At 49.4% G+C, this 57,671-nt stretch carries 43 protein-coding genes and 4 tRNA genes (2 of these 47 cut by a window edge); 13 read left to right on the forward strand and 34 right to left on the reverse strand.

Annotated elements, in window-relative coordinates:
• Window positions 1-133, forward strand: the 3' portion of a protein-coding gene (locus ACSSVF_RS12995) for a helix-turn-helix domain-containing protein (RefSeq protein WP_492403978.1). Its footprint begins 86 nt before the window's first position; only the last 133 of its 219 coding nucleotides appear in the window; its start codon lies beyond the left edge, outside the window; it ends in the stop codon at window positions 131-133.
• Between the two features lie 91 nt (window positions 134-224).
• Here the strand turns inward: ACSSVF_RS12995 and ACSSVF_RS13000 are convergent, their stop codons facing one another.
• Window positions 225-1,028 carry an SDR family NAD(P)-dependent oxidoreductase gene (locus ACSSVF_RS13000; RefSeq protein ID WP_492403980.1) on the reverse strand — a complete coding sequence of 268 codons (804 nt, stop codon included), beginning with the start codon at window positions 1,026-1,028 and terminating at the stop codon, window positions 225-227.
• A 124-nt stretch (window positions 1,029-1,152) separates the two neighbouring features.
• Here ACSSVF_RS13000 and ACSSVF_RS13005 point away from each other — a divergent pair, with 124 nt between their 5' ends.
• Window positions 1,153-1,722 carry a TetR/AcrR family transcriptional regulator gene (locus ACSSVF_RS13005; protein ID WP_492403982.1) on the forward strand — a complete coding sequence of 190 codons (570 nt, stop codon included), beginning with the start codon at window positions 1,153-1,155 and terminating at the stop codon, window positions 1,720-1,722.
• 33 nt (window positions 1,723-1,755) lie between these two features.
• On the opposite strand, the gene ACSSVF_RS13010 is transcribed toward ACSSVF_RS13005, so the two are convergent.
• Window positions 1,756-2,724 (reverse strand): GlxA family transcriptional regulator, encoded by a 969-nt coding sequence (locus ACSSVF_RS13010; RefSeq protein WP_492403984.1) that lies wholly within the window; start codon window positions 2,722-2,724, stop codon window positions 1,756-1,758.
• A 116-nt stretch (window positions 2,725-2,840) separates the two neighbouring features.
• Between ACSSVF_RS13010 and ACSSVF_RS13015 the strand changes: the two genes are divergently transcribed.
• The gene (locus tag ACSSVF_RS13015) at window positions 2,841-3,482 is read left to right on the forward strand and encodes an HD domain-containing protein (RefSeq protein WP_492403986.1); all 642 of its coding nucleotides are present in this window, start codon (window positions 2,841-2,843) and stop codon (window positions 3,480-3,482) included.
• Between the two features lie 197 nt (window positions 3,483-3,679).
• Here the strand turns inward: ACSSVF_RS13015 and ACSSVF_RS13020 are convergent, their stop codons facing one another.
• The 10 genes from ACSSVF_RS13020 to ACSSVF_RS13065 all read right to left on the reverse strand — a co-directional run bounded on the left by ACSSVF_RS13020 (window position 3,680) and on the right by ACSSVF_RS13065 (window position 9,391).
• Window positions 3,680-4,099: an HlyD family secretion protein gene (locus ACSSVF_RS13020; protein WP_492403988.1), complete on the reverse strand. Its 420-nt coding sequence runs from the start codon at window positions 4,097-4,099 to the stop codon at window positions 3,680-3,682.
• Between the two features lie 279 nt (window positions 4,100-4,378).
• A complete protein-coding gene (locus ACSSVF_RS13025) occupies window positions 4,379-4,705 on the reverse strand; it encodes a hypothetical protein (protein ID WP_492403990.1) in 327 nt (108 codons plus the stop codon).
• 712 nt (window positions 4,706-5,417) lie between these two features.
• Window positions 5,418-5,502, reverse strand: a tRNA-Leu gene (locus ACSSVF_RS13030).
• A gap of 77 nt (window positions 5,503-5,579) precedes the next feature.
• Window positions 5,580-5,655 (reverse strand) — tRNA-Gly (locus ACSSVF_RS13035).
• A 5-nt stretch (window positions 5,656-5,660) separates the two neighbouring features.
• Window positions 5,661-5,734: transfer RNA gene (locus ACSSVF_RS13040), tRNA-Cys, on the reverse strand.
• 61 nt (window positions 5,735-5,795) lie between these two features.
• Window positions 5,796-5,871 (reverse strand) — tRNA-Gly (locus tag ACSSVF_RS13045).
• 107 nt (window positions 5,872-5,978) lie between these two features.
• Window positions 5,979-6,560: a CDP-diacylglycerol--glycerol-3-phosphate 3-phosphatidyltransferase gene (gene pgsA / locus ACSSVF_RS13050; protein WP_442586144.1), complete on the reverse strand. Its 582-nt coding sequence runs from the start codon at window positions 6,558-6,560 to the stop codon at window positions 5,979-5,981.
• A gap of 49 nt (window positions 6,561-6,609) precedes the next feature.
• Window positions 6,610-8,409, reverse strand: coding sequence for an excinuclease ABC subunit UvrC (gene uvrC, locus ACSSVF_RS13055; protein WP_492403992.1), 1,800 nt, complete (start codon window positions 8,407-8,409; stop codon window positions 6,610-6,612).
• A 52-nt stretch (window positions 8,410-8,461) separates the two neighbouring features.
• Window positions 8,462-8,641 carry a tautomerase family protein gene (locus ACSSVF_RS13060; protein ID WP_442586142.1) on the reverse strand — a complete coding sequence of 60 codons (180 nt, stop codon included), beginning with the start codon at window positions 8,639-8,641 and terminating at the stop codon, window positions 8,462-8,464.
• A gap of 33 nt (window positions 8,642-8,674) precedes the next feature.
• On the reverse strand, window positions 8,675-9,391 hold the full coding sequence (locus ACSSVF_RS13065) for a cation diffusion facilitator family transporter (RefSeq protein WP_492403994.1): 717 nt from the start codon (window positions 9,389-9,391) through the stop codon (window positions 8,675-8,677).
• A 109-nt stretch (window positions 9,392-9,500) separates the two neighbouring features.
• On the opposite strand from ACSSVF_RS13065, the gene ACSSVF_RS13070 reads away from it, so the two are divergent.
• Window positions 9,501-10,340, forward strand: coding sequence for a 23S rRNA (adenine(2030)-N(6))-methyltransferase RlmJ (locus ACSSVF_RS13070; RefSeq protein WP_492403996.1), 840 nt, complete (start codon window positions 9,501-9,503; stop codon window positions 10,338-10,340).
• Window positions 10,341-10,343: 3 nt separating this feature from the next.
• On the opposite strand, the gene ACSSVF_RS13075 is transcribed toward ACSSVF_RS13070, so the two are convergent.
• Window positions 10,344-11,474: a DUF2914 domain-containing protein gene (locus ACSSVF_RS13075; RefSeq protein WP_492403998.1), complete on the reverse strand. Its 1,131-nt coding sequence runs from the start codon at window positions 11,472-11,474 to the stop codon at window positions 10,344-10,346.
• Window positions 11,475-11,689: 215 nt separating this feature from the next.
• Here ACSSVF_RS13075 and ACSSVF_RS13080 point away from each other — a divergent pair, with 215 nt between their 5' ends.
• Window positions 11,690-13,894, forward strand: coding sequence for an ATP-binding protein (locus ACSSVF_RS13080; protein ID WP_492404000.1), 2,205 nt, complete (start codon window positions 11,690-11,692; stop codon window positions 13,892-13,894).
• 42 nt (window positions 13,895-13,936) lie between these two features.
• Here the strand turns inward: ACSSVF_RS13080 and ACSSVF_RS13085 are convergent, their stop codons facing one another.
• From ACSSVF_RS13085 to ACSSVF_RS13145, 13 genes are all read right to left on the reverse strand, one after another.
• On the reverse strand, window positions 13,937-14,902 hold the full coding sequence (locus ACSSVF_RS13085) for a crotonase/enoyl-CoA hydratase family protein (RefSeq protein ID WP_492404002.1): 966 nt from the start codon (window positions 14,900-14,902) through the stop codon (window positions 13,937-13,939).
• A 197-nt stretch (window positions 14,903-15,099) separates the two neighbouring features.
• Window positions 15,100-17,679 (reverse strand): bifunctional aconitate hydratase 2/2-methylisocitrate dehydratase, encoded by a 2,580-nt coding sequence (acnB, locus tag ACSSVF_RS13090; protein WP_492404003.1) that lies wholly within the window; start codon window positions 17,677-17,679, stop codon window positions 15,100-15,102.
• A gap of 207 nt (window positions 17,680-17,886) precedes the next feature.
• Window positions 17,887-18,165 (reverse strand): hypothetical protein, encoded by a 279-nt coding sequence (locus ACSSVF_RS13095; protein WP_492404004.1) that lies wholly within the window; start codon window positions 18,163-18,165, stop codon window positions 17,887-17,889.
• Window positions 18,166-18,312: 147 nt separating this feature from the next.
• Window positions 18,313-19,818: a fumarate hydratase gene (locus ACSSVF_RS13100; protein ID WP_492404006.1), complete on the reverse strand. Its 1,506-nt coding sequence runs from the start codon at window positions 19,816-19,818 to the stop codon at window positions 18,313-18,315.
• A gap of 40 nt (window positions 19,819-19,858) precedes the next feature.
• A complete protein-coding gene (locus tag ACSSVF_RS13105; RefSeq protein ID WP_492404007.1) occupies window positions 19,859-21,508 on the reverse strand; it encodes an acetate--CoA ligase in 1,650 nt (549 codons plus the stop codon).
• Window positions 21,509-21,699: 191 nt separating this feature from the next.
• Complete coding sequence (locus ACSSVF_RS13110; RefSeq protein WP_442586132.1) at window positions 21,700-22,830, reverse strand: HpcH/HpaI aldolase/citrate lyase family protein; 1,131 nt, start codon at window positions 22,828-22,830, stop codon at window positions 21,700-21,702.
• Complete coding sequence (locus ACSSVF_RS13115; RefSeq protein WP_492404009.1) at window positions 22,827-23,129, reverse strand: FAD assembly factor SdhE; 303 nt, start codon at window positions 23,127-23,129, stop codon at window positions 22,827-22,829. Before ACSSVF_RS13115 ends, ACSSVF_RS13110 begins: the two co-directional genes overlap by 4 nt.
• A gap of 9 nt (window positions 23,130-23,138) precedes the next feature.
• Window positions 23,139-23,885 carry a succinate dehydrogenase iron-sulfur subunit gene (locus ACSSVF_RS13120; RefSeq protein ID WP_492404011.1) on the reverse strand — a complete coding sequence of 249 codons (747 nt, stop codon included), beginning with the start codon at window positions 23,883-23,885 and terminating at the stop codon, window positions 23,139-23,141.
• Between the two features lies 1 nt (window position 23,886).
• Window positions 23,887-25,677, reverse strand: a complete 1,791-nt coding sequence (gene sdhA / locus ACSSVF_RS13125) for a succinate dehydrogenase flavoprotein subunit (RefSeq protein WP_492404013.1) — start codon at window positions 25,675-25,677, stop codon at window positions 23,887-23,889.
• A gap of 10 nt (window positions 25,678-25,687) precedes the next feature.
• The gene (gene sdhD, locus ACSSVF_RS13130) at window positions 25,688-26,041 is read right to left on the reverse strand and encodes a succinate dehydrogenase, hydrophobic membrane anchor protein (protein WP_492404015.1); all 354 of its coding nucleotides are present in this window, start codon (window positions 26,039-26,041) and stop codon (window positions 25,688-25,690) included.
• 43 nt (window positions 26,042-26,084) lie between these two features.
• Window positions 26,085-26,474 carry a succinate dehydrogenase, cytochrome b556 subunit gene (gene sdhC / locus ACSSVF_RS13135; protein WP_492404017.1) on the reverse strand — a complete coding sequence of 130 codons (390 nt, stop codon included), beginning with the start codon at window positions 26,472-26,474 and terminating at the stop codon, window positions 26,085-26,087.
• Window positions 26,475-26,495: 21 nt separating this feature from the next.
• The gene (locus tag ACSSVF_RS13140; protein WP_492404019.1) at window positions 26,496-27,695 is read right to left on the reverse strand and encodes a malic enzyme-like NAD(P)-binding protein; all 1,200 of its coding nucleotides are present in this window, start codon (window positions 27,693-27,695) and stop codon (window positions 26,496-26,498) included.
• 238 nt (window positions 27,696-27,933) lie between these two features.
• Window positions 27,934-28,668: a GntR family transcriptional regulator gene (locus tag ACSSVF_RS13145; protein WP_055831433.1), complete on the reverse strand. Its 735-nt coding sequence runs from the start codon at window positions 28,666-28,668 to the stop codon at window positions 27,934-27,936.
• Window positions 28,669-28,866: 198 nt separating this feature from the next.
• Here ACSSVF_RS13145 and ACSSVF_RS13150 point away from each other — a divergent pair, with 198 nt between their 5' ends.
• The 6 genes from ACSSVF_RS13150 (at window position 28,867) to ACSSVF_RS13175 (ending at window position 35,544) form a co-directional block, all read left to right on the forward strand.
• Window positions 28,867-29,748 (forward strand): HpcH/HpaI aldolase/citrate lyase family protein, encoded by an 882-nt coding sequence (locus tag ACSSVF_RS13150; protein ID WP_484179219.1) that lies wholly within the window; start codon window positions 28,867-28,869, stop codon window positions 29,746-29,748.
• Window positions 29,749-29,787: 39 nt separating this feature from the next.
• A complete protein-coding gene (locus ACSSVF_RS13155; RefSeq protein ID WP_492404022.1) occupies window positions 29,788-30,846 on the forward strand; it encodes a MaoC family dehydratase in 1,059 nt (352 codons plus the stop codon).
• A 2-nt stretch (window positions 30,847-30,848) separates the two neighbouring features.
• On the forward strand, window positions 30,849-31,847 hold the full coding sequence (locus ACSSVF_RS13160) for an HpcH/HpaI aldolase/citrate lyase family protein (RefSeq protein ID WP_492406356.1): 999 nt from the start codon (window positions 30,849-30,851) through the stop codon (window positions 31,845-31,847).
• 25 nt (window positions 31,848-31,872) lie between these two features.
• Window positions 31,873-32,751 carry a methylisocitrate lyase gene (prpB, locus tag ACSSVF_RS13165; RefSeq protein WP_492404024.1) on the forward strand — a complete coding sequence of 293 codons (879 nt, stop codon included), beginning with the start codon at window positions 31,873-31,875 and terminating at the stop codon, window positions 32,749-32,751.
• A 19-nt stretch (window positions 32,752-32,770) separates the two neighbouring features.
• Window positions 32,771-33,937, forward strand: a complete 1,167-nt coding sequence (gene prpC, locus ACSSVF_RS13170) for a bifunctional 2-methylcitrate synthase/citrate synthase (RefSeq protein WP_492404026.1) — start codon at window positions 32,771-32,773, stop codon at window positions 33,935-33,937.
• Between the two features lie 146 nt (window positions 33,938-34,083).
• A complete protein-coding gene (locus ACSSVF_RS13175; protein ID WP_492404028.1) occupies window positions 34,084-35,544 on the forward strand; it encodes a bifunctional 2-methylcitrate dehydratase/aconitate hydratase in 1,461 nt (486 codons plus the stop codon).
• A gap of 125 nt (window positions 35,545-35,669) precedes the next feature.
• On the opposite strand, the gene ACSSVF_RS13180 is transcribed toward ACSSVF_RS13175, so the two are convergent.
• The 8 genes from ACSSVF_RS13180 to ACSSVF_RS13215 form a co-directional block, all read right to left on the reverse strand.
• On the reverse strand, window positions 35,670-35,918 hold the full coding sequence (locus ACSSVF_RS13180; RefSeq protein WP_492404030.1) for a hypothetical protein: 249 nt from the start codon (window positions 35,916-35,918) through the stop codon (window positions 35,670-35,672).
• A 412-nt stretch (window positions 35,919-36,330) separates the two neighbouring features.
• Entirely contained in the window at window positions 36,331-45,972 is a 9,642-nt protein-coding gene (locus tag ACSSVF_RS13185; RefSeq protein WP_492404033.1) for a retention module-containing protein, read from the reverse strand.
• A gap of 265 nt (window positions 45,973-46,237) precedes the next feature.
• Window positions 46,238-47,959 carry a TolC family outer membrane protein gene (locus ACSSVF_RS13190; RefSeq protein ID WP_492404034.1) on the reverse strand — a complete coding sequence of 574 codons (1,722 nt, stop codon included), beginning with the start codon at window positions 47,957-47,959 and terminating at the stop codon, window positions 46,238-46,240.
• 299 nt (window positions 47,960-48,258) lie between these two features.
• Window positions 48,259-48,939: a LuxR C-terminal-related transcriptional regulator gene (locus ACSSVF_RS13195; protein ID WP_492404035.1), complete on the reverse strand. Its 681-nt coding sequence runs from the start codon at window positions 48,937-48,939 to the stop codon at window positions 48,259-48,261.
• A 5-nt stretch (window positions 48,940-48,944) separates the two neighbouring features.
• The gene (locus ACSSVF_RS13200; RefSeq protein ID WP_442586114.1) at window positions 48,945-50,357 is read right to left on the reverse strand and encodes an HlyD family type I secretion periplasmic adaptor subunit; all 1,413 of its coding nucleotides are present in this window, start codon (window positions 50,355-50,357) and stop codon (window positions 48,945-48,947) included.
• Between the two features lie 5 nt (window positions 50,358-50,362).
• A complete protein-coding gene (locus ACSSVF_RS13205; RefSeq protein WP_492404037.1) occupies window positions 50,363-52,507 on the reverse strand; it encodes a type I secretion system permease/ATPase in 2,145 nt (714 codons plus the stop codon).
• A 152-nt stretch (window positions 52,508-52,659) separates the two neighbouring features.
• Complete coding sequence (locus ACSSVF_RS13210; protein ID WP_442586112.1) at window positions 52,660-54,585, reverse strand: EAL domain-containing protein; 1,926 nt, start codon at window positions 54,583-54,585, stop codon at window positions 52,660-52,662.
• A 156-nt stretch (window positions 54,586-54,741) separates the two neighbouring features.
• Window positions 54,742-55,416, reverse strand: a complete 675-nt coding sequence (locus ACSSVF_RS13215) for a transglutaminase-like cysteine peptidase (protein WP_442586111.1) — start codon at window positions 55,414-55,416, stop codon at window positions 54,742-54,744.
• 215 nt (window positions 55,417-55,631) lie between these two features.
• Here ACSSVF_RS13215 and purB point away from each other — a divergent pair, with 215 nt between their 5' ends.
• Both purB and ACSSVF_RS13225 read left to right on the forward strand, forming a co-directional pair.
• Complete coding sequence (gene purB / locus ACSSVF_RS13220; protein ID WP_492404039.1) at window positions 55,632-57,005, forward strand: adenylosuccinate lyase; 1,374 nt, start codon at window positions 55,632-55,634, stop codon at window positions 57,003-57,005.
• A 241-nt stretch (window positions 57,006-57,246) separates the two neighbouring features.
• Window positions 57,247-57,671, forward strand: partial view of an autotransporter assembly complex protein TamA gene (locus ACSSVF_RS13225; RefSeq protein ID WP_492404040.1) — the start only. The gene runs 1,318 nt beyond the window's last position; only the first 425 of its 1,743 coding nucleotides appear in the window; its start codon is at window positions 57,247-57,249; its stop codon lies beyond the right edge, outside the window.

Raw genomic sequence — 57,671 nt, forward strand, 5'->3', positions numbered from 1 at the left:
AACAGGAATCAGTAGAACGACCTTACACAGAATGATCAAAGACCCGAGCTACAACACCTCTACGGTGCAAATGGGGAAAATATGTGAATTCTTAAATTGTGATATATCTGATCTTTTGACGGTTGTGATTTAACAGGCTTGTATTTAGGTTTGCTATGAACTCAACCGAATGTGTGAAGCAAGTTACCCCTTCAAATATATTTAGCTGAAGGGGTCGTCACTTTTTACACGTTATAGCGAGAGGCGGGCATGCCTATTTGAGTGGCAGCAAATAATCTCTTACGCACTTCGTCATAAGCTTCCCAAAGTCCCTTGTCTTCCACAGAAGGCAATGTCACCAGTTCTCTCATATCTAGCCCAGCTAAAGCTGCATCAACACAATTTTCTGCCGTCATTACTGTATCTTGATTCAATGATTTTAGAGGGATTCCAGCAAGGTCCCATATTTCTGTTGCTGTCGAGGCTGGTAATACTAACTGCACGAATACATTTGTCCCTTCAACCTCGCCTTGAAGTCCCCTAGTAAAATTCATCACATAACCTTTGGTCGCGCTGTAAATAGTGCTGATCGGCAAATTGAAGAAGGACAGGACTGAACCAATATTAATGATGGTTCCGTTGTTTCTTTGTTTGAATCGCTTTAGCGCTGCGTACGATAAATCTACTAATGCAGTGACATTGATTTCATTCATTGCGTCCACATCGTTTTTATCTGCATCAACCAGAGGAGAGAAGCTACCAACGCCAGCATTATTAACCAATAGAGTGATTGATGAATTGGTATCAATCACTTGAGCGACTTTTAAGATATCTTCTTTTTTAGACAGATCTACAACGAACTCCGATGCATTTACACCATATTTCTCTTTCAAAGATTCCGCCAACTCAACTAATCTTTCTTTCCTACGAGCAACCAGAATCAAGTCATAACCACGGTCAGCAAGCCTTTCTGCATACACCTTCCCAAGACCTGCAGAAGCACCTGTAACAACAGCTACACCTAACGAAGCTTTAGATTTTTCACTCATGTCGTTTCCTTAAATTGATTAAAAATACGTATAGTTGAAATCAAACATGATATACATCATGTTTGATTTAATTGAAGCATGATGGATATAATGTTTAATGTCAACAATTAAAATTTAGAGCCTTATGAGATACCCGGCAGAAGAAACAGCTCAGAAACATATCAAGATCCTGGAGGAAGCATCTCGGTTGTTTAGGGAAAAAGGATTCGATGGCGTTAGTGTGAGTGAAATTATGAAAGCGACCGGTTTAACACATGGTCCTTTCTATAATCACTTCAAGTCAAAAGAAGCTTTGATGGCAGAATGTCTCAGCTTTGCTGGAGATAAAGCGATCCAGAGTATTGCCGCAGTTAATAAATCTACTGAAAAGAAAGCGGCATATGTAGAAGACTATCTGAGTCAAAGGCACCGGGATGATTCGGGAACTGGTTGTATAACAGCCGCATTGGGATCTCAAATCAAGAATGAACCAGAGACCAAAGAAGCTTTCACTAAATACATTCAAGGTGCCTTGGATAAACTCACCCAAGAGTTCCCATGGCAGTCGCCTTCAAATGCCAGAGAGGAGTCTATTGCATTGCTTACCTCTATGGTTGGAGCTCTTGTGATTGCCAGGGCCGTGAGTGATGAGGAGTTATCCAAAGACATTCTCGATAGCACCAAGAGATTTTTACTGGATTCTACCCAGAAATAACAAGCTAATTCTTTTTCCGGGGATTCTTGAATACTACGTCAGGTCAGGAATAGGATAGTTTCGCCTGAACTCAGCAGGCGTTAATCCCACATATTTTCTGAATGTTCGTCTAAGGGTATCCGCATTAGCGAAGCCGCATTTGTATGCAACCACCTTGGGCGTATCATGCCCGTTTTGAAGTAGTCGCTTCGCAGACTCTATCCTCGTTGCTTCCACCCATGAGATAGGCGACATACCAACTTCGTCGCGGAAAATTCTGGAAAAATGCCTGGTGCTCATTCCTGCATGCTTAGCAAGATTGCTAATGCTATGATCTAGAGCGGGATTCGCATGAACCCAGCGTTGTACTTCTTGAAGAACCGATCTAACAGCCAGCGATGAGTCTTGGTGGCGACTAAACTGTAATTGACCGCCGGGGCGTTTGAAATACATCACCAGCTGTTCAGAGACTCTTAATGCAATATCTCTGCCAAGATCCTCCTCTACCAATGCTAATGCCATATCCATTCCGGCCGTAACACCGGCTGCTGTGCGTATTTTCCCATCCTTGATATATATAGAATCTTTATCAATTTTCAGGGTTGGATACAGGCTAGCCAACTCATCTGCAACGGCCCAATGGGTAGTGAGATGCCTGTTATTCAACAAGCCCGTCGCTGCCAAGAAAAAAGCGCCTGTACATACAGACCCAAAACGCCGACTTGATCTAGTCGCTTCTATCAACCAATCAGAAACTTGAGTTGAAATAGTTCTAAACCTTGCATCGGGGCTACCAGCAATGAGCAGCGTATCAAAATCGATACCACTCCTTGGTATGACGATGTCAGGCTGAAGTCTAATACCTGAAGAACTCACAATGGATTCGGAAGAAATTCCCAACACCTTCAGGTCATAGCAAATGGTTTTAGCTTCAACATTTGCCTGTGCAAAAACATCCATTGGCCCAGCGACGTCTAGTAACTGAACACCTGGTAATGCAAGAATTGCGATGGTTTTGATCATGTTGGTTAGAAAATACTATCAAAGATGTGATTTGGCATTATTTGACTGTAAAAGTCAATTGAGGACATTTTAATACTTTTTTAGAATGTACGGACATTCAAATATGGAGTTACAAAATGTCGCTTAATGTCAGTGGAATTACTATTCCTGATAGCTATTTGGCCAAACAAATTACGCAGGTAGTACGGGACACCGAGTCAGATCTACTATTTCATCATTCAAGCCGTGTCTATTATTTTGGAGCATTGGCAGGCATACAGCGCGGCTTAACATTTGATGCAGAGTTACTTTATTGTGGCTGCATGTTTCACGATATGGGGCTGACAGATCAGTACAGTAGCCAAAATGAAAGGTTTGAAGTAGACGGTGCGAATGCCGCTAGAGATTTTCTAAATCAACATGGGATTTCTCAGAGTGATATTGATACAGTTTGGACTTCCATTGCTCTACATACAACGCCAGGTATTCCAGAACACATGCATCCAATTATCGCACTGGTTACTGCCGGTGTAGAAATGGATGTCTTGGGTTTAACTTATGATCAATACACACATGAAGTCAGGGAGGCCGTAGTGAATGCGCATCCACGCAGCGTAAATTTCAAAGAACATATTATCCAAGCATTTTACGATGGTATTAAACATAAACCAGCCTCAACATTCGGGAATGTGAAAGGTGATGTAATTGCAGATAAAGAACCCCATTTCCATAAAGGAAACTTTTGTGAAGTAATTCGCTGTTCTGCTTGGAAAGCTTGAATTTATTTATATGGAAGTTCATTGAATAATACACCTTCACAGTCGAATATAATCCAACTAGAAAAAGTTACAAAAGTTACATATAACCCGTCGGCGCTGTTTTCAACTCACAAAGGGGCAACCATTTATAGAGAGATTCAAGGTCGACCCCTTGGGTCTTTTTTCGTATAGGAAAGCCTTTGCCGAAAATTTAACGTTCACAATTCGCCAACAGCAATATTAGTTGTTAAGGACATCCCGACGCGTAGTTTTTTTGCCTCAGACTGATTGTCACTAATACGAATACGTACGGGAAGCCGTTGTACAATTTTAGTAAAGTTTCCAGTAGCATTGTGCGGCGCTATTGCTGAATAACTAACTCCACTAGCTGGACCTATACTCTCTACAGTGCCTTTTAAAAGCTTTCCAGGTAAAGCATCTACTTTAATATCCACTGACTGACCAGTTTCAACGTGTGCTAATTGGGTTTCACGGTAGTTAGCAGTTATAAATATGGCATTCAATGGAATAATGGCCGACAACGGTGTTCCAGCATTTACATATGCCCCAACGCGTACCGACTTTTGTCCAATGCTACCGTCAATTGGGGCACTGATCCGAGTATATGAAAGCTTCAACTCTGCGCTGCCGTCCTTAGAAAAGCTCTTCGTATGTGATGGGATTACGTGCGTTGAAAAGAGCGGATCGTACGAACAAGTTGGGTATTGCTCGGCGGTCTTCTGGCCATAGAGGGAGTTGATTTACTATGACATTTGCTGGGCCTACTGAATCAAATACTGGATTCGACTTTAATGCTTGTCTTTTCCTAGAGTTTGCTTCATTCAGCTTTCTTTCAATTTGAGCATACGGACTTAAATCGAACCGACTTTGATCGGGATGATTATTTGCTAAAAAGGTCATGACTTTCCCCCTGCTGAATCTTTGGGTGAAGTCCTAATTACTTTTCTTGGTCTTCCTGGCCGCTTTGCGACTGGAGTTGCCGGGGAATCAAGCTGAGGTTGCCCTGTTACAAGATATTCAACGACATCAACTATAGAATGACCAAGCTTTCCGCCCAGATCAATAAATCGGATTGGGTATTTCCCTCTTCTTCTCGCAGTGTATGCACTCTTAATTTTTTTGAATTTAAGAATGTTGAAGCTGGCATCTTCGAAAGTTAGAGTTGCCCCATATTCTTTGAAGAGAGCAGCAAAAATCTGTTCACCGCCATTAATATTGGCCATGATGTACTCCTTAGATCTAATTTGCGTTACTAAGCAATGCCTGTGAAGGCGCTAGAAATAAGGATTCAATTATTGTCTGTTGGAGAGTGGGGATGTGACCGTAAGTCTGGCCACGATAGGGATATGAATGAAACGTGAAGCTACAAATAGCGAAAGGACTTCGCAAAAAAAGAATAGCAAAAGTGTTATGCCGTCACTGATGCCTTGCCAAAGTTTTTCAACGGTGGCAACTACCGATAAACCTAAATCAAGTAATAAGTTATAACTATTTGAGAATGCTCTACTAACTATATCTCTCGACGCATGCGTCAACAGGACAGGCACACATATCGAAGTCATAGCCAACCCAAAAACATCTAGCAGTGAATAAGAGAAGATGGAGCTATAAAATGCCATAGGTATAGCAGACAACAATCCTAAACATATCAAAAGGAATACGCATAGCTTGCCCAAAGGCAGCTTCGACTTTCCAATTAATTGTTCAGAATTTTGCGACATCGTTGTAGATTGCAGTTGGCTTATGTGGTTTTTTGAAGAATCATTGAGAAATAAGATAACCCATAATTTCTACGATTGCAACAACCTACGATTGGATACTATCCCACAATTACACCACAACTTGAATGAAAAATAGAGATGTCAGATGAAGACGGATGAAGAATTTAGATACAAAAAAACCAGCTAAGCAGCTGGTTTTAAAGTACTATTTAAGTGGTGCCCGGAGCCGGAATCGAACCGGCACACCTTGCGGCGAGGGATTTTAAGTCCCTTGTGTCTACCAGTTTCACCATCCGGGCGGTAGGTCTGACAAGCTGCGTATTTTACCACCTTGAAAGGTTTTGCAAACCCTCAGGTGACGTGCTTGCTAGAAATTTGGAGCGGGAAACGAGTCTCGAACTCGCGACCTCAACCTTGGCAAGGTTGCGCTCTACCAACTGAGCTATTCCCGCATATCTGGAGGCGCGAGCCGGAGTCGAACCGGCCTAAACGGCTTTGCAGGCCGCGGCATAACCGCTTTGCTATCGCGCCAGAACCAACAACATAAAAACATCTTATGTTAAAAAGGGAAAGCTGTGCTTTCCCCTGAATTTGGAGCGGGAAACGAGTCTCGAACTCGCGACCTCAACCTTGGCAAGGTTGCGCTCTACCAACTGAGCTATTCCCGCGTATTTCCTTGCGCCATGCGTCGTAAGGAAGCTGGCATTTTAATGATTTTTGACCCTGTGTCAAGGAAGATTTATGAAAAAACCTGACTTTTCCCAGGAATGCTTTTTTAGAGCGTTTCGCGAATGGCAGGCCAGGCTGCGCGCAGGTAATACCCCATGGAAATCAGGGTCAATAATGCAGCGATGACGATCAGCCATTCCCCTAGCCATTGAATGTTTAATCCGAATAGCGGGTCGTACCAGAGCAATAAAGTAATGGCCAACATTTGTGCGGCGGTTTTTACTTTACCCACCACAGCGACGGCGACATTGGCACTTTTCCCGATACTGGCCATCCACTCACGCAAGGCGCTGATGGCGATTTCACGGCCAATGATGATCAGAGCGACCACTGCCCCCACCCGATTAAGTTCTACCAGCACGATGAGCGCTGCGGCCACCATTAATTTATCGGCCACCGGGTCAAGAAATGCGCCGAATTTGGACATCTGATGATATTTGCGTGCCCAGTAGCCATCCAGCCAATCGGTGAAAGCGGCCAGCATGAATACTGCGGAAGCTGCGAGATTCACCCAGTGAGCGGGCAGCCCTTGGGCCGAAACGGCATTGGCTGGCAGGTAGAACATGCCTACGAACACCGGAATCATGGCGATACGCAGCAAGGTGAGCAGGTTGGGGATAGTCCACATAGATATCTGTTTCTGATGTATGTCGCGGGTAAGTACGTCGCTTTAAATTTTAATGCAGGCGCTCGTAAATGCTTTGCGCCAAGGCCAGACTAATGCCTTCCACTTGGGCAATTTCATCTATGCTAGCACTTTTTATCCCATCCAGGCCACCAAAACGCATGAGCAAGGCTTTGCGCCGCTTGGCACCGACACCTTCGATCTCCTCAAGACTGGAAGTAATACGCGCCTTGGCACGCTTGGCACGGTGGCCGGTGATGGCGAATCTGTGCGCTTCGTCACGGATTTGCTGCAGCAGGTGCAGGCCGATATTATCCGTGGGCAGGTTCAGCATTTCACCGGTATCAGAAAAGATCATGGTCTCCAGGCCTGGCCTGCGCTCTTCGCCTTTGGCGATGCCGACCAGCAGAATATCGTCCAGGCCGACTTCCTGCATGACTTCGATAGCAACGCCTAGCTGACCTTTGCCGCCATCAATAAATACCAGGTCCGGGCGTTTACCCTCCCCTGCCGCGACTTTGCGGTAGCGTCGGGTCAATACATCGCGCATGGCTGCATAATCATCGCCTGGCGTGATACCGGTGATGTTGTAGCGCCGATATTCGCTGTTTTGCATATCGCCGCGGTCAAACACGACGCAGCTGCCTACAGTCGCCTCGCCCATGGTGTGGCTAATATCAAAACATTCTATACGCTCAGTGCCCTCTGTCAGGTGCAATGCTTCCCGCAAGGCGACCAGGCGTGCATGCTGGTTGGCTGAAGTAGCCATGCGTTGCTGCAAGGCCAGCTCGGCATTGGTTTGTGCCATTTTCAGCCAGACTTTTTTATCGCCGATGGCATTAGTCAGCACGCGGATCTTGCGGCCAGCCTGTTCACTCAACACTTCCTCAAACTCTTCTTTATCGACTTCAGCCCCGCACACCAGCAATGGCGGCGTGTTTTGCGAGATGTAATATTGCGTGAGAAATGCTTCCATGGTTTCCGTCAGCTCAGCATCCTGGCTGTTTTTGGGGAAAAAGCTTTTATCGCCCAGATGACGTCCGCCGCGAATCATGACCAGGTTAATGCAGTGCTGCCCTTCTGCTGCGGCACAGGCGATGACATCCGCATCGCTAACGCTAAAGTCACTCACAAACTGCTTGGCCTGCACCTGGCGCAAAGCCTGCATACGGTCACGCAAAATCGCTGCGTGCTCATACTCCATCTCCTCGGCGGCCCGGTTCATTTCATCGCCGATGGCATCGATCACTTCATTGGTTTTACCCAATAAAAACATCGCGGCATGCCGCACATCCTGTGCGTAATCTTCTTCAGAGATCAGGTCTACGCAAGGCGCTGTGCAACGCGCGATCTGGTATTGCAGGCATGGGCGTGAGCGATTGGCAAATACCGTATTTTCACAGGTGCGTAGCTTAAAGACCTTTTGCAATAACTGGATACTTTCACGCACCGCGAGGGTATTGGGAAAAGGCCCGAAATACTGGTGACCTTTGCGCTGTGTGCCTCTATGAAACGCCAGCCTGGGGAATGCGTCGCCAGTGAGGCTGATATAAGGGTAGGATTTATCATCGCGAAACAACACGTTGTAGCGCGGCATCAACCCTTTGATCATGTTATTTTCCAGCAGCAAGGCTTCCGCTTCGGAACGCGTCACTGTGGTTTCTATGCCCATGATCTGCGACACCATCATTTTGGTGCGCGGGCTATTCAGGTTTTTATTAAAGTAGCTGGAAACCCGTTTCTTCAGGTCTTTGGCTTTACCGACATAAATCACCGTGCTTTCCGCATTCAGCATGCGGTAAACACCTGGCAAATTGGGTAGGTTTTTGAGGATGGGCTTGGAATCAAACATGCGTGTATTTTACACGCATGTGCCTAGGTTTGAAGGCTCAGCGTTGAGGGCGTCAACCCAGCAATTCGCCACCAATCGCCCAATCTTCATACGCGACCTCTTCAAACACGATATAGGTGTAGTTGGCGGGTTTCTGGGCATGTTTGGTCAAGGTTTCGGTGATTTCCTTGGCGATTTGTTTCTTTTGTTCTTTAGTCACTGAACCTGCAAGTTTGATATTCACATAAGGCATGATGTTTCTCCTTCAGATTAATGTGGGTGATGGCTAATGTGAGTGATTAATCGTACCGCGTCGTATGTCCTTGATTAAATTAAGGGTAACGACAAACAATAATACTGAGATCACGATAGACAAGATCGGGTCTATCGTCACCCAGCCGGTAAAATAAATCACAACCCCTGCCACAACAGCAGTGAATGAACCTAAGAGGTCGCCAAGCACATGTAAAAAAGCCGCCCTGTGGTTTAAGCTGGCGTCGCCGCCCTGGTGTTCATGCTGGTGATGCATATGTTTGGCCACAAAAATATTCACCAACAGGCCCAAAACGGCAATGATACTGACGTAGCCACCTGCTACAGGCACTGGATTTTTGAATCGCTCTACGGCCTCGATGATGATCCACACCGCAACCACTAGCATAGACACAGCATTTACCATAGAAACACGCAGTTCCAAGCGGCTAGGCCCTGGGTTTTTGCGGGCGTGGTGTGCAGCCCACATGGCTAAGCCCAAGGCCAGCACATCAAACAGCATATGCCAGGCATCACTCAACAGTGCCAGCGATTGCGTCCAGATGCCGCCGGCAAATTCGACCACCGCAAACAGTGTGATGGCCAGAAAAGGAATTAAAAACGGGTTGCCATGTGCGTGGTCACCATGTGCATGATCATCGTGCGTGTGAGCGTGTTTTTCATCATGTGCATGATGTCCTGAACCACAGCAATCGTGTGTTTCAGTGTGTTTGGTATGCGATTTGTCCATGTCTGCATGCTAAAGCAATTTGGGCTGCTTCTACAATAGCCCGCAAGAAAAATGCAGAGGGTGGCCGCAGCATTGTGATTTATAATGGCGTGTCTTCACGAGCCTTGCCATGTTAAGTTACCGCCACGCCTTTCACGCCGGCAATCACGCCGATGTCCTCAAGCATTGGGTTTATAGCCTGGTGCTGGATTATTTTAACCAGAAAGATAAAGTCTACTGGGCCATTGATACCCATGCGGGCGCAGGCATTTACCGCCTGGGTACAGCCGTTGCCAATAAAACGGCTGAGTATTTAGGGGGAATTGCCAGGTTGCAAGCGGCCGCTGCCCCCGAAGCCTTTGATAGCTACCTGCAGGCCATTGCCGCGACGCATGCCCAAAGCGGCCAGGATACTTATCCTGGCTCGCCCTGTATTGCAGACTATTTTTTGAGGGCAGATGACAAATTACGTTTGTTTGAGCTGCATCCTGCAGATGCAGCATTGCTTGAGCAAACATTCAGCGCTCAGAAAAGACGGGTTGCTATCCAGGCCAAAGATGGGTTTGAAGGTATTAAAGCCTGTTTGCCGCCGCCAAGCAAACGCGCCATGGTTTTGATCGACCCGCCCTATGAGGTGAAAGACGACTACATGCGCGTGGTGGATTGCATCAAAGATAGCCTGAAGCGCTTCGCCACTGGCACCTATCTGATCTGGTATCCTCGATTACAGCGGCCAGAACCACAACAAATGCTGGATAAACTGCGCAGCCTGAATACGGATTATTTGCATATCTGCCTGGATGTACAGTACCCAAGTGCAGATGGATTTGGCATGCATGGCAGTGGCATGTGGGTGATCAACCCGCCATGGACGTTAAGGCAATCCATTGAACCTCACCTAACCTGGCTAGCGCAGACCCTGGCGCAAGACGCGCATGCGCGCGCATGGTGTGAAGGCCAGCAACGCTAAGCTTTAATAGCGTATGCGTACGCGGCGATTCACCTCTGACTGTGTGCCAATACTGACACTAAAGGTACTCACCGCGATCGTTTGCCTGGTAGCCGTTTGTATTTTTACCCGCCATTCGCCCGCCGTGACATTGCTTTTATAGGTATAGCCACGATAGCCATTATCCCGCCCTCCCGCCAGCGAAAAACCCGGCGTTGAGACACTGACCCATTGCCCCGCCACTTTCCGCTGCCAGTCATGCACGAGTTTGGTATGCAAACCCTGTGGCGCAAACACAGACGAAAAACAGACCAGCTTCTGCCCTGGTGCCAGGTAAAAATGGTCATTATCCACGCGCCAGAAATTCCACCACGGCGATTTTTCTACCGTCATCCAGTAACCCTGCGGTGATTTTTCCAGATCATACGCAACCACCACTGCCTGTTTTACCAAGGGCACCGGCGGAATCATGTCCGCACGATAGGCCACCATCAACAAGCCCGCAATCACCCACACTGGCCAGATACGGCCGGCATGGCGCGGCGCACGCTGGTATAGCACATAGGTAATGGTGGCGCCTAACAAAGTGCTCAAATAAAACCAGGCCGCATGCACACTGCCAAACAGGAAAGGAAAGGCAAAGTTACACCATAAAATGGAACACAAACCAAACATGCTCCAGCATAAACTTAAGCGCCGGTATTCACTTTCCATAAATTCATTTGCGACCAGCAACGCACCTAATAGCAAGGTCAGCACCCAGGCCAGGCCATAACTGGAGCTTTTGAAATAAAGGATGAATAGCGCACTCAACACGCTGCCAAACAGGAATTGCAATATCCAGTAAGGCCAATCATGCACTGCCCAGCTGGATGCCTTGTTTTGCACCCATTGCCACCCCAATAACCGCTCACCGACGCGCCGCGCGCTGGAAGAAGGTTCCGCCAGCTGATACATCAATATCGCGGCCACCAGCAAATACAAGGCAAAAATCACCATGTCGAGCATGGCGACTTTCTTGCCTATCGTGATGGCATCCCACACGAATCCGCCAATAAAAAAAGATATCGGTAGCAATGCCCTGGTGCGTACCAGGCAGCGGGAGATAAAAGAAGGAGGCGCGCAATCGGGCGTGGCGGGGATGGGATCATTCATAATCTGAGGTAAAAATCAGCAAACCATAGTCTTTTTTATCATATCTTGCAGTAAGTGTCACTGCTTAACGCTCAAAAGGTAAACTTTCTTTGATTATCAAATCCAGCCTGTTAAACTTTAAGTTATCTTAAGAATCGTCCGTTATATATTCAAATGAAGATGACTAGACGATAGGCATCTGCCCCGATATGACATAATTCCGGCCGCCATGAAGCATGCGTGATTTACTCAGACAAATAATAAATAAGTTAATCGAGATCAAATCTCTCAGTAATGAGACTGAACAGGCATTGATTCGCGTAACGTTTGTCAGTTTCATCACACTTTACCTGCTATTCAATGGCAGCAGTTACCAACCGGTAGGCGTGTGCCTGATTTACCTGTGTTGCGGTTTCCTGATGCTGTTCAATATTTTGCGTAATCCGCAGAAGAATGAAAGACGGCAATGGATCGCCATGGTGATGGATATCACGGCCACTTCGCTGGAACAAATGATTTCCGGTGCCATGGCAGGTGTGTTTATCGGTATCTATTTATGGCTGATTATTGGCTATGGACTGCGCTATGGCACCAAATTCTTTAAAGGTTGTTATGCGCTCAGCCTGATCGGTTTCAGCATCACGCTATACCTGAACCCTTACTGGAACCAGCACCAGCATTTGGCGTATGGTTTCCTGCTGACCTTGTTGCTGATTCCTCCGCATACCTTGCGTCTGCAGATCAGCCTGGAAAAAGCCACCAAGCAGGCGGGTGAAGCCAATGAGGCCAAAACCAACTTCCTGTCCAATATCAGCCATGAAATGCGTACCCCGCTCAATGGCATTATTGGTGCCAGTGAGTTACTGGCGCAATCCAAACTGGACAAAAAACAGTCCGAACTATTAAAAATGGTCGGCGCATCCGCCAGCAGCCTGAAAAAACTGATCAATGACGTGCTTGATATCAGCAAGATCGAGAAAGGTAAAATTGACCTGGAAGATATTCCATTCTATTTACCTGACCTGATCCAGCGGTTGCAACTGATGTTCCAGATTGAAGTAGAGCGCAAACAATTATGGTTACGTTTCAATCTGGACCCGTCCGTTGAACGCCATTATGTCGGCAGCATGCACCATATCGAGCAGGTATTAATGAACCTGGTGGCGAACGCGATCAAGTTCACCCAGCATGGTGGTGTAGATGTCGTGGTCAATGTGACGCAACATTATGCCAATATGAGCATACTCAAATTCCATATCCGCGACACAGGTATCGGTATCAAGCCAGAGGCCCTACCGCATATTTTCGACAGTTTCACCCAGGCAGACAGCAGCATTACCAGACGTTACGGCGGCACAGGTTTAGGCACCTCGATTGCCAAGCAACTGGTTGAATTAATGGGCGGCAAGATTCAGGTCACCAGTGATGAAACCAACGGCACCACCTTTGAGGTGATGTTGCCTATGGCACACGGCGAGCCCTCTGCACAACATGTTTCAAATGAGGTCAATCTCGAAATGACCTCAAACGTCGTGCCGTTGAGCAGCCACACCCGCTTCCGCAAAAAAATTCGCGTGCTGATTGCAGATGACAATGTAGTGAACCGCATGATTCTGAATGAAACACTGCAGCGCATGCATTGCGTGGTGAAAGCCGCCGATAATGGCGATGAAGCACTGGATGCACTGGAACACCATCAGTTCGACCTGATGATTCTGGATTACAACATGCCGGAAATGAATGGCCTGGAAGTGTTCAACATCTATCATGCCCTGCCCGGCAGCAAACCGCTACGCACCGTCATCCTCACCGCTGATGCCACCAAGGCCACGCAGGATCGCTGTCTGAACGCTGGCGTTTACCAGGTGCTGACCAAACCGGTGATTTCACGGCAGATTCAAAGCCTGATCGAAGCCGTCGCACAAACCATAGAAACAGGTATTAGCAATCAGCCTGAGGTCAAACCGGCAACCCGTGTCGCACGCGCAGCTGCAGCCGCGCAAACGCTGATCAACACCGATAGGCCGCGCACTGAACCGCCTATCGAAAAAGTAGCCAGCATGACACCGCACAGCGAGCCGCTGCTGGACAATGACCGCATGGAACATTTATTGAAACTGGGCGGTAGCGAAGCCTTTTTATATCGCCTGATCACCGAGTTTATTGAAACCACCGATGACCTGATTCGTGCCCTGGGCACCGAATGCCTGGACCTGAAATTTGAACACGTGCACAAGCTGGCACATACACTGGCCGGGGAATCCGCCAATATGGGTCTGATTCCACTCAGCAAGCGTAGCCGCCGCCTGTTAAGCTTAAGCATGGAAGATGCCCAAACGATTTCCGGCCTGTATCAAGCCGTGGTTGATGTTTACGAAGAGACCCGCACGCAACTGCACAAGTATCGCAGCAAGCTCTCTTCTAAACGATCAAACAAATGATTGGGCATCGGCGTGCTTAAGCATGATAGGTAAGCTGCAATATCATTGATTGACAGCATGCTGCTGCATCATTTGGGTATCCTGCACATGCTGTTCATCCTGGCTAGCCGCTTCCTGGGCTGGGAACAAGCGAGACTGTGCACGACAAAAGCGGTCCATCACTTTTAAATCGCGTTCAGTCAGTCGCAGCGCATTTTCCACCCAGACATTGACGATATCCTCAAGCTCGCTATACGTTAACGGGTTGATTCTCGCCTTGGCTTTCTGCGCAGATAAAAAGCCCTCTGACTGACGGCTGTTTTTCTGGATAAAAGCCTGCACAGCCTGCTCGCCCTCGCCTTCATCCACCACCACATCAATCAAGCCCATTTCCAGGCATTGATCAGCGGTGAATCGCTCGCAACCGAGAATCATTTTATCGGCCACCGCCATGCCTGCTTTACGCGCAATAAAGCTGTAAGCACCCATGCCAGGAATCATGTTAAAAAATAATTCCGGGAAGCAAAACACCGATTGACGCTCTGCGATCAGCACATCGCTGGTCAATGCGGCCTCAATCCCCGCCCCTAATACTTCGCCCTGCAACAGCGAAACCTTGGTGACATGATCCAGGTTAAAGCGGAATGCGCGCTGCGCCACCACATCAATACTCAGCTTGGCATAAGCCTGCAACTGGGCACGGTCCTGATTGCGGATCGCTTCTGCCATTTTTTGCAAATCGCCACCCATATTGAAATAACCTGGCGTGGCTGAAGCAAATACGGAGTACTTGATAGGCAGCACTTGTTCAGAATCGATTTGCACATAACCCCCGCTGCGCTGGATATCTTCATGATGTGCATGCAAGTTCAGCAACAATTCATGGTTGATGCAAGGGATGCGTTCCGGTTGATGCAAATAGCTCCATAAAGCCTGTTGCTTGGCATCAAAACGGCAAAATACCTGACCGTAATCATGCGCCAATAAACGATGTTGATAATTAACCAATCCTTGGTCAAACGGTTTCATGTGCTTCTCCTTGGCTATGAAAAAATGGTGATGGACTCAGCATAATTTGACGCGTGTGCATCTAAGGTTTTATGCCGGCAAATACATCATAATCAAAACTGGTGTCAGCAATGCAGGTTTTACAGTTGCAAGGATGCGTTCTGAATAAAAACAAAAAAGGGAGCCTAAGCTCCCCTTTGTCAGTCACACAAAAACGCTTATGCCGTCTCTTGAATCGGGATGACTTTCCTCACATTTTGCAGGGAGTCTGCATATTGTGTCATCTGGTCAAAATTGAGGTATTTGTATATCTCGGCGGTGTTGGTTAAGCGCGTACCCAAGGTGTCCAGGTATTCTTGCACGGTTGGCATCCTGCCCAGCTTGGCGCACACGGCAGCCAGCTCAGCCGAGCCCAGGTACACGCGTGCATCTTTACCCATGCGGTTATCAAAGTTACGGGTAGAGGTCGAGAATACCGTGGCCTTATCAGCGACACGCGCCTGGTTACCCATACACAACGAACAACCCGGGATCTCGGTACGTGCCCCGGCAACGCCAAATGTGGAATACACGCCTTCGGCACGCAATTGGGCTTCGTCCATCCGTGTCGGTGGCGCGATCCACAAGCGGGTCGGGATACCGCCCGCCCCTTCCAGCACTTTGCCAGCCGCACGGTAATGCCCGATATTGGTCATGCAGCTACCAATAAACACTTCATCGATCTTGTCACCGACGACTTCAGACAGCTGTTTGATATCGTCCGGGTCATTCGGGCAAGCGACCAAGGGTTCTGTGATGTCTTTGAGGTCGATTTCGATAATATGCGCGTACTCGGCATCGCTATCCGGCTGCAACAGCTCCGGTTTTGCCAGCCAGGCTTTCATGCTGGCGATACGGCGCTCCAGCGTGCGTGCATCGGCATAACCGTTTTCTATCATGTTCTGCATGAGCACGATATTGGAATTCAGGAATTCAATCACCGGCTCTTTGTTCAGCAACACGGTACAACCGTTGGCAGAACGTTCAGCCGAAGCATCCGCCAGTTCAAATGCCTGCTCGACTTTCAGGTCTGGCAAGCCTTCGATTTCCAGCACGCGGCCATTGAAAACGTTTTTCTTGCCTTGTTTGCCTACGGTTAAAGTACCTTCCTTGATCGCGGCGTATGGGATCGCATTGACCAGGTCACGCAAGGTGATGCCAGGCTGCATTTCGCCTTTAAAGCGCACCAGCACAGATTCAGGCATATCGAGTGGCATGGCACCGGTTGCAGCAGCAAATGCCACTAGGCCGGAGCCGGCCGGGAAGCTGATGCCGATAGGGAAACGCGTATGCGAATCGCCACCAGTGCCGACAGTATCAGGCAAAATCAGGCGGTTAAGCCAGGAGTGGATCACGCCATCCCCGGCGCGCAGGCTGACGCCGCCACGGCTGGACATAAACTCCGGCAAATCGTGTTGCAGCTTGATATCGACAGGCTTTGGATAAGCCGCCGTATGGCAGAAACTTTGCATGACCAGATCGGCACTAAAGCCCAGGCAAGCCAGTTCTTTCAGTTCATCACGCGTCATACCGCCGGTGGTATCCTGCGAGCCAACCGTGGTCGCTTTCGGTTCGCAATAAGTGCCTGGACGAACGCCGAAGCCTTCTGGCAAACCGCATGCACGGCCAACCATCTTCTGCGCCAGCGTATAGCCTTTGCCGGTATCTTTGGCTGGAATCGATTTAATGAACACGTCTGTTTCTGGCAAGTTCAAAGCCTTGCGCGCATTTGCAGTCAGGCCGCGCCCGATAATCAGCGGGATACGGCCACCGGCACGTACTTCGTCCGGCAAGGTAATCGGGTTCATTTCAAAGGTAGACAGTAATGCACCCGCTTCGGACAATACTTTGCCTTCATAGGGTTTGATCACAATCACATCACCGGTATTCAGGCCGGAAACATCACACTGAATCGGCAAAGCACCGGAATCTTCAGCGGTATTGAAAAAGATAGGCGCGATTTTGCTACCGATGACCACACCACCGGTACGCTTGTTCGGGATAAACGGGATATCGTCACCCATCCACCACTGCACTGAGTTAATCGCTGATTTACGTGAAGACCCCGTGCCGACCACATCACCGACATAAGCCAGTGGCAAGCCTTTTTGTTTGAGGCTTGCAATGGTTGCCAGGCCGTCTGTCAGGCGGTTGACCAGCATGGCTTTGGCATGCAACGGAATATCCGGGCGGCTCCAGGCATCTTGTGCCGGGCTTAAGTCATCGGTATTGGTTTCACCTTCGAGCTTGAAAACCACCAGTTTGATTTCTTCAGCCAGGGCAGGCTTGCTGGTAAACCACTCAGCATTGGCCCATGAATGAATCAATGCCTTGGCATGCGGGTTGCCCGCCTTCATTTTTTCATCGACATCGTGAAACGCATCGAACAGCAGGATGGTGGTAGACAACGCTTTGACTGCATGAGCTGCCATAGGCGTATCCAGCAAGGCTACCAGCGCCTGCACGTTATAACCGCCCAGCATGGTGCCTAGCAGTTCCACCGCTTTTTCGGCACTCACCAGGGGTGAGTGCGTTTTGCTATTGGCGATATCGGCCAAAAATGCCGCTTTGACATAGGCTGCCTGGTCTACCCCGGCAGGAATGCGGTTTTGCAGCAGGTCAGCTAATAAGGCTTCCTGTCCGGCAGGAGGATTTTTCAACAACTCAACCAACTCAGCCACTTGCTCGGCATTGAGCGGCAAGGGAGGCAGGTTTTGCGCGGCGCGTTCTTTTACGTGGGTATCGTATGCTTGTAACATGATGTAGGCTCTATCAAAAAACAATGTCAGTAGTGATGCAAAGGGTGATGCAAATAAGGCTGGATGCGCCTGTGTGCGAGGGGTTAGCTCACTTGATTATAAAGCAGTCCATTCTGCAGAATGTTAACTGGTTGTAACATTCAATATTATCCGCAAACTGACAGGCATCGACAGCAGGAAATACAACACTCTCCTGAAAATTCAATACTATCGATTACTGTCGCTATATAGTTCTTTGGCAAACGGCGTGCTGCAGCTTTTTCCAGCGGCAGACGACTCCCATTTATCCAGCAATTCTTTCTGGTAACCTTTGCCATGCTGTTTTTCCAGATAGGCACGGACTTCAAACACATCGGCAAAGCCGTTTCTATCGGTATCCATCAAGGCGACCTGGTCTTCCAGTGATGGCCCGTTATAGCGGCCATCCTTGTCAGTAAAATACTCCAGCGCGGATTCCGCATGTGCAATCAGGCTAACACTACACATCAGCCAAACGCACGCGATTGAATAACGCACTTTCCCACCATTCATTTTTATCATACCGGCCTCATTTATGCCCTTAGTAGTATGACGTATGTTTCACGCATTCGTGCGGAAACTCTGTGATTTCAGGCACATGAGTGCGATTTAAAATCACACGGCGAGCAAAGCAATCTTTTTCTTCCAGAGCGCGGGCCCGGTATTGTGCACTGATTCACCATTCGCACTGACGGCCACCGTCACTGGCATATCAACCACGTCAAATTCATAGATGGCTTCCATGCCCAAGTCTTCAAAGGCCAGTACCCGGGATTTTTTGATTGCTTTACTCACCAGGTAAGCAGCGCCGCCCACAGCCATTAAATAGACTGACTTGTGCCTGGCGATCTCTACCAGTGCTTCTTCGCCGCGTTCCGCTTTGCCTATCGAACCTAGCAGGCCAGTGCCCAGCATCATGTCGGTATAACTATCCATACGGGTTGCGGTGGTGGGGCCAGCCGGGCCGACGGCTTCATCGCGCACGGCATCGACCGGGCCTACGTAGTAAATAAAGCGGTTATTAAAATCTACCGGCAATGGTTCGCCTTTATCCAGCATGGTTTTAATGCGCTTGTGCGCAGCATCGCGTCCGGTCAATATTTTTCCGGTCAGCAACAAAGTATCGCCATTTTTCCAGGTTTGCGTATCGGCACGGATCACTGTATCCAGGTTGATGCGTTTGGCTTGCGGGCTAGGTGCCCAGTGCACATCGGGATAGACATCCGCGCTTGGCGGCGTCAGCTCAGCCACACCTGAACCATCCAGTGTAAAGTGCACATGCCGTGTCGCAGCACAATTGGGAATAATCGCCACCGGCAAACTGGCCGCATGTGTCGGGTAATCCAGGATCTTCACATCCAGCACCGTGGTCAGGCCACCCAGGCCTTGTGCGCCTATGCCTAGCTGATTGACCTTTTCATACAGCTCCAGCCGCAGTTCTTCAATCCGGTTTTGCGGGCCACGCGCCTGCAGTTCCTGGATATCAATCGGCTGCATCAATGACTCTTTCGCCAGCAGCATGGCTTTTTCTGCGCTGCCGCCTATGCCTATGCCCAGCATGCCGGGCGGGCACCAGCCAGCGCCCATTTGCGGTACGACTTCCATCACCCAATCGACAATACTATCGTTAGGGTTCAGCATCGCCAGCTTGGACTTATTCTCCGAACCGCCGCCTTTGGCTGCGATCTGGATATCGACAGTATCGCCCACGACCATTTCTACATGGGTGATGGCGGGTGTATTGTCTTTGGTGTTTTTACGCGCACCAGCAGGATCATTGACGATAGAAGCGCGCAAAGTGTTCTCGGGATGCAGGTAAGCACGGCGCACGCCTTCATTCACCATGTCTTCCAGCGTCATATCGCCTTCAAACTGCGCTTGCATGCCCACTTTCACAAACGCCACCACAATGCCGGTATCCTGGCATAAAGGACGCTTGCCTTCTGCGCACATGCGCGAGTTGGTCAAGATCTGCGCAATCGCATCTTTGGCGGCTGGTGATGCTTCTTTTTCATACGCCGCAGCCAACGCCCGGATATAGTCTTCCGGGTGGTAGTAAGAGATATATTGCAGGGCATCAGCAATACTCTCTATAAAATCTTGCGTTTTAATCAGGGCCATGGTTTTTGAAAAATAGGTGTTCTTGAAATCATTGTTATCGTTAGCGGGCGCTGCTTTTCATGTAGGCAATCGCCGGTCCAACATCTTTACGTAGGATTTTACCATTTTTAGTGCGTGGGAATTCTTTAGCCAGGTAAACGGTTTTCGGTGTTTTATAAGCAGCCAGGTGTTGTTTGCCAAAAGCGATCAACTCATCTGCCTGCACTTGACTCTCCGGTTTTGGAATCACGTAGATCACCACCAGTAATTTGTCTTTCTCGATCTCTTCACCAATGGCAGCACAATCCGCCACGCCAGGATGGCCTTTGTAAACCCGCTCAATCTCATAAGGTGAGACGCGGTAACCAAAACTTTTGATAATGTCATCCTTGCGACCCAGGAACCAGATATAGCCATCGGCGTCATATTTGGCATAGTCACCGGTAAAGAAATAACCATCGTGTTTGTATTTGGCGGTTTCTTCCGGCAGGTTCCAATAACTCAAAAACAGCCCTGGATCAGCTTCCGGCACACAAATCATCCCCTCTTCACCTGCGGCAACTACATCCAGGGTTTCCGGATTCAACAACAGCAGGTCATGCCCTGGCTGCGGAAAACCGGCCGAACCAGCGCGTATGGGCCGGAAAATGCTTTGCGACAGGTAATAGGAAAACTCACTCATCCCCACCGCTTCATAAATATCCACGCCAAAACGCGCGCGCCATTGCGTAAGTACTTCATCAGACAAATGCTCACCGGCGCTCATAAAATGGCGCACGCTAGGCACATCGGCTTGCGTGGCCGTGGTTTTTTGCAGCAGCTGGCGGTAAATAGTCGGCACACCGATAAAAATAGTGGCCTCGTGTTTGGCGATCAGTTCCAGCCATTTTTGCGCGTCGTTTTTTCCTTCGTGCACAATCACGGTTTTACCCAGATACAAAGGATCCATCAGGCCAGTGCCCAGCACGTAGGTCCAGTTAAACTTACCCGAATGCATGATGCGGTCTTGCAACGTATCACTGTAATTAAACCAGTATTCAGCGGCAGGCTGGCGCCCTAGCAAGGCACGGTGCGCATGCAATACCCCTTTTGGATAACCGGTTGTGCCTGAGGTATAGACCAGGTAAGCCGGATCTTCCGCCCGCGTGGCATAAGCAGCCTGTACTTTTGTGACATCAACCAATGCGGCTTGCAATGACAAGACATTGACCACCGATGACGCCACAACCTCACCCGCCAGTTGCGTGAGTAAAACATGCTTCAGGTTAGGCGTCTGTGCTATGTTTTCCTGCATTTTGGCAGACATGGCATCCCAGGCAGCAGCATCGGTGACCAACACCACCGCGCCAGAGTCTTTAGCCAGATAAGCCACTTCTTCCGCAGTCAGCAACGTGGATGTAGGCACCGAAATCGCCCCAGTTTTCATCGCGCCAAGAAACGCAATGGGATAATCCAGGCTATTTGGTAAACGAATCAGGATACGATCACCTGCGCTGACACCCAGATCACGCAACACTTGCGCGAATTTATCCGTCTGCCCGGCCAATTCAGCAAAAGTGATGGTGCTGGTGCCAAAGCTGTCATCCTCCACAATCATGGCGATTTCATCTGCTTTTGCAGTGCCCAGATGGCGGTCGCTACACGCGACGCCAATATTGAACAGCTCGGGGATATCCCATTGCCATTGTGGATAAGGCGCTAACTTAGTCATCTTAAAACCTTTCTTTAAGCCAGCAACCGGTAAATTGCTGATTGCAACATTCGCTCTTTTGAAACAAACGTACCAAAAATTTCAGATTTGCTTTTAAGACTAGGCGCCCGGAACACAGAAACCGGAATGTACTGAAGTACATGAGGATTTCGAGTACCGCGCAACGACGTATTAAAAGCAAAGATAAATTTTTATAGCAGGATGCCGTAGGGCCAGTTCTGGCGTACTACCTGCGCCGGCATCAACTGCAACACATGCAGGGCAAACTCCATATCACTGGTCTTTAACGCACTCAGTGCATGCGCCCGCAACAATGTCTGCAATGCTTTACCAAACATGGGCGGGTCCAGCATCTCACCTTCAAACTTGATCGCCCCGCCCAATAATGCATCCGCTTCGATCGCCGCTTTCAATATGGCGACCTTCTGATTAATTTCGGTCGGCGAAGGCGTATAAGCGGTTTTACACAAATGGATATGGCCAGGATGAATGACCTGTTTGCCAGTCAGCCCCATCGCGGCTTCCTGGCAGGCATGCTTGTAGACCACACGTGATTCGTTATCACCATGCAGGTCCAGCCAGCGGCGCACGTCGTGCGGCTCGACAAACTTGTCCGGCATGATATTGCTGCCTATCAGTGTTTCAACGCCGCCAATCACGCCTTTACCGGCTATCCGCGCTTCAAAAATCAGCTGGTTGATAAAGTAAAACAGTTCTTCTATCCAGTGTTCCGGCGTGATGTGTATGCCCAGCGCTTTGGAGAAATCATGAATACCGAACACTACATGTTTCACCGTGTCGTACTGCATCAAATCCGGTGCGATCTTGAGCGACTTCGGGTGCTCGATAATCGGCTGTATCGTGATATGCGGGTTGATGCTGATTAAAAAACTAGATAAATCCCGCACTTCTGCCGCGCCATATGACTCACCTGCCTTCGCCAGCATCACGACATCGATATACTCGCCCATGTCGCGCACCAGCTTCATGTCTTCTTCGTACTCATCAGTACGGAAAGAGTTGGCGCGAATCGCGATCGTCACGCGCTCGTTGACTTTACGTAGTTTAGGCAGCTCCTGGCGCAACAGCGTGCGGCTCATTTCCTTCTGGCGACAGCCATCTTCCAGGTCAAAAATCAGGGTATGCGCATTGGTGAAATGGGCATGCTTGACCATGCGGTTGGCCGCCTGCTCCATATCCTCATAAATCCCTAGGCTAGGCGCATATTTCACCGGCGGGTAATACAGTTGTATCCCCGGCCAGTAATCACCCAAAGCGCTGGCATCCAGCGCAATCGGCTCCTCTCCCATATGCTGAATCATGCGATTTCCTGTTCTGCCGATGGTCGGCTCGCTCTTAATTTTTGCAATACTGCCGCGTGCTCTGCCGCCAGCGATTTTGTGGCTGGTGCCTGAGTTTTTGCATCTTGGATCAATTCCCAGAACACGCCATCAGGCAGTTCCAGCAAGGTGTCCAGCTGCGCCATTTCTGCCATGGTCAGCCCATTAAAATGCTCGCTGACAAAGCGCTGCAATACGATATCCAGTTCCAGCATGCCGCGGCGGCAGCGCCAGGACAGTCGCCGTTGTTCTGCTTCACGTAAGATTTCTGCATTTAACATGGCATCTCCTTAAAGCACTTTGATACCAAAGATTTTTTTGCCCGGCGCATCCTGTTTGTGCGCTTTGACACTCTCTATCTTCAAATCCTTGATTGCTGCAATCGCGGCATTCGGATTGAGTTTTTTCGGGCAGACATCGGTACAGTTCATGATGTTGTGGCAACGATATAAACGGTAAGGATCTTCCAGGTTCTCCAGCCGTGCTTCCTGCTCCTGGTCACGACTGTCAGCAATAAAGCGGTAGGCCTGCATCAACCCGGCCGGGCCAACGAACTTGTCCGGGTTCCACCAGAAGCTGGGGCAAGAGGTGGTACAGGCGCCGCACAAAATACATTCGTACAGGCCATCCAGCTTGGCGCGGTCTTGCGGGCTTTGCAGGCGCTCGGTTTCCGGCGGTGTATCGTGATTTTGCAGATATGGCATCACCGAATGGTAGTGATCAAAAAACTGCGTCATATCGACTACCAGGTCGCGGATCACCGGCAAGCCAGGCATGGGGCGTAACACCACCGGCTCTTCCAGGCTTTCCAGCTTGGTGATACAGGCCAACCCATTTTTGCCATTGATATTCATGGCATCAGAGCCACACACACCTTCACGGCAGGATTTACGCATGCTTAATGTGTCATCGACGACTTTGAGGCGCATCAGCGCGTCCAGCAGCATCTGGTCACTGTCTTCCAGGGCAATATCGTAATCCTGCATATAGGGCTTTTTGTCTACGTCCGGATTGAACCGGTAGATGGAAAAACGCATATCAATACACCCTTTTCTTCAACTCGAATGACTCAACACTCAGTGGTTTCAAACGGACCGGCTTATACACAAGTTTTTTCTCGCTGGCGAAATACAGCGAATGCGTCAGCCACTTGGTGTCATCGCGCTCAGGATAATCTTCACGCGCATGTGCACCACGGCTTTCCTGGCGGGCATGCGCGGCATGCATAGTTGCCACCGCCACTTGCATCAGGTTATCCAGTTCCAGCGCCTCGACACGGGCAGTGTTGAACACTTTACTTTTATCGGTGATGCGCAAATGCTGCGCACGCTCAGCCACTTGCTCAATGGCGCTGACACCTGTTTCCAGCAGATCGGGGAAGCGGAACACGCCGCAATGTTTTTGCATGGTCTGGCGCATGGCGTCGCCTGTCGCCGCCACATTTTCACCGGCGCTAGCATTTTCCAACCGGTTCACGCGCGCCAGCGTTGCTTCAGCCGCATTGGCTGGCAGAGGCTTGTGCGCGTGTGCGCTACCAATATCTGCAGCCATTTTGTCACCCGCGGCTTTGCCAAACACCACCAGGTCCAGCAGTGAGTTGGAACCTAATCGGTTGGCCCCATGCACCGAGACACAGGCGCACTCGCCCACTGCATACAAACCATGAATGACTTTTTCAGATTGCCCATCATGCACAACCACCTGGCCATCCAGATTGGTAGGGATACCACCCATCATGTAATGCGCTGTTGGCACTACCGGGATCGGGCTATTGATAGGGTCTACCCCGGCAAAGGTTTTGGCGATTTCGCGGATACCTGGCAGGCGCTTGCTGATAATGTCTTCGCCCAGATGATCCAGCTTGAGATACACCGCATCTTTATGTTTGCCTATACCGCGGCCTTGCTTGATTTCAGTTGCCATGGCGCGCGACACAACGTCGCGGCTGGCAAGGTCTTTCGCGCTAGGCGCATAACGCTCCATAAAGCGCTCACCCTCACTGTTGACCAGGTAGCCACCTTCGCCACGCACACCTTCGGTGATCAGCACGCCAGCATTGAGCACGCCGGTCGGGTGAAATTGCCAGAATTCCATATCCTGCAACGGCAGGCCAGCGCGTGCCGCCATGCCCAGGCCGTCGCCGGTATTGATAAAAGCATTGGTGCTGGCCTGGAAAATGCGGCCACCGCCGCCAGTGGCAAGCATGGTCGCCTTGGCATGAATGACATGGATATCACCAGTTTCTATCTCCAGTGCGATCACACCAAGTACGTCACCATCGCTATCGCGGATTAAATCCAGCGCAAACCATTCGATCAAGAATTGCGTATTGGCTTTGACGTTACGCTGGTACAAGGTATGCAGCATGGCATGCCCGGTGCGGTCGGCTACTGCACAGGTGCGCGAAATCGGTTGCTCGCCAAAATTACGCGTCATACCACCAAACGGGCGCTGGAAGATACGGCCATTTTCAAGGCGGTCAAACGGCATGCCAAAATGTTCCAGTTCGATAATCGCCTTGGCAGCGTTGCGACACATGAATTCAATGGCATCCTGGTCGCCCAAGTAATCCGACCCTTTGATCGTGTCATACATATGCCACAGCCAGTTGTCGTCCGAGACATTGCCCAAAGCCGCGGCGATACCACCTTGCGCGGCGACGGTATGCGAGCGGGTTGGAAACACTTTAGACAGCACCGCCACATCGGCGCCAGACTCTGCCAGCTGTAACGCCGCGCGCAAGCCAGCACCGCCACCACCGATGATGACGGCATCTACCTTGTGATACTGAATATCGTCTGCACCTGTCATATTGTTTAAACCGGCCATGCCACTCACCTTAATACTTCATTCCAAACAGAATCCACAAAATCGCCAGCGCATTAGCCCACACCGCGAGGTTCACCAGCCATTGCAGCACATAGCGGCAACGTAAATTGGGGACGTAATCACGTAACACATCGCGTACACCCAACCAGGCATGCATCAGCATGCAGGTAAAAAACCACACACTGAGCACCCGCCACCACAAGGGTGAAAATACGGCTAGCCACCCGGCATAATCATTTGGTGCCAGCCACCATATCCGCAGCCAGAACAGCAGCAGGCCCAATGCCATTGAAAGCGCACACAGCCGTTGCGTCAGCCATAACCGCATGCCTGGATACTTTGCAGTCAGTAATTCAAAAAGCATGGCTGCAACTCATTTTCCGTACGTATCCATTTTTTGGGCGTATCTACCAAATCGCATAAAGCACAAACAGCATGGTAAAAGCCACCAGGCCAAGCACGACACGGCTGGAGAAACGTGCTTTCTGCAAGGTTGTCATCCAGTGCACATCCATCGCCAGGTGCCGAATTCCGGCATAAAAATGATGAAAAAAGGCCCAGGCCAAACCGGTCAACAGCAGTTTCACAGGCCATTGCTGCAATTGCGTTGCAACAATCGAGTAATCTTGCGCATTGCGTAATGAAAGATAAAGCGCCCATAGCAATAATGGTTGGACGAGAAAAAGCACTACCCCGCTGGCCCTGTGCATGATAGACACCACCGCATTGACGGGTAACCGGATCGTGAACAGATTCAGGTTTTTGGGCCGCTGTTTTTTTTGCTTCTTTACAATCATGTCTTGCTTCCAGCCTGGCCTTTAAGCTTCTTTTGCCGCGCGTGTCACTGCGCCGGACACATAAGCCATCAGGCGCGGATCAAACGGTTTGGGAATAATGTAATCCTTGCCAAAACTGAGCGACTCCAGCTGATAAGCCTCTAATACTTGCTGCGGCACGGGTTCACGCGCCAATGCGCTTAACGCCTGGGCAGCAGCCACTTTCATTTCCTCTGTGATCTGCCTGGCCTGTGCATCCAGCGCACCGCGGAACAAATAAGGGAAACACAAGGCATTGTTCACCTGGTTGGGAAAATCACTGCGGCCAGTCGCCATAATGGCATCGTCGCGTATGGCGAATACCTGGCTGGGCAAAATTTCAGGATCAGGATTGGCCAGTGCAAAGATGACAGGCTTTGCCGCCATGCCAGCAACCAGTTCTGGTGGTAAACCGTTTTTGGCAGACACGCCGATAAATACATCTGCACCGGGCATCGCATCCGCCAGGGTTTTGATATCCCCGGGCGCAATCGCTAATTCGCGGTTGTTATCATGTAAATCGTCACGTGCAGTATCCAACACCCCTTTGCGGTCTACCATGGTGATGTGGGTCGCGCCCATCAATTTGAGCAACTTGGCGCAAGAGCAACCCGCTGCCCCCGCGCCTAAAAACACAATCTTCACATCCGGCAAGGTTTTGCCTTGCAGCTCCAGCGCATTCAGCAGTGCGGCCGCGACAATCACCGCCGTGCCATGCTGGTCATCGTGGAATACAGGGATATCCAATCGCTTCTTTAATTCATTTTCGATATAAAAACAGTGTGGTGCAGCAATATCTTCAAGGTTAATGCCACCAAAGGTAGGTGAGATATTCACCACCGTTTGAATAAACTCATCCGGTGTCGCAGCATTCACTTCTATATCAAACACATCAATGTCGGCAAAACGCTTGAACAACACGGCCTTGCCCTCCATCACCGGCTTACCTGCCAGCGCACCCACATTACCCAGCCCCAGCACTGCCGTGCCATCGGTAATCACGGCCACCAGGTTGCCTTTGTTGGTGTATTTATAAGCATTGGCCGGATCTGCCTCGATTTCACGCACAGGCGCAGCCACGCCCGGCGTGTAAGCCAGCGACAAATCCTGCTGCGTAGCGCATGGCTTGGACGATTCAACGCTCAGTTTCCCCGGTTTGGGAAACTGGTGGTAATCCAGTGCGCGCTTCTTTAAATCGTCCATAATCAACCCTTTAACTTAAGCCTTACTCTATGTTCAATAAGACTTTTCAAAATACATTTTGGCCAGGCAAAGAGCCTAGACAGTACGACACCGATGTCCAATAACGCAAAAATGCATTTTCAAAAGTCGTTTAACTATTTAAGAATGATTCAAAAACTTCAGTAGCAAGGCAGATGAGTGCAGACAGTGCGAAAAGCACGGCAAGCGAAATCTAACGCCGCTAATGAAGGTTTTTCAATCATTCCAATTCGCTCATGTAGTGGTGGTCATCCGTCAGGCAAAGCCCAAACCGCCATTCCATAGGCTTGTCGCCATAAGTGAACGACACGCGCTCAATACTCAGCAGCGGATAACCCTCCTTTAACCCCAGCGCTTTAGCCACTTCCGCATCAGCAGCCACCGCCTTGATACGTTCTTCAGCCCGTATCATGCGGATACCAAACTGTGACTCATACATGCTGTACATAGAGCCGTTGCTTTCCTCCACCTTGGCCCGGTTCAGGCCTTTGAAGGGCGCAGCTGGCACCACGATATGGTCATAAATCAGCGGACGACCGGAAAAAGTCAATAGGCGCTTCACTTCAATAGTAGTTGCACCGGCCTTGATTTCCAGCACTTTGCCGATATGCGCATTGGCCTTGCTTTTGATACAGGAGAGGAATTCGTTTTGCAGTAATTCTTTCTGGCCATTTTCTGCCGTCAGCCGCAAAAAACGCAACTTCACATCATCCTGGTTGTGGGTGGCGACAAAGGTACCCTTGCCCTGGCGGCGAATCAGGATGTTTTCAGTCGCCAGGCTATCAATGGCTTTGCGCACCGTGCCCTGGCTCACCTTATAGCGTTGTGCCAGGTCGATCTCACTGGGAATCATGTCGCCAGGGCGCCATTCACCGCCTATCAGGCTTTGCGTGATCAACACCTTGATCTGATCATATAAAGGTCTGTAACTCGCCGATGCAAACTGCTTGTCCATGAGGTGAACGCTCCAGATAAACGCTTTATTCAATTCAATATGCGGGAAAAGGCTCCCGCCATGCTTAATTAATTTATACCACAGACAAAACTCAGATGTCCACTGTTTTATATCTTATATAAGACATAAGATATTCATTGACAGGCAAAATTTTATCATTAATAATTCAATGGAAGCTCCTTCAACAAGGGAAAAACAATGTCCTACCCACTCAGACCCAGACGCTCCATGCTGTATGTGCCAGGGTGTAATACACACTACCTGGAACGCGCACGCACATTGGCGGCAGATTCAGTCATTCTGGATCTGGGTGACCCGATATTGATCGATGCCAAACTCCTTTCGCGCGACAATGTGGTGCAAGCGGCCAAGCAAGGCGGCTACGGCAAGCGCGAAGTCGTCATCCGCGTCAACGACCTGGACTCGATCTGGGGGCATGATGACATCCAGGCCGTGGCCAATGTCGGTGCCGATGCCATCCTGTTCCCAAATATAGAATCCCGCGAAGATGTACTGCGTGCGCAACAGCTGCTGGACGATGCCGGTGGCAAGGATGTGCCCATGATGGTGATGATAGAAAGCCCGCTGGCGGTATTGAACGCCAAGGAGATCGCCGCCGCTTCCGAGCGCGTGATCTGTATGGTGATGGCAACTTCTGACCTGATTTCGCAGCTACATGCACGTGTGACGCATGAGCGTTCCGCTATCCTGACTTCATTATCCCTGGTGATCCTGGCCGCGCGCGCGTATGGCAAAGGCGTGATCGATGGCATCACCAGCGATTTCAAGAATATGCATTCGTTTGAATACGCCTGTCGTATCGGCAGGGATATCGGCATGGATGGCAAATCGCTGGTACATCCGGCGCAGATTGCTTACTGTAATGACGCTTATACGCCGCAGCGGACAGAAGTTGAGCATGCGCGCCTGATCATCAAGGCATTGAAAGAAGCCAATGAAGCAGGCCGCGGCACCGTGGTAGTCAACGACAAACTGGTAGAACACCACCATATTAAAGCCGCACAACGCCTCATTCAGTTGGCCGAGGCCATCAGCGAACTGGAAGAAGAGTTTATTTAATGACCCAGCCCTTATTGATCGCAATTAAAGGAGGACACCATGCAAAGTAAAATCCATGCAGGCCGTTTCTTCGAAGACTTCAAACTGCACGAAGTCATCCAGCACGCCACGCCCCGCACTATCACTGCGGGCGACAGCGCGCTTTATATCGCACTGACTGGCGCGCGCAACCCGCTACATTGTAGTGAGCCGCTCGCGCAAGCCTTAGGTTACCCCAGCACGCCGATAGACGACCTGCTGGCGTTTCATATCGCCTTCGGTAAAACAGTGCCGGATGTGTCAGTGAATGCCATTGCTAACCTGGGGTATGCCGATGTGCGTTTCCTGCAACCCGTCTTTGTCGGCGACACCCTCACCACTTCAAGTGAAGTGATAGGCCTTAAACAAAACTCCAGCGGCAAAAATGGTGTGGTCTATGTGCGCTCAACTACGCTGAACCAGCATCAGCAACCCGTACTCAGCTGGGTACGCTGGGTGATGGTACAAAAAAGGAATCATGAAGCGCCGGCACCGGAAACCGTGGTGCCAGAACTGCCGGAATTCGTCGCGGTTGAATCATTAGCCCTACCCGCCAACTTCACGCCTACAAACGCCCTGGGCGTGGCTACCGGTGGCAAATACTGGTGGGATGATTACGAAGTCGGCGAATGCATGCGCCACCCATCTGGCCTCACCATTAATGAAAGTGACCATACCCTGGCCACGCATTTATACCAGAACAATGCCCGCCTGCACTTTGATGCACACCTGATGAAAAGCACACCGCAAGGCAAGCGCCTGGTATACGGCGGCGTGGTGATTTCGGCATGCCGGGCGCTCAGTTATGAAGGCCTGGAAAACGCGATCTCCATCCTGGCGATCAATGGCGGCACCCATGCCAACCCTAGTTATGCAGGCGACACAATCTATTGCCTGACCAAGGTGCTGGACAAATGGTCCTTGCCTCATCCTGAGTTAGGCGCCTTACGCTTGCGTATGGTCGGCGTGAAGAATATGCCTCCCACCACGCTGGAAAACATTAAAACCACACAGGGTTATCACCCGCATGTGGTGCTAGACCTAGATTACACGGTACTTATTCCACGAAAAGGAAATTGATGATGGCTGTACATCCAAATCAGGCATTGTTTGGCGGTGAAAAACCGTTCCCGGTGATTCCAGCCTGTGAACATTTTGCTGGCAGTGAAAAACTGATTTTAAAAGCATTGTCCTTGCAAGACCCGGCCAATCCTAATGGCGTCGGTCCGGTATTTGATATCACCTGCGATTGCGAAGATGGCGCTGCCAGCGGCCAGGAACAAGCACACGCAGAAATGATAGTCCGCATCCTGAATTCTGAAGCCAACCAGCACAAGATGGCAGGAGCGCGTATCCATGATTACACGCATGCGCACTGGAAAAAAGATATCGACATCCTGGTCGGCGGGGCTGGCCAGGTATTGAGCTACCTGACCATTCCCAAATGCACGGATATCGCCCAGGCGCGTGAAATGATCGCCTATATCCAGCAGGTTGCCAAACAACACGGCATTACGCGTGAGATCCCTGTGCATCTGCTGATTGAAACCCACGGCGCCCTGCGCCAGGTGCATGAAATCGCACAACTGCCATGGTTACAAGTGCTAGATTTCGGCCTGATGGATTTTGTCAGTGCGCATCACGGTGCCATTCCGGCCAGCGCTATGCGCAGCCCTGGGCAGTTTGACCATCAATTACTGGCGCGCGCCAAGAGTGAGGTCGTGTCTGCCGCGCTGGCAAATGGCGTAGTACCTGCACATAACGTCACGCTGGACTTGAAAAATGCCGAAGTGACTTATAGCGACGCTTTCCGCGCACGCAATGAATTCGGGTTTATGCGCATGTGGAGCATTTACCCGACACAGATCCAGGCCATTGTCGACGCCATGAAACCTAACTTCGACGAAGTCAGTGATGCCGCTAATATCCTGCTTACGGCGCAAGCGGCTGATTGGGGCCCGATCCAATACGCCGGCGAATTACATGACAGGGCCACCTATCGATATTTCTGGGAAGTGCTGCAAAAAGCCAAGCACACTGGCGTCACCATGTCTGCCGAAGCTGAAGCGGCTTTTTTCTAATACCGACTAACAGGAATACCCGACCATGACTCAATCGCTTACGCCAGGCGCGCGTTTCCGCGCCGCGCTGGCAGCAGAAAAGCCCTTACAAATCATAGGTGCCATCAATGCCTATCACGCCATGCTGGCGACCCAAAGTGGCTTTAAAGCCATCTACCTGTCTGGCGGCGGCGTGGCGGCAGGCTCATTGGGCTTGCCAGACCTAGGTATTTCATCACTGGAAGATGTGTTGATAGACGTGCGCCGTATCACCGATGCCGTGGATACGCCCTTACTGGTGGATATCGATACCGGGTTTGGCGGTGCGTTCAATATTGCCCGTACCATCAAAAGTGTGGCTAAAGCAGGTGCGGCCGCGGTGCATATTGAAGACCAGGTGAGTGCCAAACGCTGCGGACACAGGCCGAACAAAGCGATTGTCAGCCTGGATGAAATGGTAGACCGCGTGAAAGCCGCCGTGGATGCCAAACCTTATGATGATTTTGTGATCATGGCGCGCACCGATGCACTGGCGGTCGAAGGCCTGCAATCCGCCATAGACCGCGCCAGTGCCTGTGTGGAAGCGGGTGCCGACATGATATTCCCCGAAGCGATGACCGATCTGCATATGTACCAGCAATTTGTCAAAGCAGTGAAAGTCCCGGTGCTGGCAAATATCACAGAGTTTGGCGCGACACCATTATTCACTGTCGATGAACTGGCGACGGCCGATGTTAGCATGGTGTTATATCCCCTCTCCGCCTTCCGCGCCATGAACCAGGCGGCACTGAAGGTCTATGAGAATGTACGCAAGGACGGCACCCAGAAAAACGTGCTCGAGCTGATGCAAACACGGGCCGACCTGTATACCCACCTCGGTTACCACGCTTTCGAAGAGAAACTCGACGCCCTGTTCAAGCAATAAGGGCATGCAGGAGATCACTATGAATACACCTACTGATTTGAACCCACCGGCAGAAGCTCCCAAGCGCAAAAAAGGCGTTGCCCTGGCCGGTGTAGCTGCCGGCACCACCGCCATTTGTACCGTTGGCCATAGCGGTAATGACTTGCATTACCGTGGTTACGATATTATCGAACTGGCAAAACACGCCACGTTTGAAGAAGTCGCCTACTTGCTGATCTACGGCGAGCTGCCCACCCAGGCACAACTCACGCAATATCATCAAAAGCTCAAAAAGCTGCGCGGCCTGCCCAGTGCACTTAAAGCCGTACTGGAACAGATTCCTGCCGATGCGCATCCCATGGATGTGATGCGCACAGGTTGCTCCATGCTGGGCACGTTGGAACCAGAAGCCACTGACCGCAATATCGCGGGTGCGCAGGCACTGGGCGACAGGCTGATCGCCTGTTTCGGCTCTATCCTGGTGTACTGGTACCACTTCAGCCAGCGCGGAACCCGTATTGACGTTGAAACTGACGATGACTCAATTGCCGCCCACTTCCTGCATATCCTGCATGGTAAAAAACCATCCGAGCTGCATATCAAAGCCATGAATACTTCACTGGTGCTGTATGCAGAACACGAATTCAATGCGTCTACCTTCACCGCACGCGTCATTGCCGGCACCCTCTCCGACCTGTACTCGTGCATCACCGGTGCCATCGGCGCCTTGCGTGGCCCCAAACATGGCGGCGCCAATGAAGCAGCGATGGAGATCATAGAACGCTACAATGATCCGGATGCAGCAGAAGCGGACATCATGGCCCGCATGGCGCGCAAGGAAATCATCATTGGTTTCGGCCACCCGGTGTACACCATTGCCGACCCCAGGAATGAATCGATCAAAGAAGTCAGCCGCTCGCTGGGCGAAGACGCTGGCGACCTCAAGCTGTTTGATATTTCTGCGCGTATTGAAGAAACCATGTGGCGGGAGAAAAAAATGTTCCCTAACCTGGATTGGTATAGCGCCTCCAGCTACCACCTGATGGGCATCCCCACCGGCATGTTTACGCCTATCTTTGTGATCTCACGCACCACGGGCTGGGTCGCTCATGCCATTGAGCAGCGTATCGATAACAAGATCATTCGTCCGAATGCGGAATATAACGGCCCGGATAACAGACCGTTTATTCCGATTGAACAGCGTTAACTCCGTATTTTTACCGCACCTTTAGCGATTTCCGTTGCTTTAAAACATAAAGCATCAAGACCAAGGTACGTCTGAATTGAAATATTGAACGAATCACGCAACACAGTGATTCGCTTTTAAAACATTTGATAAAGGTATAAAAACACATGTCAGCCCATATTTCTAATATCCGCCCCGAACCCGATCAGGTCATCGTCGATATTGCCAACTACGTGGCAGACTTTGAAATCAACTCCACAGAGGCTTATGACACTGCACGTAATTGCCTGATGGACACCCTGGGCTGTGGCTTTGAGGCGCTCGATTACCCAGCCTGTAGCAAACTGCTGGGGCCAGTGATTGCCGGTACCGTCGTGCCAAATGGCGCCAAAGTACCAGGCACGCCCTATCAGCTAGACCCTATCCTGGCGGCGTTTAATATCGGCGCGATGATACGCTGGCTGGATTTCAACGATACCTGGCTGGCGGCTGAGTGGGGGCACCCTTCTGATAACCTGGGCGGGATATTGGCCTCTGCCGATTATATTTCACGTAAAAACATCGCTGATGGCAAAGCACCGCTCACCGTGAAAGATGTGCTGACCGCCATGATTAAGGCGCACGAGATCCAGGGCGTACTGGCGCTGGAAAACAGCTTTAACCGCGTTGGGCTAGACCACGTTATCCTGGTAAAAATCGCGTCTACCGCGGTGGTGACCAAGCTGCTGGGGGGTAACAAGCAAGATATCATCAACGCGGTTTCCAATGCCTTTGTCGATGGCCAGAGCCTGCGCACTTACCGCCATAGCCCGAACACCGGCTCACGTAAATCCTGGGCGGCAGGTGATGCCACTTCCCGTGCAGTGCGCCTGGCATGGATGACCTTACAAGGTGAAATGGGCTATCCAAGCGCGCTCACCGCCAAAACCTGGGGCTTTTATGATGTGCTGTTTAAAGGTAATGCCTTCAAATTCCAGCGCGCTTACGGTAGCTATGTCATGGAACAAGTATTGTTCAAGATCTCTTTCCCGGCCGAGTTCCATGCGCAAACCGCGGTAGAAAGCGCTTTTCAACTCAATCAGGAAGTTGGTCAGCGTTTGCAATCGCTCAATGACATCGCCAACATTGAGAAAATCGTCATCACCACGCATGAATCAGCCATCCGTATTATCGATAAAACCGGCCCTATGAATAACCCGGCAGACCGCGACCATTGCATTCAATACATGGCCGCGATAGGCCTGTTAAAAGGCAGTTTAACGGCGCTGGATTATGAAGATGAAGCTGCCGCTGACCCGCGTATTGACGCCTTGCGCGACAAAATGACCTGTGTAGAGAAGCCAGAATATACCCGTGATTATCTCGACCCGGCAAAACGCTCCATCGCCAACGCTATCCAGATATTCTTTAAAGACGGCACGCACTCCAGCAATATTGCCGTGGAATACCCAATCGGCCATAGACGCCGCCGTGAAGAGGGCATTCCGGAGCTGGTGAAAAAGTTTAAGGTGAATCTGGCACGCCGTTTTGATGCAAAAAAACAGGCCGATATTCTGGCGACCTGCCTGGATCAAGCCAGCCTTGAAGCGATGCCGGTTAATCAATTCGTTGATATGCTGTGTGTCTGATCGATCTCACTCATTACCCGCACAATGCGCCATATCAAAACCCCAAGCGAGGCTTGGGGTTTTTTTAAGTCTTTCTAGTGATGGATAAATCAATCCACATAGATACCTCGATAACAGTTATCCAATTAAAAACTCTCTCTAAAATAAATAACAGGCGATTTATAAAGCCCGAAAGAAGCCCTGGCAGCAGGGTCAGCACCAAACCATGGCAAAGCGCCACTAGTCGCACTGGTGACGGCGCTGCTTGAGCAGGTTTGCTCACCCGCCACCACATTACTCACATTGATCTCAACATCTACACTGCCGCTGTTAGGCCTGCGATCACTACCAATGCCAGGCGCACTCAGCTTGATATTAGAAATGCCGTTACTCAAATTGGCATTGCCGCTCAGCTGTGTTTCACAGGCAGTCAGGTTTTTTGCCCCACTTAAAGTTGAGAGAAACTCAGATAACGACTGATTTATCTGCAATCCATCAAATTATTTTGATTACAATTTAATTGACAGTTGTAAACTTCGTAAACTTATACTAACACGAATGTAAGCAGTTTAACTACGAGGGGATATTTGATACTTAGAAAAAACCATTTAAAAAACGCGTTAATTAACTTTTTTCACATTAATACAATGCAAATAAATCATTAACCTGAGGTGATGCTGCCTATGACAAACCATCAATGGAAGTGAGCATCAATCCGCATGGATATTAGATTCTATGCGCATCCACAAAATGAGCGCCCATAAAAAAAGCGACCCTAAGGTCGCTTTTTTTACATCGACAGAGAAATTAATCTGTGATGAGTTTTTGCTGTGACAGCAAGTTAGTAATGATGGCAGCATCGTTAGATTGACCAGTCACCAGGTCTACACCTGTTAAGACAATCTGTTGTGTTGTCTGGCCACTGCTGAAGCTACCTGCAAATCCACCACTAGAACTGATGTGGATAACAGTATCGCTACCTGATTTTTCAAAGTGCAGGTAATTCACCAGGTTGGTGCTATTTTCGCCTTGCAGCAAATCACGCACATCCAGGATATCACCACCTTGCGATACTGATGCCTTGTTGAAATCAGTGATAGTGTCACGTGCAGGAGCACCTGCCACGCCATCATCACCACGGTCCCATTTGAACACATCTACACCTGCGCCACCAGTCAAAGTATCGTTACCTTTGCCACCGATGAGGATGTCGTTACCGGCACCGCCATCTAGTTTGTCATCACCTGCACCACCACGCAGGATGTCATTACCAGCGCCACCATTCAAGATATCGTTACCGCCTAAACCGTAGATGATGTCATTGCCAGAAGTACCGTTCAGCGTAGTGTTAGCTGTATTATCATTTCCATTAGTGCCGGTAATGATGGATGCATTGTTACTGTTGCTCAACAGATCAAGGCTGACCAGATTTGTTGAAGTCGCAGTGTCGCTCAGGCTAGTACTATCTGTCGCAGTGATTGTAAACCGCTCCAGTGCATTCACATTCACAGCGCTGTCTGTTCTGATGGTAGACAAGAACTCATTTAACTTCAGGTTATCGATCGTACCATTATCCAGCGCGCTGATAGACAACTCACCTTTGACACCGATCACGCCCAGCAAACCACTTTCGTTGTAGGACACTTTCAGGCCTAATTCAGCAGCCACTGCTTGAGAGTAAGTCAGCAAAGTACCACCCAGCGACACACTCAGCAATGCTCCGGCAGTCACCGTCACATTAGTAATGTTGTTGTTCACATCTCTCGCAGTAAATGCCTGACGGCTGGAGAAGTTCAGCAAATCAACATTCAACAAGCCAGGAATCGTTAACAACCCTGCTGCATTGATGCCTGTGCTTACATCCGGTGCTACTTGCGGGATAGACGTCACTTTGGCGACATTCACTGTCAGTGTTGCTGTACTGGTATCACCGTCTTTATCACTCAAGGTGTACTGGAACTGGCTTGAACCGGTCACAGTGGTATTTTTAGGCGTGAAGGTAAACAAACCATCATCCATATCTACCAGCAATGTCCCTTTTGAAGTTGTGATAGTCAACTTATGGCTATTCGCATCGTAACTACTGGTGTTCGTGTTTGTACCAGTCGTTGTGATTGCACCAGTTGTAGGGTTGAAAGTGTAGGTTGTACCATCGACAACAATCGATTTCACAAAACCACCATCTGCACCAAAACCACCGCCTTCAACCAGGCTGCCAGAAATCGGGCTGCTCACAGTCTGACTTAACACATTATCCAACTGAGCAAATGAGGTGACTATTGTTCCGTTGGTATTTGTCCCAGTCTGACCATCGTAAGCGATTGGATCAAGTTGCGCAGTGGATGAAATCCCTGTACCCATCCCGATCGCATAAGATTTGACCTGGTTAGCTTTCAGGAAGTCAGTCCAGATCTTCTCTTCAGCTGGCTGCAAGCCTTTATCAGCATTTGAATCATTTTGTGTACCAGTCAGGCTATCTGTACCACCTGAACCGTAAGTAGGTTGACCATCGGTAAAGAAGTAAGACACATTTTGTGCATTATCAAGTTTGCCGGTGCTATTGAAAGCATCCATGGCTTTACTGATACCTGAGTCATAGTTCGTGCCGCCATTGGTAGCCAAGTTAGTCAATGCGTCGTACGCTTCTTTGACTGTCAACCAGGTTGTCCCTAGTTGTCTTGTTTGACTTGCGCCAGCAAATACAACCAGAGCCACTTTTACATCACCCAACTCATCATAGCTGCTTAGCAAGTTACGCACAGACTGAATCGCACTTTCCAAACGTGTCTGGGTAGTATTGCCAACTTTCACACCATCTCTGTCATTCATACTGCCAGAAACATCCAGTGTGATCAGCAAGTTAGTGTTAGCAGTGTTGGTAGCAATCACAGTCTGGTTAGTTGCCACTGGTGAGTCATCTTCAATCGTCACTGGCAAGGTAGTAGTTTGTGTTACACCATTTACAACCGCTTTTACACCTACATTGGTCAGTACAGTATCTTCAGTCGTTTTATCCGGATGATCTACTGGAGCACTCAGTGCGATTTTGTAGCTACCATTGTTATCAATAGTCACAGTCAACACTGTTTTATTGCCTGCCGAACCAGTCAATGTCTTGCCATCTGTAGACAATGCCCAGGTAACAGCTACACCGCCCGAAGTGATTGCAGGGCCAGTTGGCGCTTCTAAAGTCCAGACTGCACCAGTATTAGTTGCACTGCCTCCAGTAGAAGCATTCAAGCTGAATGTGCCTGTGGCTTCCACTGCGTTTGTTGTATCAGTGTTACCGCCAGTATCTTTCAGACCACCAGCAAGACCTTCTTCAGACACAGCCGTTTTGCTACCAGTAACCAGCGTGAAACCACGATCGTTGTCCAGGATAGAACCAACAGCTGTCGCAGTGCCCACAGTCAGCGTCAGTGTTTCTGTTGGCTCAATCAGCTTGTCATCAATGGTCGGTACGCTTACATCAAACTTGGTCACACCAGCTGGCACTGAGATCTTGCCAGTCGTTGCGTTGTAAGTCACACCATTGCTGAAGGTCACTTTTGACGGATCATAGTCAAAGTTAGCGCCAGGTGTCGCAGTGCCGCCCAAGCTGAAGCTGTATTCAACCGCATGGTCAGCTACGTTGCTCAGGGTAACGTTGTATACCAAAGTCTGACCTTCGGTCACGCTGTCATCATCTGTTTTCACAGTGCCATTGATGGTGATCGTTGGAATGGCTTTGTCGTTGTCCAGGATGAAACCAACTGCGTTTGCACCACCGATAGTCAGCGTCAATGTCTCTGTGTTTTCGATCAGGGCATCATCGATGGTAGGCACTTTCACTTCAAAATTGGTCACACCAGCCGGTACCAAGATCTTGCCATTGGCACCCAAGGTGACACCATTGGTGAACGTGACTTTTGTCGGATCATAGTCAGCACCAGCAGTCGCTGTGCCGCTCAGGTTGAAGCTGTATTCAACCGCATGGTCAGCTACGTTGCTCAGGGTAACGCTGTATTCCAGAGTACCGCCTTCTGTCACACTGTCACCAGCTGATTTCACGTCTACCTTGACGGTTGCACTGTCGTTGTCCAGGATGAAACCAACTGCGTTTGCACCACCGATAGTCAGCGTCAATGTTTCTGTGTTTTCAATCAGGGCATCATCGATGGTAGGCACTTTCACTTCAAAATTGGTCACACCAGCCGGTACCAAGATTTTGCCATTGGCACCCAAGGTGACACCATTGGTGAACGTGACTTTTGTCGGATCATAGTCAGCACCAGCAGTCGCTGTGCCGCTCAGGTTGAAGCTGTATTCAACCGCATGGTCAGCTACGTTGCTCAGGGTAACGCTGTATTCCAGAGTACCGCCTTCAGTCACACTGTCACCAGCTGATTTCACGTCTACCTTGACGGTTGCACTGTCGTTGTCCAGGATGAAACCAACTGCGTTTGCACCACCGATAGTCAGCGTCAATGTTTCTGTGTTTTCAATCAGGGCATCATCGATGGTAGGCACTTTCACTTCAAAATTGGTCACACCAGCCGGTACCAAGATTTTGCCATTGGCACCCAAGGTGACACCATTGGTGAACGTGACTTTTGTCGGATCATAGTCAGCACCAGCAGTCGCTGTGCCGCTCAGGTTGAAGCTGTATTCAACCGCATGGTCAGCTACGTTGCTCAGGGTAACGCTGTATTCCAGAGTACCGCCTTCAGTCACACTGTCACCAGCTGATTTCACGTCTACCTTGACGGTTGCACTGTCGTTGTCCAGGATGAAACCAACTGCGTTTGCACCACCGATAGTCAGCGTCAATGTTTCTGTGTTTTCAATCAGGGCATCATCGATGGTAGGCACTTTCACTTCAAAATTGGTCACACCAGCCGGTACCAAGATTTTGCCATTGGCACCCAAGGTGACACCATTGGTGAACGTGACTTTTGTCGGATCATAGTCAGCACCAGCAGTCGCTGTGCCGCTCAGGTTGAAGCTGTATTCAACCGCATGGTCAGCTACGTTGCTCAGGGTAACGCTGTATTCCAGAGTACCGCCTTCAGTCACACTGTCACCAGCTGATTTCACGTCTACCTTGACGGTTGCACTGTCGTTGTCCAGGATGAAACCAACTGCGTTTGCACCACCGATAGTCAGCGTCAATGTTTCTGTGTTTTCAATCAGGGCATCATCGATGGTAGGCACTTTCACTTCAAAATTGGTCACACCAGCCGGTACCAAGATTTTGCCATTGGCACCCAAGGTGACACCATTGGTGAACGTGACTTTTGTCGGATCATAGTCAGCACCAGCAGTCGCTGTGCCGCTCAGGTTGAAGCTGTATTCAACCGCATGGTCAGCTACGTTGCTCAGGGTAACGCTGTATTCCAGAGTACCGCCTTCAGTCACACTGTCACCAGCTGATTTCACGTCTACCTTGACGGTTGCACTGTCGTTGTCCAGGATGAAACCAACTGCGTTTGCACCACCGATAGTCAGCGTCAATGTTTCTGTGTTTTCAATCAGGGCATCATCGATGGTAGGCACTTTCACTTCAAAATTGGTCACACCAGCCGGTACCAAGATTTTGCCATTGGCACCCAAGGTGACACCATTGGTGAACGTGACTTTTGTCGGATCATAGTCAAAGTTAGCGCCAGGCGTCGCAGTGCCGCCCAGGCTGAAGCTGTATTCAACCGCATGGTCAGCTACGTTGCTCAGGGTAACGCTGTATTCCAGAGTACCGCCTTCGGTCACGCTGTCACCAGCTGATTTCACGGTGATTGTTGTCGTTGCACTATCGTTGTCTTTGATATAACCAACACCCACTGCATCACCCACTTTGAGTGGCAGGGTCTCGGTCAACTCAATGATAGCGTCATCCACTGTTGGTACTGTGACGGTGAAGCTGCTCACGCCAGCCGGTACTGTAATCGTGCCATCATTATTCAGCTTCACATTGTTGCTGAAGGTAGGTGTTCCATAATCAGCCGTAGAAGCAGTACCAGTAGCACCACCAAGTTCAAACTTGTAGGTTGCAGGTGCAGCAGTCGTTGAGCTTAAAGTCACTGTGTAAACCAGGCTATTGCCTTCAACCACGGTGTCGCCACCTGTTGTTGGGTCTCCTGGATCAACTTCAGTGATCGTTGGTTGGCCAGTACCATTGAATTGCACGGTATTAGAAGCAGTATCACCATCGTTATCAACCAAGGTGTATTTAAAGCTTGTGCTTTCACCAGCAGTTAATGGACGGCTACCGTAATAATCATACTTACCAGTCGCCACGTTAACCGAGATGGTTTCACCTTTACTTGTTGTAACGCTTAACTGTTTAGTAGTTGCGTCATATACATAACCAGTGATCGAAGGGGATGTACCGGTCACACTGATTGTGTTTAAACCTGCGTTGTAGGTATACGTTACATCACTAATCGTAATGCTTTGTACATGGCCGCCATCTGCACCAAAGCTGCCCAAACTACCTGTGGCTGTTGAAGCTGCTGGATCAATAGCCAAGTGACCGCTCTCAACGAATTTTGCCAAGATGACTGCGCTATCATTGGTACCGTAAGCTGTTTCCAGGTTAACGCCTTGCAGAACAATCGTTTGATCTTCACCAACGTTATTGTTCAAGCCACCTGTGCTGCTGATATGCAAGATTGTGTTTCCATTCACAACGCTCACGCGGATGAAGTTGGATAAGTTACCCAAGTGCTCACCTTGCAGCAAGCTTCTCAGGTCAATAACATCATCAGCCAACTTGAAGTCGTTGATGGTATCCACTGCTGGCATTGTTGATGTACCCTGATCACCTTTTTCCCAACGGAAAATGTCACGGCCATCGCCGCCAATCAATGTATCATCACCAGCGCCACCAATCAGGATGTCATTACCAGCACCGCCATCCAGTTTGTCATTGCCATCACCACCGCGCAAGATGTCGTTACCCGCATTGCCATTCAGGGTGTCATTACCACCATAACCATATAATTGGTCATCGCCAGAGGTACCAGTCAATGTATTACCGTTGCCGTTGTCTTCTTGCAGATTCGCATTATTGGCAGGGCCACTCAGCACGCTAGCATCAGCCAATGTTCCGATAGCGGCAGAAGAAGACGCACCTTGGGTATCGGTCACTGTGATGCTGGTTGCATTCAGTACTTCGGCACTGATAGCACCGCCATTCAAACGTGCAGTCGCCAATAATTCATTAATGGCCAGGTTATCGATCGGGCCACCGTCCAGTGAAGTGATCACCACGTGAGAAGATGGTCCAACGATGCCAAACAAGCCTGCACTATTAGTGATTTGTACTTTAAGACCCAACTCGGCGGCCAGATCTTGAGAAATCGTGAATTGACGTGGGCCGAGCAAACCACCCAGAGAAATCAATGCCTGGTAGTTCAGCTCAACTTTACTGATATTGTTGTTAGCATCAGTCGCACCAAATGCAGTACGTGTGCTCAAGTTGATCAGGTCCAACGCAGACACACCAACCAGACCCAACAGGTTGCCACTGCTGGAAACGGTCGCAACAGGCGGTACGTTTGCTGTATTTGCATTATTCACAGTCACTGAAGCACCGGGCGCGACAGGCGCGTCATCTTCGATAGTGACCGGGATGTTTGTTGTTTGTGTAACGCCATTGACTACAACTTTGACGCCTACATTTGCCAGTACTGTGTCTTCGACATTGGCTGTCTGATGATCGACCTTGCCATTCAATACGATTTTGTATTCGCCGCTATCGTTAATGGTTACGGTCAATACTTTTTCGTTACCGGCAAAACCTGTCAGTGTTTTACCACCGTCAGACAACGTCCAGATCACAGCCACGCCACCAGATTCCAGCGCTTCAGTTGGCACTGTCAGTGTCCAAACTGCACCGGCACTGCTGCCGTTCAGGCTAAATGCACCCGTTGCTTCCACTGAATCTGTTGTATCGGTGCTGCCAGTATTGTCTTTGATACCGCCAGGCAAGCCTTCTTCAGACACGTGATCTTTGCTGCCATTGACTAAGGTGATACCTTTGTCATTGTCCAGAATATTACCCGTTGCAGATACATTCTCTACTTTCAGAGTCAGCGTCTCTGTCTGTTCGATCACGCTATCATCGATCGTTGGTATAGTGATCACAAAGTCTTTCACGCCTGCTGGCACCTTGATCGTGCCTGTGAGTGCATCGTAAGTCACATTGTTGCTGAAAGTTACTTTTGCTGGATCATAGTCAGCGTTAGCGCCAGGAGTCGCTGTATCTGTAGCAGCTTTACCAAGCTCAAATTTATAAGTGGCCTCGGCATTGGTTGTTGTACTTAAAGTCACTTTGTAACTCAGGGAGCCACCTTCAACCACGGTGTCACCACCAAGGCCAGGCTTAGCTGGATCAACAGTCACAACAGTAGGTTTATCGTTGTCCAGAATATTGCCGGTGCCAGTCTTAGGTGTACCGGTCACATTACCTGTGTTGTCCACGCTAGACACTGTCACAGACACTGTCTCGCTGTAATGCGCATCAACGACAGTGTCATCAATCGTCGGCAGGCTCACTGTGAAGCTTGTTACATTCGCTGGCACCTTGATCGTGCCTGTGGCTGCATCGTAAGTCACATTATTGCTGAAGGTGACTTTTGCCGGATCATAATCAGCACCAGAAGTCGCTGTATCACCAGCTTTACCAAGTTCAAGTTTATAAGTGGTCTCGACATTGGTTGCAGCACTCAATGTCACAGTGTAAGTCAAGGTGCCGCCTTCAACCACGGTGTCACCACCAAGGCCAGGCGTACCTGGATCAACAGTCACGACTGTTGGTTTGTCATTGTCCAGGATATTACCAGTACCAGTCTTAGGTGTACCGGTCACATTACCTGTGCTGTCCACGCTAGACACTGTCACAGACACTGTCTCGCTGTAATGCGCATCAACGACAGTGTCATCAATCGTCGGCAGACTCACTGTGAAGCTTGTTACATTCGCTGGCACCTTGATCGTGCCTGTGGCTGCATCGTAAGTCACATTGTTGCTGAAGGTGACTTTTGCCGGATCATAGTCAGCACCAGAAGTCGCTGTATCTCCAGCTTTACCAAGGTCAAACTTATAAGTGGTTTCAATATTGGTCGCAGCACTCAAGGTCACTGTGTAAGTCAGCGTACCACCTTCAACCACGGTGTCACCGCCAGCGCCAGGCGTACCTGGATCAACAGTCACGACTGTTGGTTTATCGTTGTCCAGAATATTGCCTGTACCAGTCTTAGCCCCTGTCACATTACCATTGCTATCGAAACTACCCACTGTCACAGACACTGTCTCGCTGTAATGCGCATCAACGACAGTGTCATCAATCGTCGGCAGACTCACTGTGAAACTTGTTACATTCGCTGGCACCTTGATCGTGCCTGTGGCTGCATCGTAAGTCACATTGTTGCTGAAGGTGACTTTTGCCGGATCATAGTCAGCACCAGAAGTTGCTGTATCACCAGCTTTACCAAGGTCAAACTTATAGGTGGTTAAAGTATTGGTCGCAGTACTCAATGTCACTGTGTAAGTCAGCGTGCCACCTTCAACCACGGTGTCACCACCAGCGCCAGGCGTACCTGGATCAACAGTCACAACTGTTGGTTTGTCATCGTCTTGAATGATGCCTGTACCTGTCACACCACCGATGGTCAATGGCAAATCTTCATAGAGAGTCTCAACAATAGCGTCGTTCACTGTAGGCACTGTCACTGTGAAGCTGGTCACACCAGCTGGCACTGTGATTGTTCCATTCGCAGGGTTGTAAACTACATTGTTACTAAAGGTTGGGGTATTGATATAGTCACTTGGTGTTTGCGCCGCGCCTCCACCTAGTGCAAAAGTGTATGTAACAGGTGCTTGTGTTGTGGCACTAAGCGTGACCGTAAATACAAGATTTTGACCTTCAATCACAGAATTACCGGCTGGGCCAGGCACGCCTCCCGATACAATACCGGTAATTGTTGGATCCTCTGGGAAATACATGTAGTTTTGCAAACCGGTTGTCGCTGCAGAACCCACGCCGCCAACACCACCATCATAGGTTGAACCGGTAACGCTTTCCGAGATACGGTCCAGGTTAACAAAGCTTGCATTACCATCACTACCAGCCTCACCAGCCGCTGGGCCGTCGAGGACTTCAGTGATATCACGGCCTTCATTCAAGGCAGTCAACACTGCATCAAAAACGGCTTGGTTCACTGCATTTTCAGTGACATCTGAGACATCAACCTGTGCCAGGTTGTCAGTGATCTTAACTGTTTGTGCTTCAGCGAAATTAACGGTTTCGCCGTTTGCAAGTTTTACGGAGACCGTTGCACCGCTAGCAGTGATGACTTTATCACCGGCATGCAAAACCTCACCCACTTGTAACATATGACGGTTGCCATTGGCATCCACCACGATAGCCATACCTTGAACACTTGTAACAGTACCAATCACTGTAGCCATTTTATTGCCTCACTTAAAATTGAGATAAATTAGTTAGTGATGCATTAAACGACAATACAATATGAAAATCTATTGTACTGAAGTACAGTATTGGTAACTTGTGGGGAAAGGTTTAGCCTGGATGGCCAAGAGATGATGAGCTAGTCAGGAATGGTAAAGCTCAGATTCTGAACTTAAAGATGTTGCACATAAAAAAACGAAGCTGTTTCCAGCTTCGTTTTTTATTCGCCACCTGCAATCAAGCAGGTAAAACAATCAGTACCGATTACTCAGCGACTGACTGAAAACGGATCACTTCAACACGGCGGTTTGCGTCATTACCGTTGATTGGGTCATTCTCAGCAATTGGTTGTGAGAAGCCATAACCTTTAACTACGATACGGCTGCCATCCAGGCCTTTTTTGACCAGGTAATCAGCAACTGCTTTCGCACGTTTCTCTGACAGCAACAGGTTGTATTTCTCTTTTGAAGTATTACGCTTGTCTGTGTGGCCTGCGATTTCAACCTTATCGTTGCCCCACTCTTTGACTACGTCATAAACGATGTCAAGGTCAGCGTAAGACTCTGGCAAGATGATGGCGCTATTTGCCTGGAACAGAATGCGCGGCGTGAATTTCATGGTCGCTTTTTCTGGACCTTTAGGTTTAAAGGCTTCGCCTTCCCAAGGTTTTGCATTTGCCAGCAAGGCGGCCTTATCGCTCACCAGTTGAGTTGGTGCCAGGGCCTGACACACATTTTCGCGGTCCAGGTATTCCTCACGGGCATACTCACCCACATCAGCACGCGTCACACCCAGTTTACGCAACAATAAACCTTGTCCAGCATAGGTTCTTGCATAAGAAGTGCTCAAGTCCATTTCAGCATTCGTGAAATTACGACGGGACTGGAAGTATTCGTTTTCGGTATCCAGCAAGTCCAGCAATGTACGTTGGCCAATATCATATTGCTTACGATATGCAAGTCGCGCATTCTCAATGGAGTCTTGGTGCTGTTTACGATAAGCCACTTGCTCATTCAACTGCTTGATGTTGTTGTAAGCAATGGCAACCAATTGGCGTGTGTCGATACAAGCTTTGTCACGCAAATCATGCGAGCGATTCAGCTCTTGTGAGGCAGAATCAAGATTGTTTTTATCAGTGAAGCCGTTGAAAATGTTCCAGCTAGCTGTCACTTCTAAGGTATCTGCAGCCAATGTGCTGTTTCTGCTGGCGTCGTTGACATCCAAAACTTTACGGCCTTGCAAATCCAGGCGAGGCATGAAAGGTGCCTTGCGGCCTGATACAGATTTTTCAACAGCGATGATATTTTCAATAGCTGCCAGGATGTTAGGGTTTTGCTTGTAAGCAGCGTCGAGCACTTGGTCAGCACTTTCAGACAAGCCTTCGCCTGTCATTTGCACTTCAACCACATTTGCTGGAGGCAATTCACCTACCAGGCGTTGAAAACGTGCAGAAACATCATACAGATTAGTAGTTTCTGTCAGCAGGTTAGCTTCTGCTAACGCTAAACGACCAGTCGCCTGTTCGAGGTCAACTTTTTTACCTACACCCGCGTCAACACGGGATTTGATTTTTTCATGCACTTGCTTGTGCACGACAAAGTTATCTTCTGCATAAGAAACTAAACGGCGATAACGCAACAAATCAAAGTAGGCAGTCGCTGTATCTAGTGCAATGCCTTGCATCTGGCCTTGCAACTCATAGAAACGGGATTTGGCTACGTGATCCAGACGACCCACTTCTGAAGGTGTCGCCAGGCCATCAAAAATCATTTGTCGCAACGTCAGCGTTGATTGTTGATTAGGCGTGAATGTGTTGTTGATGTTTGGGGTCAGGCGCTCCTGGTTACGGAATGTCTGATCCACTGTCAGGTTAGGCAAGTAACGGCCTTTTGCAGCTGACTCATCAAACTCAGCGCCTTTAAAAGCATGAAAGCGGGCCTGAACCTCAGGGTTCTCGGACACCGCTTTTTCGATTATCTTCTCCAAAGTTTCTGGACTTGCAGCCCAAGACACGGAGGAGTAGGAAAACACTCCTATGATTAGTGCAGAGGCAATTTTTTTTAGTTTCATGTGCAGACTCTTAACAAGTTATTAAAGATTCATCCTGAAGTGAGTATAACGACAGTATTGTTAAGGCACAAGTGTTACCCACCCTATTAAAGTGGTTTTAATAGGGCATTTTAGGGGAAAAAGTCACAAATCCACTCTTGGGACTCGATAACTTACATAAAAATCCCCAAAATCCTATTATTTTAAAGATTATTGATGTAAATGCAGGTGCAAACTTATGAATTCAGGTGTGCTTTATTTGAAGTACTGGCCTTCACACTTTTATCGAGGCCAAAATGCCCTTGCGGAGATTGGCCTTGTAATACCAATGCCAGATGCAAACGGTCCCTTACTTTCAGGGTATCAAATACGGATGTCAGATGCGCTTTAACCGTACGTTCGGAAATGGAAAGTGTTCTGGCGATTTCTTTATTGCTATTGCCTTTGGCGGCTTCCAATGCAACTTCGCGTTCGCGCTTGGTTAAGGCTTCCAGCACTTCCTCTAGCACATCGACTGTTTGACGTGAGCCACGTGCCGTTAACGTAATCAAGTGCTTTAACAAGTCACGGCCTAACCAGATACCGCCATGCGATACCACGCTATAGACTTCTTTTAAAACCTGATGGTGCGCATAAGCGTGCAGGTAACCAACCACACCTAGTTCCAGCGCCTGCATGGCTTCAGCTTGTTCAGGGTTATTTGACAATACAATGACTTTTGCTGAGGGAATGAGTGACAATACTTGTTGCACCTGTGTACGCCACTGGTTGCTACTCTCCAATTGCGCATGCACCCAGACCACGGTCGCGCCAGCAACATCAGCAGAAACCACTTCTGCACTGGAAACCAGATTAGGAAAGGCATTCAGCCAGGCTTCAACAGGCTGCTTTAATGATGTAATAAAAATATGTTTCATAGTGATTAGCGCTCGGTTAATGCATACGATTTAGCCTTCAGCACAGGTTTAAGCAAGTAAGACATCACAGTTTTCTTGCCGGTCAAAATATCTACCTGTGCCACCATACCAGGAATAATTGGCAGATGGTCGCCGATATTATTCTTTATTGTCCTTACTTTAACGACATAAAAAGCATTTCCTTTATCGTCTATCGTCGAATCTGCTGCAATATCTTCAACTTCTCCGTCCAGGCTGCCATAAATGCTGTAATCATAAGCTGTCAGTTTGACGATTGCGGGCTGCTTGGGGCGGATAAACGCAATATCCTTGGTTTGTACTTTGGCTTCTATCACCAGCGCATCATCAGAGGGCACCACTTCCATGACCTCTTTCCCTGCCTGGATCACACCGCCAACGGTGTTGTAATACAGCTTGCTGATTTTGCCGTTCACCGGCGATAGCAGCGTTGATTGCTTTACCTTATCCGACAATGCCAGGCTGGACTGGGTCAGACTATTGATTTTTGCCGTTGTCTCGTTCAGCTCGGTACGCACCTTGCTCGTAAAGGTTTGTTGCGCCTCTGAAATCTTGCGGCGCGCTTCTGAAATAGACGCAGTGATGCGCCCCATTTGAGCCGAGGCCTGATCAATATCGCCTTTTGCCCTGTTGGCCTCACGCTCCAGGCGCAGGATTTCAATCTCAGACACAGCGCCACTATTGAGTAAGGGACGGTTCGCTGCCAGTTCGCGACTATTAGAATCATAAGTCTTGATTGCGACTTCTTTTTTAAACTGCACTTCTGAAAGCTCACGCTCACGTTGCGACAATTGATCCCTGGCGATATTCACTTGCGAATCCAGTTCTGCACGTCCCGCATTAAACAATTGCAGTTCTTGCAAATAGGTATCCGGCACTTTTAGCTGCACTTCACTAGGCGGATTAAAAGCGCTGCCATTAGCCAGCGCTTTTAAACGCGCCTCTTTGGCTGTCAATGATAGGTACTGGCTTTCATTTTCCTTCAGGGAAGAAATCGCCCTCGTCTCATCAATCTTGATCAGCGGCTGGCCACGTTTCACCGTGTCGCCCAACTTAACCATGATATCAGTCACAATACCGCCATCCAGCGATTGCACCAGCTGTATCTGCCCGGAAGGGATCACTCGGCCTTCGCCACGTGTCACTTCATCGACTTCAGCCAGGTTCGCCCACACGAGCAACACGATCAGAATCACAAAGATGGCATACATGATCAGCTTGGCGTGCAGCATGCTGTCTTCAACCATCACATCATGTGCCTGCTCGGTCCATGAACGGTTTTCTGCGGTGTCGGTCTTGATGATTTTGTCGACTAATAGATGTACCGGCTTGCCAAGGCGCATCCAGATGCTATCGTTTTTGGTAATGTCACCATATTTATCGAATATTTTTTTTGCCATGATGCTTACCTTGCCTTACCGACTTTACCCGCACGCAGTGCAGCGGTAACGTCTTCTTTAGAACCGTCAGCCACAATCTGTCCGGAATCAATCACGATTAAACGCTCCGCCAGTTCCAGCATGCCATTCCTGTGACTGATCACAATCAGGGTTTTGTTGACTGTCGCTTCAGCAATTTTATTTTTAACATTCTCTTCACCTGAGTGATCCATGGCACTGGTAGGCTCATCCAGCAGCACGATCTGCGGGCTGGTCACAAAGGCACGTGCTATGCCGACGCCTTGTCGCTGGCCACCGGACAAAGTATCGCCACGCTCGCCCACTTCCAGGTCAAATCCTTTGGGATGTGCATTCACAAACTCGGCAATGCCACCTACCTGGGCCGCATTCAGCACAGCGTGATCATCGGCGTGTTGGTGGCGCAAAGTGATGTTGTCACGCAGCGTGCCATAAAACAGATGATTATCCTGCTGCACATAGCCAATACTGCGGCGCAATTCGGCCGGGTCAATCTGGCGTGCGTCAATGCCATCGATCAAGATAGCGCCTTCGCTAGGCTGATATAAGCCAAGAATAAGTTTGTTAATTGTTGTCTTACCTGAGCCCATACGCCCAATCAGGCCCACATGCTCGCCTGGACGAATCCTGAAAGAAATGCCATTTAAGGCCAACTCATCTGTGCCTGGATATTTAAAAGACACATTTTTGAATTCGATTTCGCCTTTGAAGGCTGGGCGAGAGAGAAAACTCACATCCTTACCGCGCTCTACCGGTTTTTCCATAATGGCCTCTAACGACTTTAATGAAGTCGCAGCAGTATGGTATTGCGTAAACAGGCTGGCAATTTGTGAGATCGGCGCTAATGCACGGCTAGTCAATTGCGAACACGCGATCAGGCCACCCATGGTCAAGTCGCCATTCGAAATCAGGTATACACCGAGGATAATGATTGCAACGCTGATAATTTGCTGCAAGGCGTAAGAACCATTGGTAATCGAAGAGGATAGCAACTTGAGTTTGCTGCCGACTTCAGACAAAAATATCGCACTACGCTCCCACTTTCCTTGCATCTGCCCTTCAATGCCCATGGACTTGACCGTCTCCAGGCCTACCAGGCTCTCGATCAGTGTGGCATTACGTTGCGCACTGGCCCGGTACATGGTCTCGGACAAGTCGTGCATTTTACTTTGCACACTGAGTGAATAGATGAGTACGACCGCGCCGCCTATCAAGGCCGGCAACACCATAAATGGGCTGATCCAGGCAATGACTATCAGGAAAATAATACCGAATGGCAAATCGATCAGGGTCACGACAGTGGCGGAAGTAATAAAATCACGCACGCTCTCGAACGAACGCAGATTGGAAGCAAAAGAACCTACAGAAGAGGGTTTTGCGTCATAGCGGGTACCCAGTACCTTCTCCATGATCTGGCCACTGAGTTTCACATCGATACGTGCGCTGGCCCAATCCAGGAAATAGGCGCGCATGGACCGTAACAGCAGGTCACCCAGCACAATCAGGCCTACACCAATCCCCAATACCCATAATGTTTCCACTGCCTTGTTAGGCACTACACGGTCATACACATTCATGGTGAACAGTGGCATGGCCAGCGCAAAGATATTGATCAGGAAGGCTGCGACCATCACATCGCGATAAATGCCTTTGTTCTCAGCGATGGTGCCCCAGAACCAGTGCCTGATCTTCACCCTGCCGACTTCTGGCGTACGTGCATCAAAAATATAGTTCTGTTTAGTGACCAGCGCGTAGCCGGTATATTCTGCGACCAGATCGGCCACGCTCATGGTGACCGGTTCTGGTGACAGATCAGGGAAAACCACCTGCGCAAAATGGTGGCTGTCATCGACCTTTAATAGCTGGCACGCCCGGTGATTATTCAGCAACAAAGTGATATCTGTTTGTGGCTGATTGAGGGCAGTGATTGCGCTTTGCTTAACGATGACGTCGAGACGCAAGCGTTCGGCAGAGCGTTTGAACAACTCAGGGTTGAGCTTGCCATCTTCAAGTGGCAAGCCGGAGGTTAACGCATCCCGAGTAGTTGCCAGCCGGTTATGGCGGCATATATAAAGCAGACACTCGAGTAAAACGTCTTTGTCAGTTTGGTTAAAATATTGCGTCGTTTCCATGGCTAGGCTTGTTATTGTCCTTATCAACGGCTCAAATACTTATGTTTAAGTATTTATATTATTTGCATCCCTATTATAGGTAATCACCACCCCATCCAAAACGCTGAGTATATGGCAAAAATCCCGTGAATTACAAAGATTGACAACTTTTACTACTCCCCGAATTGCAGGGTTTCCTGCACAAACGGCCCTGTCACAGCTTCGATACCTACCGAGTTCAGGCTATCCAGCTCCTGCTGATCCTGCACGCCTTCGGCAATCGGCATGATGCCCATGGTGCGGACCATCATACATAAACCGCGCAGCAATGACTGCTGCTGTGGCCGCATGTGGATGTCGCGAATCAATGAAGCATCAAATTTAACGAAATCCAAACCTAGCTCATGCAAATCACCCAGCTGGGCAAGGCGCGTGGCCACATGTTCCATGCCGACGATACATCCCAGTGATTTCACCAGGTGCACAAAGTTTTTGAACTGCACAAAGTCGCTAAATGCCGCCTCTTCCGAAATTTCAAAGCTCAATCTCGAAGGCTGGGCGACGGTCAGGATCAGGGCTTGCAGCTTGTCGCGGTATTCGTCACTGCGCATCGCGGCGGCAGACACATTCACACTCAGGTTGGCGTTATTTTTGTCCAGCATATCGACGGCGTATTCCAGCGCCAGTCCATCCAGCGTCTTGATCATATCCAGCTGGCTGGCCCAGTCGATAAAGGCTCCCGCAGCCAACCACTGATCGCCTTCATCAATATGCAAACGCAGCGGGCACTCGTAATGCAGCAACTGCTGCTCCTTGAGCATGACCGGGTAGCAGGCGAGCTTGATCTGCTTGTGCTCAATCGCATGCAAGAACTGCTCTTTCCATTGATTAAGGTAATTTTTCCTCGATGTGACTATGCTATTGGCATTCATCACCCGCATAGGCACTGCCGTCTGATCACCCGCCAGGTCGAGAATAAACTGCATGACCCGGTGAATATCCACGAAGTCATCGCCTTTTTTGGTTTTGGTATGTGTCACCACAAACTGGAACTGGACGATTTGCTGCGCTGCATTGAGCTTTTCCAGCACCAGCTTGAGTTCTGAGGCAACGATAAAGTCATCCAGTGGCTGACGGCTGAAAATCCCGAATTCACTGCCGGAGAGCCTGCCGCAGACGACATCCGGATAGTGCGACATTTGTTTTTCCAGCGCATCGCCGACTTTTTTAATCAACTGGTTAGTCACGCTATAGCCCAGCTGCTTATCAATATCAGACAGGTTGCGCAATTGCACCAGCGTCAGCATGCCTTCGACAAAGCTTTCATTTTTGAGGGCGACCGACGCGGTATTGGTAAAGTGTGACTGGTTCATCAAACCAGTGACTTCATCGTAGTTGATCTGCTGGTTAAACACATTGAGGCGCTCAGACTCTGCCGTGACCATGGATTTAACCCGGTCAGACAGCGTATTCATGGTGCGCACCAGTTTTTTGAATTCTTCGGTTTGCGGCTCTTCAATGGTGATGTATTTGCGCTCACCCAAGGCTTCAGCCTGTGCGATCACGTCATCCAGTGGTTTCAGTATTTTCTTCAACCAGAAACCGGAAACCACATAACTCAGGAATGCCACGATCAAGGTCCACAGCACCGCATGGCGTGAAGTTTCCCACAACTGGTCATATGCCAGCGAAGGTTCGCTTTCAAGCACCAGGGTGCCATATTGCTGCCAGCCTGACTGAATATTGGCAATACCAGGATGGATGCTGACAGAAAATAGCGACTGGAACCAGGCCGGTGCCACTGAGTGCGGGTTGCGGTTGATGCGCTCTATCATGGGCTTATTATCAGGCGAGATAATGGCAATGCGGCGATAGTTACCCATATCAAACTGGGCACTGATGATCAGCTCTACCGTGACACTATCTTTCTGGATATTGGAAAGTGTGATGGCCAGACCATTGGCGTTGTCATTATTTTTTTTCTGCAACTGCTCGGCCATGAAGCGGTGGTCATCATAAACCCCTAAAAACAGGCAACCCGCCGCCACCATTAAAATAATGACAGAAATCGCAATGCGTATTTGTTTTATTAATGACATGTTCTAAGCCCTCTTTTTTTCTTGGGGTAAAATCATCCACAACCCGGCGTTCATGCAGGCTTTATCTATAAGCCTAGCACTAACTTTCCCTGTTAACCATATCTTAGCCAAGGTTTTCAAAGATTCCGCGTGATTCAGGTATTTCAATGTGTACATTTATTCCAGCCCGTCCTGGCGCATACGCGTCAACACATCACGCCACTTGGAAATATTGTTTGGAGACCCGGCCCGCATATTCGGGTTATTCGCCACGAACAGGCCTTTATCATTAAAGCTGAACACCGGGAACAGGTCACTACGCCTGGACGCGGGCAATATCTCAAAGTTCAGGTTATCCAGAATGAGCGGGTCGCTGGCTGGCATCGCATAATACGCAAGCACCATGTGCGGACGGATGTTACCGCTGGCCATACGCGCCCGGACATAAGTCAAGCGTAGTTTGTCCTGCGGGATACCGAGTTTTTTGAGTAAGGTGTATTTGGCGATACTAAAGTCTTCACAGTCGCCCGCCCCTTTGCCAAAGGTTTCCAGTGGGCTGGCCCAGTAATCTTCCATACCCCATAAATTAATGTCATCGACAAACAGCACATGCTGGTTGGTAAAGTCATTGACCATGCCGATCTTGGTCATTTCGCTGGCGCCACCAAGCTGGTTGAACAGTTCATTCAGGCGCATCACATTCTGGTAGGCTTCTTCACCATACCGTTGCCTGACCTTTTCCAGCATCGCCAGCACGTAATCATCCGCCAGTATCTGCGACCATAGCAGACACAGCGTCAGGCATAAGCCTGTCGCAAAACTAATAAAGGATGGAGAAACGGGGCGTCTCATGTGCAATAGATTTCCAGTGAGCGATTATGTCACGGCACCAGCAAGCCTCATTTGCCAAACAAAGCGGTTTTCATCTGCAAATTCGGCGATCTTGAAGAATACTATATATTGGCAGTAAGGTATCGTAGGTACAGCACCATAACAAGAATAGAAAAACACAAGCGGTGCCGGATTGGGTAAAATGTCGACTTTCAAATCCACACCGCTTTATATTCATGACGTCTCTTACCCCGCTCAATGCACTCTCTCCTTTAGATGGTCGTTATCACGCCAAACTCGACCCTTTGCGCCCTTTCTTTAGTGAATACGCGCTGATCAAACATCGCGCACTGGTCGAAGTGGCCTGGTTAAAAGCACTGAGTGCCGAACCGCAACTGGCAGAAATCGCGCCATTCAGTGCAGACACCATTGCTGAACTAGATGCAGCTATTCATGCGTTCAGCGAAGATGATGCCATGCAGGTAAAAGCGATTGAAGCACGTACCAATCATGATGTGAAAGCGCTTGAATACTGGCTTAAAGAAAAATTCGATGGCAATGCCGAGATCAAAAAAGCCAGTGAATTCATCCATTTCGCCTGTACTTCAGAAGATATCAACAACCTGTCGCATGCCCTGATGCTTAAATCTGCACGTGACAGTGTGGTATTGCCTGACCTGGCAGCCGTAGTCGCCAGGCTCACCGATTTATCGCACGCACTGGCCGAACAACCCATGCTGTCCCGCACCCACGGCCAGACCGCCAGCCCGACCACCATGGGTAAAGAACTGGCCAATGTGGTCTATCGCCTGCAACGCCAGCTCAAGCAACTGCAAGCGAATGAAATCTTAGGCAAGATCAACGGTGCTGTTGGCAACTTCAACGCACATTTGTCCGCCTACCCAGATATTGACTGGGAAAATTTCGCGAAAACCTTTGTGGAATCATTGGGACTGACTTATAACCCGATGACTATCCAGATCGAGCCGCATGACTACATGGCTGAACTGTACGATACGCTGTCACGCATCAATACCATTTTGATCGACCTCAATCGTGATATCTGGGGCTATATCTCGGTCGGTTACTTCAAGCAGAAAGTCAAAGCCGGTGAAATCGGTTCTTCTACCATGCCGCATAAAGTCAACCCGATTGACTTTGAAAACTCCGAAGGCAACTTAGGCCTGGCCAATGCCATTTTGCGCCACCTGGCAGAAAAACTGCCTATCTCCCGCTGGCAGCGCGACCTGACTGACTCTACTGTGTTGCGCAACATGGGTGTGGCACTGGGCTATTCCCTGTTGGCTTATGATTCCTGCCTGCGCGGCCTGAACAAACTGGAAATTAATCCACAACGCTTGCAGGAAGACCTGAACAATAGCTGGGAAGTGCTGGCTGAGCCTATCCAGACAGTGATGCGCCGATACGGCATCGAAAACCCATATGAGCAGTTGAAAGAACTGACGCGTGGCAAAGGCGGTATCAATCAGCAATCATTGCATGCCTTTATTGAAACCCTGCCTATCCCGGCCGAAGCCAAACAAACCTTGCTGGCGATGACGCCTGCAACTTATACCGGCAAGGCAAGTCAATTGGTAAAACATATTTAGTGACTTGTTCAGGGATTGTTCTGTTTTTAAATTCGCACTCAACGCTTTAAGGCAAACAACCGCTGGTTCGATTGCCTGTTTCTCACTCGCCTGGCCTGATGGCCGGGTGAGGTGCTATCGCAAGCATAGCGCCTTGCTGTTGGCGTGGCTGAAGTGCTTTTTGCCGTTGCGCTTGAAGCAGATCACTGTCAGCCAGGCCACACACAACCTTACCACTTTAGTTTTTCTTGCGTGTTTACTCATGCATATCCCTTCTGCACAAGCGCAGGAGGCCGAGTGGTTCCAGGTCAAACAAGGCACTTACCAGACGCGTTTTTCCCTCAATAGCGAAACACCTCCCGAAAACAAACAGCAGCTGCATGAGTTGCTTGAAAAACACCTGACGCTGCACGAATCCATGCAAAACCCGCGTATGAACGAGGGTGAATGGCGGCGGCTGATCCAGAAAACCCCGCAGGAAATCGCTGACCTGCTGGCCACCGAGGGCTATTTCAAAGTAAAAACAGTGGCCTACCAGCCTGTCGCAAATGTGATTGAGTTTCACGTGAATTTGCCGCCGCAGGCAAAAGTGAGCAAGGTTGTGCTGACCCTCAGCGGGGAAATACAACAGCCCGCACACCAGGAGATACTGGCAGAAGCCAATAAAAGCTGGTCATTACAAATCAA

The sequence above is a fragment of the Methylophilus sp. E2MeOHC9 genome, from assembly GCF_058744375.1.

Excerpts from the sequence above, each read along its gene's own strand:
- ACSSVF_RS13000 (WP_492403980.1), bottom strand. The coding sequence starts at position 1,028 with ATGAGTGAAAAATCTAAAGCTTCGTTAGGTGTAGCTGTTGTTACAGGT.
- ACSSVF_RS13005 (WP_492403982.1), top strand. The coding sequence starts at position 1,153 with ATGAGATACCCGGCAGAAGAAACAGCTCAGAAACATATCAAGATCCTG.
- ACSSVF_RS13010 (WP_492403984.1), bottom strand. The coding sequence starts at position 2,724 with ATGATCAAAACCATCGCAATTCTTGCATTACCAGGTGTTCAGTTACTA.
- ACSSVF_RS13015 (WP_492403986.1), top strand. The coding sequence starts at position 2,841 with ATGTCGCTTAATGTCAGTGGAATTACTATTCCTGATAGCTATTTGGCC.
- ACSSVF_RS13025 (WP_492403990.1), bottom strand. The coding sequence starts at position 4,705 with ATGGCCAATATTAATGGCGGTGAACAGATTTTTGCTGCTCTCTTCAAA.
- pgsA (WP_442586144.1), bottom strand. The coding sequence starts at position 6,560 with ATGTGGACTATCCCCAACCTGCTCACCTTGCTGCGTATCGCCATGATT.
- uvrC (WP_492403992.1), bottom strand. The coding sequence starts at position 8,409 with ATGTTTGATTCCAAGCCCATCCTCAAAAACCTACCCAATTTGCCAGGT.
- ACSSVF_RS13060 (WP_442586142.1), bottom strand. The coding sequence starts at position 8,641 with ATGCCTTATGTGAATATCAAACTTGCAGGTTCAGTGACTAAAGAACAA.
- ACSSVF_RS13065 (WP_492403994.1), bottom strand. The coding sequence starts at position 9,391 with ATGGACAAATCGCATACCAAACACACTGAAACACACGATTGCTGTGGT.
- ACSSVF_RS13070 (WP_492403996.1), top strand. The coding sequence starts at position 9,501 with ATGTTAAGTTACCGCCACGCCTTTCACGCCGGCAATCACGCCGATGTC.
- ACSSVF_RS13075 (WP_492403998.1), bottom strand. The coding sequence starts at position 11,474 with ATGAATGATCCCATCCCCGCCACGCCCGATTGCGCGCCTCCTTCTTTT.
- ACSSVF_RS13080 (WP_492404000.1), top strand. The coding sequence starts at position 11,690 with ATGCGTGATTTACTCAGACAAATAATAAATAAGTTAATCGAGATCAAA.
- ACSSVF_RS13085 (WP_492404002.1), bottom strand. The coding sequence starts at position 14,902 with ATGAAACCGTTTGACCAAGGATTGGTTAATTATCAACATCGTTTATTG.
- acnB (WP_492404003.1), bottom strand. The coding sequence starts at position 17,679 with ATGTTACAAGCATACGATACCCACGTAAAAGAACGCGCCGCGCAAAAC.
- ACSSVF_RS13095 (WP_492404004.1), bottom strand. The coding sequence starts at position 18,165 with ATGTGTAGTGTTAGCCTGATTGCACATGCGGAATCCGCGCTGGAGTAT.
- ACSSVF_RS13100 (WP_492404006.1), bottom strand. The coding sequence starts at position 19,818 with ATGGCCCTGATTAAAACGCAAGATTTTATAGAGAGTATTGCTGATGCC.
- ACSSVF_RS13105 (WP_492404007.1), bottom strand. The coding sequence starts at position 21,508 with ATGACTAAGTTAGCGCCTTATCCACAATGGCAATGGGATATCCCCGAG.
- ACSSVF_RS13110 (WP_442586132.1), bottom strand. The coding sequence starts at position 22,830 with ATGATTCAGCATATGGGAGAGGAGCCGATTGCGCTGGATGCCAGCGCT.
- ACSSVF_RS13115 (WP_492404009.1), bottom strand. The coding sequence starts at position 23,129 with ATGTTAAATGCAGAAATCTTACGTGAAGCAGAACAACGGCGACTGTCC.
- ACSSVF_RS13120 (WP_492404011.1), bottom strand. The coding sequence starts at position 23,885 with ATGCGTTTTTCCATCTACCGGTTCAATCCGGACGTAGACAAAAAGCCC.
- sdhA (WP_492404013.1), bottom strand. The coding sequence starts at position 25,677 with ATGGCCGGTTTAAACAATATGACAGGTGCAGACGATATTCAGTATCAC.
- sdhD (WP_492404015.1), bottom strand. The coding sequence starts at position 26,041 with ATGCTTTTTGAATTACTGACTGCAAAGTATCCAGGCATGCGGTTATGG.
- sdhC (WP_492404017.1), bottom strand. The coding sequence starts at position 26,474 with ATGATTGTAAAGAAGCAAAAAAAACAGCGGCCCAAAAACCTGAATCTG.
- ACSSVF_RS13140 (WP_492404019.1), bottom strand. The coding sequence starts at position 27,695 with ATGGACGATTTAAAGAAGCGCGCACTGGATTACCACCAGTTTCCCAAA.
- ACSSVF_RS13145 (WP_055831433.1), bottom strand. The coding sequence starts at position 28,668 with ATGGACAAGCAGTTTGCATCGGCGAGTTACAGACCTTTATATGATCAG.
- ACSSVF_RS13150 (WP_484179219.1), top strand. The coding sequence starts at position 28,867 with ATGTCCTACCCACTCAGACCCAGACGCTCCATGCTGTATGTGCCAGGG.
- ACSSVF_RS13155 (WP_492404022.1), top strand. The coding sequence starts at position 29,788 with ATGCAAAGTAAAATCCATGCAGGCCGTTTCTTCGAAGACTTCAAACTG.
- ACSSVF_RS13160 (WP_492406356.1), top strand. The coding sequence starts at position 30,849 with ATGGCTGTACATCCAAATCAGGCATTGTTTGGCGGTGAAAAACCGTTC.
- prpB (WP_492404024.1), top strand. The coding sequence starts at position 31,873 with ATGACTCAATCGCTTACGCCAGGCGCGCGTTTCCGCGCCGCGCTGGCA.
- prpC (WP_492404026.1), top strand. The coding sequence starts at position 32,771 with ATGAATACACCTACTGATTTGAACCCACCGGCAGAAGCTCCCAAGCGC.
- ACSSVF_RS13175 (WP_492404028.1), top strand. The coding sequence starts at position 34,084 with ATGTCAGCCCATATTTCTAATATCCGCCCCGAACCCGATCAGGTCATC.
- ACSSVF_RS13185 (WP_492404033.1), bottom strand. The coding sequence starts at position 45,972 with ATGGCTACAGTGATTGGTACTGTTACAAGTGTTCAAGGTATGGCTATC.
- ACSSVF_RS13195 (WP_492404035.1), bottom strand. The coding sequence starts at position 48,939 with ATGAAACATATTTTTATTACATCATTAAAGCAGCCTGTTGAAGCCTGG.
- ACSSVF_RS13200 (WP_442586114.1), bottom strand. The coding sequence starts at position 50,357 with ATGGCAAAAAAAATATTCGATAAATATGGTGACATTACCAAAAACGAT.
- ACSSVF_RS13205 (WP_492404037.1), bottom strand. The coding sequence starts at position 52,507 with ATGGAAACGACGCAATATTTTAACCAAACTGACAAAGACGTTTTACTC.
- ACSSVF_RS13210 (WP_442586112.1), bottom strand. The coding sequence starts at position 54,585 with ATGTCATTAATAAAACAAATACGCATTGCGATTTCTGTCATTATTTTA.
- ACSSVF_RS13215 (WP_442586111.1), bottom strand. The coding sequence starts at position 55,416 with ATGAGACGCCCCGTTTCTCCATCCTTTATTAGTTTTGCGACAGGCTTA.
- purB (WP_492404039.1), top strand. The coding sequence starts at position 55,632 with ATGACGTCTCTTACCCCGCTCAATGCACTCTCTCCTTTAGATGGTCGT.